Raw genomic sequence first — 57363 nt, forward strand, 5'->3', positions numbered from 1 at the left:
GACCACGATCGCGGTCAGGATGCTCAGCGGATGGCTGCCCGCCAGCAGGCAGCCCAGGCCCGCCAGGCCGCCGGTGTACATCGCCCAGGTCAGCAGCAGCTCGCCGCCCATGCCCAGGCCACCCCGGTAGAAGCCCACTGCGATCCCGGCCAGGACCACGGCCAGGATGATCAGGGTGATCCACGGAATATTGCGCTTCTTCGGCACCGCTTCCAGCGACTCGCGCAGCGGGGCGGGGGCGTCGGTATCGGTTTCCAGGTACTTGGCAAGGCCGGCCAGATGCCCGGCGCCGACCACCGCCAGCACCTCGCGCTGGGCCGGGTCGTGCACTTCGCGCAGGCGCGTGGCCATGTAGCGGTCGCGCTCGCCGATGATGGTTTCATACAGCGCAGGGCTTTCGCTGGCGAACTCGCCGAAGCTGGCTTCCAGCATGTCGCCCTGCTTGAGCTTTTCGATCTCGTCCTCGCCGACCTCGTCGGACGCGAACAGGCCGGCACCCAGGCCCATCACCAGCTTGATCCGGCCGAAGAACCCCAGCCGCTGCGAGGCGCGTTTGAAGGTCAGGCCCACTTCGCGGTCGATCAGGTGCACCGGCAGGTTGTGTTCGTTGGCCAGGGTCACCGCACGCTTGAGTTCGGCGCCCGGCTCGATCCCGAGCTGCTCGGCGAGGCGGCGCTGGTAGGCGGCCAGCGCCAGGTTGGCGGCGAACAGCGCCACGCGGCCCTTGCGGATCACCTCGACCAGATCCAGCTTGGCCAGGGCGTCGGGATTGGTCAGGGCCTGCAGGCGCTGCGCGTCCAGTTCCACGGCGACGGCATCGAAGCGGCCACTGCCGATCGCCCGTTCCACCGCTTCCACGCTGGCCTGGGACACGTGCGCGGTGCCGAGCAGGGTGTAGCGCACGCCGTCGCGTTCGACCACGCGCACGGGCTGGCCGGCGAACAACGTGTCGCCGGTGTCATCGAGTTGGGGTTCAGTCATTTCATTCATTCGAAGGGGCGCTGTCGGCACCATCGCCGAGCGCGCGCTGCATCTGGACGGTGTCCAGCCAGCGGCCATGCTTGCGGCCGAGGCCGCGGAAAATGCCCACGGTGTGGAAACCGAAGCGCTCGTGCAGTTTGATCGACGCAGTGTTGGTCGGCTCGCCGATCACCGCCACCATCTGCCGGTACCCGCGTGCGACGCAGGCGTCGATCAGGCCCTGCATCAGCGCGGTGCCGACGCCACGGCCCTGAAAGGCGGCATCGACGTAGACCGAGTTTTCCACGGTCCACTGGTAGGCGATGCGCCCGCGGTAGGTGTTGGCGTAGGCATACCCGGCCACCTGGCCATCGACCTCGGCCACGATGTACGGGAAGCCACGGCCCACGATGTCGTGCATGCGCCGCTGCATTTCCGCCGCGTCGGGCACGTCGTACTCGTAGGTGTTGACCAGGTCGGTGACCTCCACCGCGTAGATCGCGGTGATGGCATCGATGTCGGTGTCGCGGGCGTCGCGCAGCTGCACGGTCACGGAGTGGGGGTCCTGGGGGTCAGTCGATGTAGCGCTTGAGCAGGTCGCCGTATGCGTCGATGCGGCGATCACGCAGGAACGGCCAGATGCGGCGCACGTGCTCGCTGCGCTGCAGGTCGACGTCGCACAGCAGCACGGTGGGCTCTCCGCCGGCTTCGGCGATGAACTCGCCCTGCGGGCCGAGCACGTGGCTGTTGCCCCAGAACTGGATGCCCGAGGCGCCCAGCGGCGAGGCTTCATGGCCGACGCGGTTGCAGCTCAGGACGGGTACGCCGTTGGCCACGGCATGGCCGCGGTGGCTAAGCACCCAGGCGTCGCGCTGGCGGCCCTGTTCGTCCTGCTGGTCGTCCGGGTCCCAGCCGATGGCGGTGGGGTAGAGCAGCAGTTCGGCACCGGCCAGCGCCATGAGGCGGGCGGCTTCCGGGTACCACTGGTCCCAGCACACGAGTACGCCCAGGCGGCCGACGGAGGTGTCGATCGGGGTGAAGCCAAGGTCGCCGGGGGTGAAGTAGAACTTTTCGTAGAAGCCCGGATCGTCCGGGATGTGCATCTTGCGATACTTGCCCAGCAGGGTGCCGTCCTTTTCGAAGACGACGGCGGTGTTGTGATACAGGCCGGCGGCACGGCGTTCGAACAGGGAGCCGACGATGACGACCCCGTGTTTTTTGGCGAGTGCGCCCAGGCGTTCGGTGCTGGGGCCGGGGATGGGCTCGGCCAGGTCGAATTCGTCCACCGATTCGTGCTGGCAGAAGTACGCGCCGTTGTGCAGTTCCTGCAGCAGGATGAGCTTGGCACCCTGGGCGGCCGCTTCCGCCACGCGCGTTTCGATCACGGCCAGATTGGCGGCGGCGTCACCGTGGTTGCGCTCCTGGATCAGGGCGACGGAAAGGGTGTGGCGTGAGCTCATCCGGGTGCGGTCCTGCAGGGGGAAAAACGCAGTTTATCGCGGATGGGTGCACGCAGCGTGCTGGGCGCTAAACGCGCGGCGGGCACCCGCTCGTAGAGCCGGGCTCTGCCCGGCTGGAACGTATCCGTAGAGCCGGGCTCTGCCCGGCTGGACCGTATCCGTAGAGCCGGGCTCTGCCCGGCTGGACCGTATCCGTAGAGCCGGGCTCTGCCCGGCTGCCTCACCACCACGCCAAACCGACAGCCGTGGCCTGGGAATGCCCGAGCTGGGCCGGCGGGGGTTGGAGTACGGGACACGCCGTGAACCCCGCTCCGCGGTCCGGCCCAGCCGCTGGTGGCTGGGCGTTCAGTCGCATGCGAGGCAGTGCCTCGCGAGCAATGCGCCTTCACCCATGGGGGCTCGTAGAAAACATCCATGTTTTCTACGGTCCCGCACCCCCATCCCCGCCGGCCCCAGACGGTGTGCAGGAGGCCACGGGAGAGCAACCGCCGTCATGCGCACTGTCTTTTTCCGTGGCCGCCTGATCACTGTCGAAGGCGGGTCGGGGCGGGCGTGCGGGGGCGTGAGCCGCATGGATGCGGCGACCAAGTCCCCAAGGATGGGTTTACGGCGTCCCCCCGCAAGCTCGCCCCGACCTGCCAGTCCCGCGAGCGCGCAGACACCCGTGCGTTGCCAAAAACAAAAAGCGCCGGGCAAAGCCCGGCGCCAGGTAGTGCGTCGATCAGGCGATGGCGTTACGCCAGCAACCCTTCCGGCAACTGCATGGTGATGCAGTGCAGGCTGCCGTTCTGCCAGATCAGCGATCGGCACGGCACCGGGACGATTTCGCGGTCCGGGTAGGCTTGTGCCAGCACCGCGCGGGCGGCTTCGTCGGCGACATCCCCATAGGCCGGCATCAGCACCGCGCCGTTGAGGATCAGGTAATTGGCGTAGGACGCCGCCAGCCGGCGGCCATCGTCGATCACCGGCTGTGCCCACGGCAGCGGGAACAGGCGGTACGGCGCACCGTCTGCGGTCCGCAGCGCGGCCAGTTCGTTGCCCATCGCCTGCAGTTCGGCAAAGTGCGAATCGCTGCTGTCATCGCAGGCCTGGTAGACGATGCTGTCCACCGAGGCGAAGCGTGCCAGCGTGTCGATGTGGGCGTCGGTGTCGTCGCCTTCCAGGTAACCGTGGTCCAGCCACAGCACGCGGTCCTGCTGCAGCCAGCCGGCCAGGTCGGTGCTGAGCGAGGCGCGCTCGCGGTCCGGATGGCGCTCGTGCAGGCACTGCCAGGTGGTCAGCAGCGTGCCCGCACCGTCGGTCTCGATCCCGCCGCCTTCCAGTGCGAACGGAATGCTCTGCACCTCCGCGTTCGGCGCGAACACGCCCGCAGCGTGCAGTACGCCGACCAGCTGGTCGTCCAGGCTCGCGTCGAACTTGCCGCCCCAGCCGGTGAAGCGGAAATCGAGCAGGCGGAAGCCGCCGTCGGCGCGCTTGAGCGTGATCGGGCCGGAATCGCGCAGCCAGGTGTCATCGTACTGCGCGGTGACGAACCGGACCCGGTCCATGTCGATCCGGTTGGAGCGCAGGCGCGCATCGGCGTAGACCTCCAGGTCATCGTCGGCAACGATGATCAGCACCGGCTGGAAGCGGGTGATGGCGGCGACCAGGGCGATGTAGGTGTCCTCGACGTCACCCAGGCGGTCGGCCCAGTCGGTGTCGGCGTGGGGCCAGGCGATCAGGATGGCGGACTGGGTTTCCCATTCGGCCGGAAAGCGGAGCGTGTCGTTCATGGTCTCGGTGCGATGGCCCGCCGTGTGGCGGGCGGGGGAAAGGAATGAATCAGCGGATCGGCGGCTTCGGGCCGACCTCGTTGGCGTCGGCCTTGTTGGCCACCACGTCGATCACCTTCTGCTTCTCGAAGTAGACGGTGAACTGCGGGTACACCCAGCGGTTGATGGTTGGCCACTGGCGTTTCTGTCCGCCGCGCGGCTCCAGTCGCTCGCCCGGGTCGCCGAACTGCGACTGCACCTGCTGCATGCTCTGGCCGCGGACGGGCAGGGCGGTGGCGGGCTTTTCCTGGCTGCGGTCGATCAGCAGCGTGTCGGCATGAGCGCTGGCGCAGGCCAGCAGGGCCAGCAACGGCAGGGTGGTCAGGTAACGCTTCATCTCGATCTACTCCCCAGTGGTCAAGAATACGGAAGGGGCCACGACCGACGGTCGTGACCCACCCGGCGATTACAACAAAAACGGCAATAAAAAACCGCCCGGAGGCGGCTTTTTATTCAGGTTGGTCGCGGCCGTCGGCCGTGACGCCTTCAGGCTCAGCGCTGGCGAGCCTTGAAACGCGGGTTCGACTTGCAGATCACGAAGATCTTGCCACGGCGACGGACGACCTTGCAGTCGCGGTGACGAGCCTTGGCGGACTTCAGGGAAGACAGGACTTTCATTGCATACCTCGGCGTAAACGTTGGATTCGGTTGGAGCGCGGCCGCGATATGCAGATGACAATCGGCAGGTGACGCCCGTTCAAGCCCGCAATTGTACCGGTCTTTTTTCCATCCTTTCAAGTGGTTGCACGAAAAAGGTCTCGGGCCGCCCCGGGCGGGGGCTAGAATGGGCGGTCCATTCCACAGGGAAACCCATGAACCAGCTTCCTCCCGTGCTCACCATCGACGGCCCGTCCGGGGCCGGCAAGGGGACCGTCAGCCGCATCGTCGCACGCCGCCTGGGCTGGCATTACCTGGATTCGGGCGCCCTGTACCGCGCCGTGGGCGTGGCCGCCAGCTGGGCCGATATCGACACTTCCGACGCCTCTGCGCTGGTGCGCTGCACCTTCGACACCCATGTCCGGTTCGTCGAAGCGGCCGATGGCGGGCTGCGGGTGGTGGTCAATGATACCGATGCCACCGATGAGCTGCGCCTGGAGACCACCGGTGCGCTGGCCTCGGCCATTGCGGCCATCCCGGAGGTGCGGGCCGCCCTGAAAGAGCGCCAGCGCGCATTCAGGGTTCTGCCCGGCCTGGTCGCCGACGGCCGCGACATGGGTACGGTGATCTTCCCCGACGCCCCATTCAAGGTCTTCCTGACCGCCAGCGCCGAGGAGCGTGCCGGGCGCCGGCATAAGCAGTTGAAAGACAAGGGGGTTTCTGTTAACTTTGAAGACCTCCTGCGCGAGATCATGGCCCGCGACGCCCGTGATGCACAGCGCACAGTGGCGCCCCTGAAGCCGGCAGACGATGCCGTCATCATCGACACCAGTGGCATCGGCATCGACGCAGTCGTTGCCAATGTGTTGGATCTGCTTCCGGTTTCGGGTGCCTGATCCGTTGTACAGGAGAACCGCCAGCGCATCGGCGGTGTCGCACATCGCAAGGCAACAAAAGCTCCGTCCCGCAATAGTGCGTGGCGGTTTTCCTACTTAACACACGACTCGCCGTACCGGGGTCGACCAACAGGCGGGCATCAAGCGGTTCCCCTCGGGGGCCAATGCCCATGTGTCCAACAGAGTAAATCTAATGACCGAATCATTTGCAGAGCTGTTCGAAGCCAGTCAGGCCAATCTGGCCAAGCTGAAGCCGGGCTCGATCGTCAGCGGTGTCGTTGTTGAAGTCCGCGGCGATGTCGTGGTGATCAACGCCGGCCTGAAGTCCGAAGGCATCGTGCCGATCGAACAGTTCCGTAACGACGCTGGCGAGATCGACGTTGCTGAAGGCGACGTCGTCAAGGTCGCCCTCGATTCCATCGAGAACGGCTTCGGTGAAACCGTCCTGTCGCGCGAGAAGGCCAAGCGCGCGATGGTGTGGGACGAGCTGGAAGAAGCGTTGGAAAAGAACGAAACCATCACCGGTCGCATCAGCGGCAAGGTCAAGGGTGGTTTCACCGTGGACATCAAGGATGTCCGCGCGTTCCTGCCGGGTTCCCTGGTCGATGTGCGCCCCGTGCGCGATCCGGCCTACCTGGAAGGCAAGGAGCTGGAATTCAAGCTCATCAAGCTGGACCGCAAGCGTAACAACGTCGTGGTGTCGCGCCGCGCTGTCGTCGAAAGCGAGCACTCGGAAGAGCGCGAGCAGCTGATGGACAAGCTGCAGGAAGGCGCGATCCTGAAGGGTGTCGTCAAGAACCTGACCGATTACGGCGCATTCGTGGACCTGGGCGGTATCGACGGCCTGCTGCACATCACCGACATGGCCTGGAAGCGCGTGCGCCATCCGTCCGAAGTCGTGAACGTCGGCGACGAGCTGGACGTCCGCGTGCTGAAGTTCGACCGCGAGCGCAACCGCGTTTCGCTGGGTCTGAAGCAGCTGGGCGAGGATCCGTGGGACAACATCGCCCGTCGTTACCCGGCCAACAGCCGCGTGTTCGGCAAGGTCTCCAACGTCACCGATTACGGCGCATTCGTCGAGATCGAGCCGGGCGTCGAAGGTCTGGTGCACGTCTCCGAAATGGATTGGACCAACAAGAACGTCAACCCGTCCAAGGTTGTGCAGGTCGGTGACGAAGTTGAAGTCATGGTCCTGGACGTCGACGAGGAGCGTCGCCGCATCTCGCTGGGCATGAAGCAGGTTGCCGCCAATCCGTGGGAAACCTTCGCTGCCATCCACAAGAAGGGCGACAAGGTGTCGGGCCAGATCAAGTCGATCACCGACTTCGGCATCTTCATCGGCCTGGACGGCGGTATCGATGGCCTGGTGCACCTGTCCGACATCAGCTGGAACACCACCGGCGAAGACGTGGTCCGCAACTACAAGAAGGGCGACAACCTGGACGCAGTGGTCCTGGCCGTCGATCCGGAGCGCGAGCGCATCAGCCTGGGCGTCAAGCAGCTGGAGCAGGATCCGTTCGGTCAGTACATGGCTGCCAATCCGAAGGGTTCCAAGGTCGAAGGCGTGGTCAAGGAAGTGGACGCCAAGGGCGCAACCATCGAACTGGCTGACGGCATCGAAGGCTACGTGGCTGCACGCGACGTTGCCAACGAGCGCGTCGACGACGCGACCCAGTTCCTGAAGGTCGGCGACAAGGTGGAAGCCAAGTTCGTGGGCATGGACCGCAAGGGTCGTACCCTGCAGCTGTCCATCAAGGCCAAGGACGACGCGGAAATGCGCGAAGTGCTGGAGGAATACCAGTCCTCTTCGGCATCCAGCGGCACCACCCAGCTCGGCGCGCTGCTGCGTGCACAGCTGAACAGCAACAAGTCCGAGTAATCGGTCTCACGCTGTCGTAGTTTCCTGGACGGCCCGGACATCAGTCCGGGCCGTTTCAGGGTCTGAGTTCCCCCCGAAGAGCCCGTAATGACCAAATCCGAGCTGATCGAAATCCTGGCGCGCCGACAGGCGCATTTGAAGTCGGACGATGTCGATCTGGCAGTGAAGTCGTTGCTGGAAATGATGGGTGGGGCGCTGGCTGGCGGGGATCGCATCGAGATCCGCGGGTTCGGCAGTTTTTCGTTGCACTACCGGCCGCCCAGGCTGGGGCGCAACCCCAAGACCGGGGAATCGGTCGCGTTGCCGGGCAAGCATGTCCCGCACTTCAAACCAGGCAAGGAACTGCGCGAGCGCGTCAGCGCCGTGGTGCCGCTGGAAAGCGACCCCGCGTAGAGCGGACCGTTGGTCGGTTGCTTCTCGTTCCGGGCCTCTTTGTCCCGCTGCTCTATATTCCGCTACTCTTGAATCTCCCGGAACTGGAGCTGCTCCATGAACGTCGTACGTCTCCTTATCCTGCTGGCGGTTCTCGTCGCCGGGCTCATCATCGGTGCGCTCAACTCGGACAAGATGGTCCTGAGTCTGGGCTTCACCCAGATCACCACCACCACCGGCCTGGCGATCATTGTCGCCCTGTTGTCCGGTGCCATCATCGGCGGCGGCATCGTGCTTGCCAGCCTGGTGATCCCGTTGTACGCCAAGCTGCGCAAAGCGCAGAAGGCCAGTCCGACCGTGGTCGTGGCGCCTGCTTCCACCCCTTCTTCTCCTTTCGACGGACGCTGAGCCCCGATGGAATTTGTCTCCGAGTGGTTCTGGTTCTTCCTGTTCCTTCCGCTGGCCGCGTTGTCCGGCTGGGTGATCGGGCGTCGCGGCGGTCAGCGCCATGGCGACAACCAGGTCAGCCGCCTGTCCAGTACCTATTTCCGTGGCCTGAACTACCTGCTCAACGAGCAGCCGGACAAGGCCATCGAACTGTTCCTGCATATCGCCGAGCTGGACAAGGAAACCTTTGAGACCCAGGTTGCCCTGGGCCATCTGTTCCGCCGCCGCGGTGAAGTGGACCGCGCCATCCGCCTGCACCAGGGCCTGGTCAACCGTGCCGACCTGACCGATGCACAGCGCGTCCAGGCGCTGCTGGCGCTGGGCGAGGACTACATGAAGTCCGGCCTGCTGGACCGCGCCGAAACCGTGTTCACCGAACTGGCCCAGCTCGACCAGCGGGCGCCGCAGGCGCTCAAGCACCTGATCGGCATCTACCAGGCCGAGCGCGATTGGGAAAAGGCGATCGACAACGCCAGCCGTTTCGAAGAAGTCACCGGCGAGCCGATGGGCAGGCTGATCGGGCAGTTCGAGTGCGAGCTGGCCGAGCGCTTCCGTGGCGCCGGCAAGATCGAAGAGGCGAGGGCGGCCATCGCCCGTGCCTACCAGGCCGATGCCATGTCGGTCCGCGCCGGCATCATCGAAGGGCGCCTGGAAACCGATGCCGGCAATGCCGAAGCGGCCGTGCGCGCGTTCGAGCGGGCGGCCCGCAACGATCCCGAGTACCTGCCCGAGGTGCTGCAGCCGCTCATGCAGAACTACCGCAAGGTCGGCGACCTCGGGGGTGCGCGTGCGTTCCTGTCGGAGATGACCGAGCACTATCGCGGCATCGCCCCGGTGCTGGCGTTGACCCAGTTGATGGAAGAGCAGGAGGGCGTGGCCCCGGCCCGCGCCTACCTGGGGCGCCAGCTCAAGGACCGCCCGTCGGTGCGCGGCGAGTCGGCGTTGATCGACCTGACCCTGGCCGAGGGTGCCGACTCCACGGCCACCCTGCACGACCTCAAGCACATCACCGACCAGCTGCTGGTGCGCAATCCCGCCTACCGCTGCACCCGCTGCGGCTTCGGCGCCCGCACCCACCATTGGCAATGCCCCAGCTGCAAGGAGTGGGGAACAGTGAAGCCGCTGCTGAACTACGCGGTGCTTTAAGCCATGCCCGTGGCCTGGATGATCGGTCTGCCAGCGGTGCTGGCGATCGCGGCGGCGCTCACCTGGGGCGCGCGCCACTACGCGCTGCGCCGCAACCTGATGGACCAGCCGGGCGAACGTCGCAGTCATGGCGTGGCCACGCCACGCGGGGGCGGTATCGCCATCGTGCTGACCCTGCTGCTGGCCGCCGCCACGGCCGCCGTGGTCTGGCCGGCCGCCCGCACGACGCTGGGGGTATTCAGCCTGGGACTGGCACTCGTAGCCGGCATTGGCTGGTGGGACGACCACCGCCCACTGCCGGCCCTGCGCCGGCTGCTGGTGCACATGGTCGCCGCAACCCTGATCGGCGCCCTGGTCTGGCACGCCAGCGGGAGCGTGGTGCACGCGGTACTGGCGATGCTGTTCACGACCTCACTGGTCAACATCTGGAATTTCATGGATGGCATCAACGGCATCGCCACCAGCCAGGCGATCCTGGCCGGGCTGGCCTTCGCCATGGTGATGCCGCTGCCGTTCGCCCTGGCCGGCGTGGTGCTGGCCTTGGCCTGCCTCGGCTTCCTGCCGTTCAATTTCCCGCAGGCACGCATCTTCATGGGGGACGTCGGCAGCGGCGCGCTGGGCTATGCCATCGCCGCCCTGGTGTGCCTGGCCAGCGTGGTCACTGAGATCAACTGGCTGCTGTTGCTGGTGCCGCTGTCGGCCTTCCTCGTGGACGCAGGCTTCACACTGTTGTCGCGCATGCTGTCAGGGCAACGGTGGATGGACGCCCACACCCAACATCTGTACCAGCGTGCGATCAAGAGTGGTGCAAGTCACACCTTGGTGACTGCGCTGTATTTTGTTTTTGGCCTGTTCAGTATTACAGTGTTTAATGCTTGCAGTGATCTGCAGCCGAGGTGGGAGGCTGCCGTGGCGGGTGCGTGGATGATTTTCGCGACCGGCTTGTGGCTACTCCTGCGCAATGGATTGCGCAATTAGAAGGATTGTTTGTTTTATGACGCCTTGGCAGGACCGTCTCACCAGTTTGCTCCCGCGCGCCGCCATTGTGGCCCACGACCTGTTCATGGTCTGGGCGTGCTGGCAGCTGCTGCATGCCGGCCGCTATTCGATGCTGGCCGATGCCCCCTCCCTGCCGCTCTGGAACATCGACACCTCGCTGGTGCTGGCGATCCAGGCCGTGGTGTTTTGGCGGGTGGGCCTGTACCGTGGCCTGTGGCGCTTTGCCAGCGTGGCCGACCTGCTGAACATCTTCAAGGCCAGCTTCATCGGCCTGTTGGCCATTGTCGTGGCCCTGGCCTACAAGCGCTTTGCCGGCGTCCCGATGTCGGTGCTGGTGATCTATCCATTCGCGCTGTCGGCCCTGCTCGGCGCCCCGCGCCTGCTGTATCGCGCGTGGAAGGACTACCAGTCGCTGCAATCGGATGCGAGTGCGCGCCGCGTGCTGATCCTGGGCGCCGGCCAGGCGGCCGAAGCCCTGGTCCGTGACCTGCGCCGTTCAGGCGATTTCCACCCGGTCGGCCTGCTCGACGATGCGCCGCACCTGCAAGGTGCGAAGCTGCAGGGTCTGCCCATCCTGGGCACGTTGGACGATGCCCCGTCGGTGGTGCGCGAGACCGCGGCCAAGCTGCTGGTGATCGCCATCCCGTCGCTGGATGCGGTCGGCATGCAGCGGGTGGTCGCGCTCTGCGAAGCCACCGGCGTGCCCTTCCGGATGGTGCCCAAGCTCAACGATGTGCTGCTCGGGCATTCGCTGCCCGGTGAACTGAAAGAGGTCGCCATCGAAGACCTGCTCGGGCGCAAGCCGATCCTGCCGGACTGGTCGCTGATCCGCGGCTGGCTGGGCGGGCGTACCGTGCTGGTAACCGGCGCAGGCGGCTCGATCGGTTCGGAGCTGTGCCGCCAGTGCGCGCGCCACGGTGCAGGCCGGATCATCCTGCTTGAAATGAGCGAGCTGCTGCTGCTTACCATCGAAGCCGAGCTCACGCGCAGCTTCCCCGACCTGGACGTGCAGGCCGTGCTGGGCGACTGCGGAGATCCGTCCGTGATCCGGCATGCGCTGTCGCTGGCAAGCGTGGATGCGGTCTTCCATGCGGCGGCCTACAAGCAGGTGCCGGTGCTGGAGCGCCAGCTTCGCGAAGCGGTGCGCAACAACATTCTGTCGACCGAAACGGTGGCGCGGGCCTGCGTGGAAGCGCGCATCGAGCATTTCGTGTTCATCTCCACCGACAAGGCGGTCGATCCGGTCAACGCGCTGGGCGCCAGCAAGCGCTACGCGGAAATGATCTGCCAGAGCCTGGACCAGAAAACCAACCACACGCGGTTCGTCACGGTGCGCTTCGGCAACGTGCTGGCGTCGGCCGGCAGCGTGGTGCCGTTGTTCCGCGACCAGATCATGAAGGGCGGGCCGGTGACCGTGACCGATCCGGAGGTCACCCGTTACTTCATGACCATTCCCGAGGCCTGCCAGTTGATTCTGCAGGCGGCCGCGTCGGCATCGCATGGCGCGATCTACACGCTGGACATGGGCGAGCCGGTGCCGATCCGGGTGCTGGCCGAGCAGATGATCCGTCTGGCCGGCAAGCAGCCGTACAAGGACATCGCGATCATCTACACCGGGCTACGTCCGGGCGAGAAGCTGCACGAGACCTTGTTCTATTCCGACGAGGACTACCGGCCGACCGCGCATCCCAAGATTCTCGAAGCCGGTGTGCGCACGTTCGCGCGCGATCAGGTGCTGGGCAACATACCGCGCCTGCGCGAGGCCATCGCAACCTACGACACCGATGCCATCAACAGCATCCTGTTCGCGACCATGCCGGAGTTCTCGCCCCTGCAACAAGACGATCACGTCGCCTCGGCTAAAGTACTTCCCTTCCCGGCACGAGAGGCCAATAGGCTGTGACGAACAAGCGTATTCGCAAGGCGGTTTTTCCCGTGGCAGGACTGGGTACCCGGTTCCTTCCCGCAACCAAGACGGTTCCCAAGGAGATGCTCCCGATCATTGATCGGCCGCTCATCCAGTACGCCGTCGACGAGGCGATCGAAGCTGGCTGCGACACCTTGATCTTCATCACCAACCGCTACAAGCATGCGGTGGCCGATTATTTCGACAAGGCATACGAGCTGGAACAGAAGCTCGAACGCGCCGGCAAGCTGGAGCAGCTGGAGCTGGTACGCCATGTGTTGCCCAATGGCGTGCGTGCGATCTTCGTCACCCAGGCTGAAGCGCTGGGCCTGGGTCACGCAGTGCTGTGTGCCAAGGCGATCGTCGGTGACGAACCGTTCGCGGTGCTGCTGCCCGACGACCTGATCTGGAACCGTGGCGACGGTGCGCTCAAGCAGATGGCCGATGCGAACCAGTCCAGCGGTGCCAGCATCATCGCGGTGGAAGACGTGCCGCATGAGAAGACCGGCAGCTACGGCATCGTCGCCACCGAGGCGTTCGATGGCCGCCAAGGGCACATCAGCGCGATCGTCGAGAAGCCCAAGCCGGAAGACGCGCCCAGCGACCTGGCCGTGGTCGGCCGGTATGTCCTGAGCCCGAAGATTTTCGAGCTGCTCGAAGCTACCGGCACCGGTGCCGGCGGTGAAATCCAGCTCACCGACGCCATCGCCGAGCTGCTCAAGAGCGAGCCCGTGGACGCGTACCGTTTCGAAGGCACGCGCTTCGATTGCGGCACGCATCTGGGCCTGGTCGAAGCCACCATCCGCTTTGCGTTGAACAACGACAAGCTGGCCGACCCGGCGCGCGAGATCATGAAGAAGGCGCTTGCCGAAGGCTGACCCCCGGTAGCTACCGACCGTCGGTCGGTACGCACGCCATCAAAAAGGGCAGCCTCGCGGCTGCCCTTTTTGCATTTCGTCGGTGTTCCCGCATCGACCAACGGTCGATGCCGTCCGGCGGGGGCAGGGTGCCGGCCTTGGGGCCGGCACCGCCCACTACATCACAGCGACTCGAAGATGCCCGCCGCGCCCATGCCGGTGCCGATGCACATGGTGACCATGCCGTACTTCTGCTGGCGACGGCGCAGGCCGTGCAGCAGGGTGGCGGTACGGATCGCGCCCGTCGCGCCCAGCGGGTGGCCCAGGGCGATAGCGCCGCCCAGCGGGTTGACCTTGGACGGGTCCAGGCCGCAATCGCGGATCACTGCCAGCGACTGTGCGGCAAAGGCTTCGTTGAGCTCGATCCAGTCCAGCTGGTCCTGGGTCAGGCCAGCCTGCTTCAGCGCCTTGGGGATCGCGGCGATCGGGCCGATGCCCATCACTTCCGGGCGCACGCCGGCAACGGAGAAGCTGACAAAACGAGCCAGCGGCTTCAGGCCGTAGTCCTTGACCGCCTGTTCGGAGGCCAGCAGCACGGCGCCGGCGCCGTCGCTCATCTGCGACGAGTTGCCGGCCGTGACGGTGCCGCCGAACTGGCCGTTGCGGAACACCGGACGCAGCTTGGCCAGGCCTTCAGCGGACGAATCCAGGCGCGGGCCTTCATCGGTATCGACGATCTTGTCGCGGGTGATGATGCGGCGGCCGTCGGCCAGGTCGGGCTGGCGGGTGCGCACGTCGTAGGGGCTGATCTCGTCCTTGAAGTCGCCGTTCTGGATCGCGGCGATCGCCTTCTGGTGCGAGGCCAGGGCGAAGGCGTCCTGCTCCTCGCGCGAGACCTTCCACTCTTCGGCGACCTTCTCGGCGGTGATGCCCATGCCGTAGGCGATGGCGACGTGGTCGTTGTCGAACACGCTCGGGGCCATGGCGATCTTGTTGCCCATCATCGGCACCATCGACATCGACTCGGTACCACCGGCCAGCATCAGGTCGGCATTGCCCAGGCGGATCTGGTCGGCGGCCATGGCCACGGCCTGCAGGCCGGAGGAGCAGAAGCGGTTGACCGTCTGCGCGGCGATGGTGTCGGGCAGGCCGGCCAGCAGCACGCCGATGCGGGCCACGTTCATGCCCTGCTCGGCCTCCGGCATCGCGCAGCCGATGATGGCGTCATCGATGCGGTTGACGTCGATGCCCGGGGCCTGCGCGACCACCGAGCGGAGCACGTGGGCGAGCATGTCGTCGGGACGGGTGTTGCGGAACACGCCCTTGGGCGCCTTGCCTACCGGGGTGCGGGTGGCGGCGACGATGTAGGCGTCCTGGATTTGCTTGGTCATTGCAGTGATCTCTTGAATGTAGGGACAGGTGTGCCGACCAACGGTCGGCACCGACCGGGCGCGGACGGGGCCGTCGCGCCCGGCGCGCCATCAATTGCGCAGCGGCTTGCCGGTCTTGAGCATGTGCGCGATGCGGGCCTGGGTCTTTTCCTGCTGGGCCAGTTCGACGAAGTGCTTGCGCTCCAGGGTCAGCAGCCACTCTTCGTCCACCAGCGTGCCGCGGTCCACTTCGCCACCGCACAGCACGGTGGCGATGCGCACGGCAATCTCGTAGTCGTACGGGCTGATGAAACGGCCTTCCAGCATGTTGACCAGCATCATCTTGAACGTGGCGATGCCGACGTCGCCGGCGACCTGGATGCGGCGGGCCGGCATCGGCGGACGGTAGCCACCTTCGGCCAGCGCCAGCACTTCGGCCTTGGCGATATGCAGCGCCTCGAAGCTGTTGAACACGACCTTGTCGGTCGCGCGCATCAGGCCCAGTTCCTTGGCGTTGACGGCCGAGTTGGAGACCTTGGCCATCGCGACGGTTTCAAAGGTCTTCTTCAGTTCGGCGAACACATCACCGCCCGGACCGGCCGCCTGCGAGGCGCGCACGGCCAGCTCCTTCAGGCCACCGCCGGCCGGCAGCAGGCCGACGCCGGCCTCGACCAGGCCGATGTAGCTTTCCAGCGCGGCCACGCTCTTGGCGCTGTGCATCTGGAACTCGCAGCCGCCACCCAGGGCCAGGCCGCGCACGGCGGTCACCACCGGCACCAGCGAATACTTGATGGCCTGGCTGGTGCGCTGGAAGTTGTGCACCATCTCTTCGAACTGGTCGACCTTGCCGGCCTGCAGCAGGCCGAGCGCGCCGGCCAGGTCGGCACCGGCCGAGAAGGGTTCCTTCTGCTGCCAGATCACCAGGCCCTTGTAGTCCTTCTCGGCGCGCTTGATCGCTTCCTGCAGGCCGTTGAGCACGTGGTCGGAGACGGTGTTCATCTTGGTCTTGAAGCTGACCACCGCGATCCCGTCGCCGTCGTGCCACATGCGCACGCCGTCGTTCTCGAACACGGTTTCGCCCGGGGCAAACGTCTCGCCCAGCAGCGGATCCGGGAAGCGCTGGCGCTGGTAGACCGGCAGCGCCGAGCGCGGCAGCTTGGCGTTGCGGGTCGGGCTGTAGCTGCCTTCGGCGGCGTGCACGCCGTCGCGGCCGTCGAACACCCAGTCGGGCAGCGGCGCATTGCTCATGCTCTTGCCGGCCACGATGTCATCGGCGATCCACTGCGCCACCTGCTTCCAGCCGGCGGCCTGCCAGGTTTCGAACGGGCCCAGCGACCAGCCGTAGCCCCAGCGGATGGCCAGGTCGACGTCGCGCGCGGTTTCGGCGATGTCGGCCAGGTGGTAGGCGCTGTAGTGGAACAGGTCGCGGAAGGTCGCCCACAGGAACTGCGCCTGCGGATGCTGGCTTTCGCGCAGCTTGGCGAACTTCTCGGCCGGGTTCTTGATCTTCAGGATCTCGACCACTTCCGGTGCGGCGGTGCGATCGGCCGGACGGTAGTCCTGCTTCTCCAGATCCAGCACCACGATGTCCTTGCCGACCTTGCGGAAGATGCCGGCACCGGTCTTCTGGCCGAGCGCGCCCTTGGCGATCAGCGCATCCAGCCACTTCGGCGACTTGAAGAATTCATGCCACGGATCGTTGGGCAGGGTGTCACCCATGGTCTTGATCACGTGCGCCATGGTGTCCAGGCCGACCACGTCGGAGGTGCGGTAGGTGGCCGACTTCGGGCGGCCGACCAGCGGACCGGTCAGGCCGTCCACTTCATCGAAGCCCAGGCCGAATTCCTGCGTGTGGTGGATGGTGGACAGGATCGAGAACACACCGATGCGGTTGCCGATGAAGTTCGGGGTGTCCTTGGCGTACACCACGCCCTTGCCCAGCGTGGTGACCAGGAAGGCTTCCAGGCCTTCCAGCACGGCCGCGTCGGTGGTGCTGGCCGGGATCAGCTCGGCCAGGTGCATATAGCGCGGCGGGTTGAAGAAATGCACCCCGCAGAAGCGGTGGCGCAGCTGCTCGGGCAACACGTCGGCGAGCTTGTTGATGCCCAGGCCCGAGGTGTTGGAGGCCAGCACGGCGTGGTTGGCCACGAACGGGGCGATCTTCTTGTACAGGTCCTGCTTCCAGTCCATCCGTTCGGCGATGGCTTCGATGATCAGGTCGCAGTCCTTGAGCTGCTCCAGGCCGGTCTCGTAGTTGGCCGGTGTGATCGCCTCGGCGTAGGACTTGCTGGCCAGCGGGGCAGGGCTGAGCTTGCCCAGGTTGGCGATTGCCTTGAGCACGATGCCATCGGCCGGACCTTCCTTGGCGGGAAGGTCGAACAGCACGGTGTCGACGCCGGCGTTGGTCAGGTGGGCCGCGATCTGGGCACCCATGACGCCGGCACCCAGCACGGCGGCGCGGCGGACTAGCAGGGAATTGGACATGTCGATAAGCCTTTGTTGGTCTGGCAGCCGGGCAGGGCCCGGCTCTACGGAGGGTTCAATGGGCAGAGCCCGGCTCTACGGGGTGGAAAGGGAGGTCGACGGAGCATCGGTGACCGCGCTGGCGCGGAAACCGGCTTCGGCGAAGTGGATCAGTTCGCGGGCGGCATGGGCACGATGCGCCGCTTCGGTGACACCGGCGGGTCGCTTGATCAGGCCGAAGTCGGCCATTGCATAGGTCAGCGAGCCGGCCAGGAAGTCCAGCCGCCAGTACAGCTCTTCCTTGCTGAGCTCCGGCACGCAGGCCGCGATGGCCTTGCCGAAGTCGCGCAGCACGTGGCCGTAGTGGTCGGACAGGAACTTGCGCAGGTTGTCGTTCTTCTCCGCGTAGGCGCGGGCGATCACGCGGACGAAGGCGCCCCCGGTCTGGCGGTCCTGGGCCATCGCCAGGGCCGGCTCGACGAAGGCCGCCAGCACCGGGCGCAGCTGGCCGGGGTGCTCGCGGCGGGCCGTGTCCAGCTGGGCCAGGCGGGCGGTGGTCATCTCGTCCATGCGCCGGCGGAACACCTCGTTGACCAGGTTTTCCTTGGAGCCGAAGTGGTAATTGACCGCCGCGATGTTCACATCGGCCTGGCTGGTGACCTGGCGGAGCGAGGTGCCGGCGAAGCCATGCTGCGCGAACAGCTCCTCGGCGGCGCCGAGAATGCGGTCCTTGGTGGAGAAATGAGCGGGCTTGGCCATGGGTCGGGCAGGGTTCAATCAAACGATTGTTTGATATTAGACCCGGGGCTGCGCGGGCGCATTGTGCGACGCACAAAAGCGCCGGCTCCGTTCATCGTCGTGGCGGGACCTGCCCGGCAATCCCCGCACCGCCTGAACGGGGGGCTCCGCTTGGCATTGGTGGGTTTGCCGGGCAGCGGCCGGCACTACCGCATGGGCGGGTTACACGTTAGAATTGCCTCACGTATATCAGGCTAAGCCCGCGTTTCGACGCGGGTTTTTTTCATGTTACTCTCGGGCCGATCAGTGGCCCGCCCAACGGAGAATTCCCATGGCGCTGGAGCGCACCCTTTCCATCATCAAGCCGGACGCCGTCGCCAAGAACGTCATCGGTGAAATCTACGCCCGCTTCGAAAAGGCCGGCCTGAAGGTCGTCGCCGCCAAGTACAAGCAGCTGTCGCGCCGTGAAGCCGAAGGCTTCTACGCCGTGCACCGCGAGCGTCCGTTCTTCAACGCGCTGGTCGAGTTCATGATCTCCGGCCCGGTGATGATCCAGGCCCTGGAAGGCGACAACGCCGTCCTGGCCCACCGCGACCTGCTGGGCGCCACCAATCCGAAGGAAGCCGCTGCGGGCACCATCCGCGCCGACTTCGCTGAATCCATCGATGCCAATGCCGCCCACGGCTCGGACTCGGTTGAGAATGCCGCGATCGAAATCGCCTACTTCTTCGCCGCGACCGAAGTCGTCTCGCGCTGAGAGTGATGCCGTGAACGAGGTCGTACAGCCAACCGCCATCCCATCCGTGCTCGTCCCGAGCGTGGCTGTGGCCAAGCAGAACCTGCTCGACCTCGATCGCGAGGGTCTGGAGCGCTTCTTCGCCGAGACCCTCGGCGAGGCGCGCTACCGTGCCCATCAGGTGATGAAGTGGATTCACCATCACTACGTCACCGATTTCGATGAAATGACCGACCTCGGCAAGGCCTTGCGCGCCAAGCTCAAGCAGCATGCCGAGGTGCTGGTCCCGAACATCGTGTTCGACAAACCGTCCAACGACGGCACCCACAAGTGGCTGCTGGCGATGGGCAACGATGGCAAGAACGCCATCGAGGCGGTCTACATCCCGGACAAGAACCGCGGCACGCTGTGCGTGTCCTCGCAGGTCGGCTGTGCGCTGAACTGCACGTTCTGTTCGACTGCTACCCAGGGCTTCAACCGCAACCTGTCCACCGCCGAGATCATCGGCCAGGTGTGGGTGGCGGCGCGGCATCTGGGCAACATCCCGCACAAGCAGCGTCGTCTCACCAACGTGGTGATGATGGGCATGGGCGAGCCGTTGATGAATTTCGACAACGTCGTGCGCGCCATGAGCGTGATGCGCGACGACCTGGGCTACGGGCTGGCCAACAAGCGCGTGACCCTGTCCACCTCGGGCCTGGTGCCGCAGATCGACCGGCTGTCCGCCGAGAGCGACGTATCGCTGGCGGTGTCGCTGCATGCGCCCAACGATGCGCTGCGCGAAACCCTGGTGCCGCTCAACAAGAAGTACCCGATCGTCGAGCTGATGGCCTCGTGCGCACGTTACCTGCGTGCCAACAAGCGCCGCGAATCGGTCACCTTCGAATACACCCTGATGAAGGGCATCAACGACCAGCCCGAACACGCCCGCCAGCTGGCGCGGCTGATGCGCCAGTTCGACAACGCCGTGCAGGCGTCGCACTCGGGCAAGGTCAACCTGATCCCCTTCAATCCGTTCCCGGGCACGCGCTATGAGCGCTCCGGCGACACCGAGATCCGTGCCTTCCAGAAGATCCTGCTGGATTCGCAGGTCCTGACGATGGTCCGACGCACCCGCGGCGACGACATCGACGCCGCCTGTGGCCAGCTCAAGGGCCAGGTGATGGACCGCACGCGCCGCCAGGCCGAGTTCAACAAGACGCTCCAGGATGGGAAAAGCCGGGATGCCGCTGCCTGATTTCCGATTGCCAGCCGTTGTTTTCATCGCGCTGGCATTGGTCGGCTGCGGTAAAGAAGGCAAGCGAGCGCCCAGTGCGCCGCTCGGTGTGGCTCCCACCTATGAAGTCCGTGACAGCGCGGCCACGCGCCGCCGGTTGAATTACCAGGACCAGATGACCCTGGCCGACCGGGCCTATCAATCCGGCTCGCTGGCGGCGGCGGAGAAAAACGCCCGGACGGCGCTCAAGCTGGATGGCGACCGGCCCGAGGCCTACCTGATGCTGGCCACGCTGGCTGCACGGCGCGGCGAGGATACCGCCGCCGGCGGACTCTACCGCAAGGCCGCCGAGCTGGCGCCCGAGCGCGGGGACGTCCTTAACAATTATGGTGCGTGGTTATGTACACATGGCCGCCCGGCCGAGTCGCTGGTCTGGTTTGACCGCGCGCTTGCCGCGCCGGGCTATGCCACACCGGCGTCGGCGCTGGCCAATGCCGGTGGCTGTGCGCTGGACGCCGGCCAGTCCGAACGGGCCGCCCGCGACCTGCGTGCCGCCCTGCAGGCCGAGCCGGGCAACGCCTATGCGCTGGAGTCGATGGCGCGCAGCGAGTTCGCCCAAGGCCGCTATTTCGAGGCGCGGGCCTTCTCCCAACGTCGTCTTGCGGCTGCACCGGCCACACGTTCCGTGTTACAACTTGCCTCTGAAATCGAGGCGCAGTTGGGCGACACGGTTGCATCGGGTCGCTATCTGCAGCGAATTCGCGACGAATTTCCGCAGGATGCGGCTCCTAATTCCCGGGGTTGAAGCATTGTGATTGATGACCAGACTGTGAACGCTTTTGATGCCGCTGCCGGCTGTGGGGTCCGTCTCCGCCAGGCGCGCGAAGCGGCAGGGCTGACGCTTGAAGCGGTAGGGCAGCAGTTGCACATGCCGGTGCAGGTGGTGAAGTCGCTGGAAGCCGAGCAATGGGACCGCCTTGGCGCCCCGGTGTTCGTGCGCGGCCAGTTGCGCAGCTATGCGCGCCTGCTGAAGATCGATCTAGGCGATGTGCTGGAACAGGCCCGGATCGGACCGGTGGTGCCGCCGCAGCTGGTCAGCCACACCCATACTCCGCGGGCCCGGCGCATTGCCGAGAGCCTGGGGCGCCGCGTGCTGTATGTGGGCATCACCGCCGTACTGGCGGTGCCGGTCTGGTTTGCCACCCGGGGCCACTTCGACGGCAGCGCCAACACCCCCAATACCGCGTCGCTGGATGTGATCCCGGCGGCCGTCCCGGTGGGCGGCGGTGCCGTTCCGGCCGAGACCACCCCGGCGGCGCCCGCACCGACCAGTGCGGCTGCCGGAACGCCTTCGGCGCCTTACCTGGCGTCACTGACCCCCGTGCCACGCCCTGCGGCCACCGCAGCAGCGCCGGCCGGTGCGCTCAGCCTGCAGTTCAATGGCGACAGCTGGGTCGATATCGCGGCCCCCGATGGCAGTACCGTGGAAAAGGCACTGATCAAATCGGGCGAAGCGCGCAGCTTCACGCCGGGCCAGGTGGGCCGCATGGTGCTGGGCAATGCGTCGGCGGTCGAGGTTCAGCAGGCGGGCACTATCGTCGACCTTTCGCCGTACCAGCGAGCCAACGTGGCACGCTTTACGGTATCCTCTGACGGCTCCGTGGCCCCAGTTTCGCACTGAGTCGCGTTTCCCAATCCAATTCAAACAGCCCCTCCTCACGGACGGGGCGAGAGTACGCATGGCGATCGACGACCTGCTCGACGAGCACGAACAAAGTGAACGCGTCCGCGGCTGGCTGCGGAAGAATGGTGTCAGCATCCTCGCCGGCGTGGCGATCGCAATCGGCGGCATCGCCGGTTGGCAGTGGTGGCAGAAGGACCACAGCAACCAGCTGGCCGGCGCCAACGTCCAGTACCAGGCGGTGCTCAAGCACCTGCAGGACAAGGATCTGGCCCAGGCGGCCAAGGGCGTGAAGGCGCTCGACGACGGCAAGGCCAACATCTACTCGGACCTGGCCGCGCTGCAGCTGGCCAAGGCCCAGGTCGAGGCAGGCAAGAACGAAGATGCGCTGGCAACGCTGCGTGCGATCAAGGCCGACCCGGAGTTCCAGCCGGTGATCGAGCAGCGCATCGCACGCCTGTTGCTGGCCACCGGCAAGGCCGATGACGCGATCAAGGCGCTTGGCACCGCCAGCGACAGCGCCAGCCTGGAAATCCATGGCGATGCGCTGATGGCGCAGGGCAAGCGTGATGCGGCCCGGCAACAGTATGAGAAGGCGCTCAAGACGCTGGACGTGGCAGCGCCGCAGCGGCGCCTGCTTGAAACCAAAGTGATGGATGCCGGTGGCACCGTCACCGATGCTGCGGAGTCGGTGTAATGAAGCATATGGTCATGATCAAGCGCGTTGCCACCCTGGTTCTGCTGGGCGTGGCGCTGTCTGGCTGCTCCACCGTCAAGGGGTGGTTCGCCGGCAAGGATGCAGCAGCCAAGAAGGCGCTGGAACCGGCTGAACTGGTGAAGTTCGAGCCGACCGTGAAAGTGGACCGGCTCTGGAGCGTGAACGTCGGCAAGGGCGAGAAGCGCATCGGCGTTCGCCAGGGCCCGACCGTGGCCGATGGCCGCGTCTACGCGGCGGCCATTTACGGCGGCGTGCACGCCATCGACCTGCAGACCGGCAAGAAGGTCTGGACCTGGGAGCCGGCCAAGGAAAAGAAGAAGCCCAAGCTGCGCCTGTCCGGCGGCCCCGGCGTCGGTGACGGCCTGGTGGTGATCGGGACGCTGGACGGCCAGGTGATCGCCCTGAGCGCCGAGGATGGTGCCGAGAAGTGGCGCGCCAAGGTGCCCGGCGAAGTGATCGCCGCCCCTGCAATCGCCCAGGGCATGGTGTTCGTGCGCAGCAACGACGGTCGCGTGACCGCCTTGGACGCCGACAACGGCACCCAGCGCTGGTTCAACCCGCGTGAGCTGCCGGCGCTGACCGTGCGCGGCAATGCCGCCGTGGTGACCGGCCCGGGCGTGCTGTTCGTCGGCAACGATGATGGCAGCGTGTCGGCCCTGGCAATGACCGATGGCCGCACCGTGTGGGACCAGATGGTCGCCAACGGCGAAGGCCGTACCGAACTGGAGCGCATGTCCGACGTGGACGGTGCGCCGGTGCTGGAAGGCAACACCCTGTTCGTGGGCAGCTTCAAGAACCAGACCATGGCGATCGAAGGCCCGACCGGCCGTCCGCTGTGGTCGCGTGATCATGGCGGCGCCGGTGGCGTGGCCCTGACCTCGGGCAATGTGTTTGTCACCGACAACAAGGGTGGCGTGTTCGGCCTGGACAAGAACAGTGGCAGCGCGATGTGGTCGCAGACCGCGTTGGCGCGCCGCTCGCTGACCGGGCCGGCGGTGCAGGGCGACTACGTCGTTGTAGGCGATTACAAGGGCTACCTGCACTGGTTGCGGACGGATAATGGCGAGCTTGCCGCTCGCGCCAAGAGTGGCGGTGACGCCCTGCTGGCGCAGCCGGTAACCGCCGATGGGATTCTGCTGGTGCAGAACGTTGATGGAAAGCTGACCGCATTCCGGTTGGCACAATAAGGAGTTACCGCGATGCTGCCCTTGGTCGCCCTGGTTGGACGGCCGAATGTCGGCAAGTCCACGCTGTTCAATGCGTTTACCCGTACGCGCGACGCGCTGGTCCATGACCAGCCCGGCGTGACCCGGGACCGTAATTACGGTGTTTGTCGTCTTAACGAAGACCACCCGTTCCTGGTGGTCGATACCGGCGGTATCGCCGGTGAAGAAGAAGGCCTGGCTGGCGCTACCGCGCGTCAGGCCCGCGCTGCCGCCGCCGAGGCGGATCTGATCCTGTTCGTGGTCGATGCCCGTGAGGGCCCGATGGACGACGAGATCCTGTCCTGGCTGCGCAAGCTGGCGCGTCCGACGCTGCTGCTGATCAACAAGATCGACGGCATGAACGAAGACACCGTGCGGTCGGAGTTCGCCCGCTACGGCTTCGGCGAAATGCTGACCGTGTCGGCCGCGCACCGCCAGGGTCTTGACGATCTGCTGGACGAAGTCGTGGAGCGGCTGCCCGAAGAGGGCACCACCGAAACCCTCGACACCGATCCCAACCGCATCCGCATTGCCTTCGTGGGCCGCCCCAACGTGGGCAAGTCGACGCTGGTCAATCGCCTGCTGGGAGAAGAGCGCATGATCGCCTCCGAAGTGCCCGGTACCACCCGCGACTCGATCGCGGTGGACATGGAGCGCGACGGTCGCGAGTACCGCCTGATCGACACCGCCGGCCTGCGTCGCAAGGCGCGCGTTGAGGAGGTGGTCGAGAAGTTCAGCGTGATCAAGACGCTGCAGGCGATCGAGCAGTGCCAGGTGGCCGTGCTGATGCTGGACGCGTCCGAAGGCGTGACCGACCAGGACGCCAGCGTGCTGGGCGCGGTGCTCGATGCCGGCCGTGCGTTGGTCGTTGCGATCAACAAGTGGGATGGCCTCACCGACTACCAGCGCGAGCAGGCCGAAGCGCTGGTGTCGCGCAAGCTCGGCTTCGTGCCGTGGGCCGAAGTGGTGCGCATCTCGGCCAAGCATGGCTCGGGCCTGCGCGAGCTGTTCCGCTGCATCCACGCCGCGCATGCCTCGGCGACGCATGAGTTCAGCACCAGCGAGGTCAACAAGGCGCTGGAAGTGGCCTACGAGACCAACCCGCCGCCGGCGATCCGTGGTCACGTGTCCAAGCTGCGCTACGTGCATCCGGGCGGCTCCAACCCGCCGACCTTCATCGTGCACGGCACGCGCCTGAAGGATCTGCCGGAGTCGTACAAGCGCTACCTGGAGAACTTCTTCCGCAAGCGCTTCAAGCTGGTTGGTACCCCGGTGCAGTTCATCTTCCGCGAGGGCGTGAACCCTTACGAGGGCAAGAAGAACGTACTCACCGAGCGTCAGATCAAGCGCAAACGGCGCCTGATCAAGCACGTCAAGGGCAAGTGATCCACGAAGAGCCGGCGAAAGCCGGCTCTTTTCGTTACGGTGCCCCCGGCTGCCCGGCACGCGCCGGTAATGCCGGCCGCTGGCCGGCAACCGCGACAAACCCACCGCGTGCGCGCCGGTGCGCGATAATCCCGGCATGAGCACGATCCCCGAACTCACCCCCGCACAGGCCCGCGAACGCGTCGCCCGTGGCGCGTTGCTCATCGACGTGCGCGAGGCGCACGAACGCGCCGTCGGCATGGCCGAAGGCGCGCTGGGCATCGCCAAGGGCGAGCTGCTGGCATCGCCCTCGACGCACCTGCCCACCATTGATCGCGAGGTCGTGTTGATCTGCCAGAGCGGCCGGCGATCGCTGGACGCGGCAAGCGCGCTGGCCGATCTGGGCTACACGGATCTGGCGTCCGTGGACGGTGGCACCAACGCCTGGCGTGCCGACGGACTGCCCCTGGTGCAGCCGCTGCAGACCGACGCCGAGCGCGACTTCAACGCGCGCTACGCGCGCCACCTGCTGCTGCCCCAGGTGGGCGTGACCGGTCAGCAGACATTGTTGGCCTCGCGCGTGCTGGTGCTCGGTGCCGGTGGACTGGGTGCCCCTGCGGCCTTCTATCTGGCGGCGGCCGGGGTAGGGCATCTGCGTATCGCCGATGACGATGTGGTGGAGCGCAGCAACCTGCAGCGCCAGATCCTGCACACCGACGCCAGCGTCGGCATGCCCAAGGTGCTGTCGGCACGCGACCGCCTGCTGGCGCTCAATCCGCACCTGGATGTGGAGGCCGTGCAGGTGCGTGTCAGCGCCGACAACGTCGATGCACTGCTGGACGGGGTGGACGTGGTGCTGGACGGCTCGGACAACTTCCCGCTGCGCTATCTGCTCAACGATGCCTGTCTCCAGCACCGCGTTCCGCTCGTGTATGGCGCGGTCGAGCGCTTCACCGGGCAGGTCAGCGTGTTCGACGCCGGCCGCCAGCGTGGCCAGGCCCCGTGCTACCGCTGCCTGTTCCCGGAGCCACCGCCGCCGGAATTCGCGCCCAACTGTTCGGAAGCCGGCGTGCTGGGCGTGCTGCCGGGGATGGTCGGCCTGCTCCAGGCCACCGAGGTGCTCAAGCTGCTGCTGGGCATCGGCGAGCCTCTGGTCGGGCGGCTGCTGAGTTTCGATGCACTGGGCATGCGTTTTCGTGAGACCCGGCTTCGCCCCGATCCGGCCTGCCCGCTGTGCGCGCCGGGGAAGGCGTTTCCCGGGTACATCGATTACGCCGCGTTCTGCAGCGGGCCGTAGCGTGGGTGCTGCCCGGCTGCATTTCGCACGTTGCTGGTCAGCCGGGCAGAGCCCGGCTCTACGTGATTGCGTCGACCCCGTAGCGCCGGGCTTTGCCCGGCTGCATTTCGCGTGTTGCCGGCCAGCCGGGCAGAGCCCGGCTCTACGTGATTGCGTCGACCCCGTAGCGCCGGGCTCTGCCCGGCTGCATTTCGCACGGTGCTGGCCAGCCGGGCAGAGCCCGGCTCTACGTGATTGCGGCGACCCGTAGCGCCGGGCTCTGCCCGGCTGCATTTCGCACGGTGCCGGCCAGCCGGGCAGAGCCCGGCTCTACGTGATTGCGTCGACCCCGTAGCGCCGGGCTCTGCCCGGCTGCATTTCGCGTGTTGCCGGCCAGCCGGGCAGAGCCCGGCTCTACGTGATTGCGGCGACCCCGTAGCGCCGGGCTCTGCCCGGCTGCTTTTCGCACGGTGCTGGCCAGCCGGGCAGAGCCCGGCTCTACGTGATTGCGGCGACCCCGTAGCGCCGGGCTTTGCCCGGCTGCATTTCGCGTGTTGCCGGCCAGCCGGGCAGAGCCCGGCTCTACGTGATTGCGGCGCCCCGTAGCGCCGGGCTCTGCCCGGCTGCATTTCGCACGGTGCTGGCCAGCCGGGCAGAGCCCGGCTCTACGTGATTGCGGCGACCCCGTAGCGCCGGGCTTTGCCCGGCTGCATTTCGCGTGTTGCCGGCCAGCCGGGCAGAGCCCGGCTCTACGTGATTGCGACGCCCCCGTAGTGCCGGGCTCTGCCCGGCTGCATTTCGCGTGTTGCCGGCCAGCCGGGCAGAGCCCGGCTCTACGTGAATTCAGGACGATCCTCGCCGTCACCTGGTCCATCGTTCTGTTTTCGGCACGATCATGCGCAACGTGGATGCTATTGCCGCTCGGCGCTTTGCCCTATCGTTGAGTCCTCTATGTAGTCCGGGGAAACAACCGCATGGCGGTCGAAGCAGGTGCCAGTGAGCTGGTGAAAGTCGTGGCGCTGCTGGGTGCGGCGGTGGTGATGGTGCCGCTGTTCCGACGGCTGGGATTGGGCTCGGTGCTGGGGTACTTCGCTGCCGGCCTGGCCATCGGCCCGTTCGGCTTTGGCTGGTTCTCCGATCCGCAGGCCATCCTGCACACCGCCGAACTCGGCGTGGTCATGTTCCTGTTCGTGATCGGGCTGGAAATGCGTCCCTCGCACCTGTGGGGCCTGCGCAACGAGATTTTCGGCCTCGGCACGCTGCAGATCGTGGTCTGCGGCGCAGTGCTGACCGGCGTGTGCATGCTGTTTGGGTTCCCGGTCAACGTGGCCTTTATCGGTGCCTTCGGCTTTGTGCTGACCTCCACCGCGGTGGTGATGCAACTGTTGGCCGAGCGCGGCGACATTGCCCTGCCGTCCGGGCAGAAGATCGTCTCGATCCTGCTGTTTGAAGACCTGCTGATCGTGCCGCTGCTGGCCGTGGTGGCCTTCATGGCCCCGGTGCAGGCCGACGCCGGCGACAGCTCGCGCTGGCTCAGCGTGGGCATCGGTGCCGGCGCCATCGTCGGCCTGGTGCTGGTGGGCCGGTTCCTGCTCAATCCGTTGTTCCGCATCCTGGCCGCGGCCAAGGCGCGCGAAGTGATGACCGCCGCCGCGCTGTTGGTGGTGCTGGGGGCGGCGCTGCTCATGCAGCTGGGCGGGCTGTCGATGGCGATGGGCGCGTTCCTGGCTGGCGTGCTGCTCAGCGAATCCACGTTCCGCCACCAGATTGAAGCGGACATCGAGCCGTTCCGCGGCATCCTGCTGGGGCTGTTCTTCCTCAGCGTGGGCATGGCGCTGGACCTCACCGTGGTGGCCAACAACTGGCCGCTGATCGTCTCGGGCGTGTTCGCGCTGATGCTGGCCAAGGGCGTGTGCATCTACATCGTGGCGCGCATCATGGGCAGCGACCACCGCCAGGCGCTGGACCGCGGCGTGGTGATGGCGCAGGGCGGCGAGTTCGCGTTCGTGCTGTTTTCCGCGGCCGCAGCGGCCGGTGTGATCGGGGTGGAGGTCAACGCCAACCTGACCGCGATCGTGGTGCTGTCGATGGCGCTCACGCCGCTGTTCGTACTGCTGCACGACAAGCTGATGCCCGACCGCGAAGTGTCGCTGGATGGCGTTGAAGAAGCCGACGGCCTGTCCGGCAGCGTGTTGATGATCGGCTTCGGCCGCTTCGGTCAGGTCGCCAGCCAGTCGCTGCTGGCACGCGACGTGGACGTGACCATCATCGACAACGATGTGGACATGATCCACAACGCCGAGCGCTTCGGCTTCAAGATCTACTACGGCGACGGCACCCGCCTGGACGTGCTGCACGCCTCCGGTGCGGGCTCGGCGCGTGCCATCGCGGTGTGCGTCAACAACGCCCAGGACGCCGACCGCATCGTGGAACTGGTCACCCATCAGTTCCCGCAGGCCAAGCTGCTGGTGCGCTCGTTCGACCGCGAGCATTCGCTGCGGCTGATCCATGCCGGCGTGGACTACCAGATCCGCGAGACCTTCGAATCGGCGTTGCAGTTCGGCCAGGTCGCCTTGATGGAACTGGGCGCCGACCAGGACGATGCGCGCGAGATCGCCGAGCAGATCCGCGAGCGCGACGCCGAGCGCTTCGAGCTGGAAATGGCCGGTGGCAGCCTGCGCGCCGGGGCGCACATGGTGTTCGGCACGGCGCTGCCGGGCGTGCCCACGCCCACGCCGTTCACCGCGCCCAAGCGCAAGGCACGCACGCTCAACGCCGACGAAGTGCCGGAAGAGGAATGACGCGCCGGTGGGCGGGGCGGGCCTAATCGGGGACAATGGCGTCCCCGCCGCCCCCGCCTGCCGCCCTCGATGAGCTCACCGACCCCCGCACCTGCCGCCCCCGCCCGCATCCTGGATGGGCGCCGCATCGCTGAAGACCTGCTGGACAGCCTCAAAGTGCGGGTGGATGCCCGCCTGGCGGCCGGTGGCAGCCGCCCGGGCCTGGCCGTGGTGCTGGTGGGCGGTGACCCGGCCTCGACCGTGTACGTGCGCAACAAGCGCCGCGCCGCCGAGAAGGTGGGCATCGAGGCCTTCGATTACGACCTGCCGGCCGGCACCAACGAGGCCCAGTTGCTGGAACTGATCGACCAGCTCAACGCCGACCCCAAGATCCACGGCATCCTGGTGCAGCTGCCGCTGCCGGGCATTCCCGACGCCAGCCGGCTGATCCACCGCATCGACCCGCGCAAGGACGTGGACGGTTTCCACCCCGAGAACGTGGGCCACCTGGCCCTGCGCGAGTTCGGCCTGCGCCCCTGCACCCCGCGCGGCATCGTCACCCTGTTGGGCCACACCGACCAGCCGGTGCGCGGCCGCAACGCCACCATCGTGGGCGTGAGCAACCACGTGGGGCGCCCGATGGGCCTGGAACTGCTGATCGCCGGCTGCACCGTAACCAGCTGCCACAAGTTCACCCCGCGCGATGTGCTGGAGCGCAGCGTGCGCGACGCCGACATCCTGGTGGTGGCGGTGGGCCGCCCGGGCATCGTGCCGGGTGAATGGGTGAAGCCGGGCGCCGTGGTGATCGACGTGGGTATCAACCGCCTGGACGACGGCCGCCTGGTCGGCGACGTCGGCTTCGAGGCCGCCGCCCAGCGCGCCAGCTGGATCACCCCGGTCCCGGGCGGGGTAGGGCCGATGACCGTGGCCACGTTGATGCAGAACACGCTGGAAGCCGCAGAAGCGGCGGTCTGACCGCCCGTGCCGACCCCGGTCGGCGCTTCGCCCGGATGCCCAGGCGGCGCGCGCCCCGTGCCGACCAACGGTCGGCACCTACCGTGGCGGCAATCTCCGGGCGCCCTCTACCGACCAACGGTCCGAGGCGGCAATCTCGGTCGCTCTGCGCCAACCAACGGTCCGCGGCGGCAATCCCCGGTCGCCCTGTGCCGACCAACGGTCCGCGGCGGCCACCCCGGGTAGAGCCGACCGTTGGTCGGCTGCCGTTGGCGCGGTGGCGCATCGCTCGAAGGGCAGCCGACCAACGGTGGGTTCTACCGTTCGCTGGCGCGACACAGCGTCGCACCGGCCCCCTGCCCAAGCGGGCCGAATCAGGGTAAAATGTCGCGCTTCCCCACATCTCGGGTATGCCGATGCTGCGCATCCAGGCTGAAGCTCTCACCTACGACGACGTCTCGCTCGTCCCCGCACACTCCACGATCCTGCCCAAGGATGTCAGCCTGGAAACCCGGCTGACCCGCGACCTGCGGCTGAAGCTTCCGATCCTTTCCGCGGCCATGGATACGGTCACCGAAGCACGCCTGGCCATCGCCATGGCCCAGCTCGGTGGCATGGGCATCATCCACAAGAACCTGACCGTGGAGCAGCAGGCCGCCGAAGTGGCCCAGGTCAAGAAGTTCGAGGCCGGTGTCATCCGCGACCCGATCACGGTCGGCCCGGAAACCACCATCCGCGACGTGCTGGCCCTGACCCAGGCGCGCAACATCTCCGGCGTGCCGGTCGTGGACGGCGGCGGCCAGCTGGTCGGCATCGTCACCCACCGTGACATGCGCTTCGAGACCGAGCTGGACGATCCGGTCCGCCACATCATGACCAAGAAGGATCGCCTGATCACGGTCAAGGAAGGCGCCGCATCGGAAGAAGTGCTGCAGCTGCTGCACCGCAACCGCATCGAAAAGATCCTGGTGGTCAACGATGATTTCGCCCTGCGTGGCCTGATCACCGTCAAGGACATCCAGAAGAACACCGACTACCCCAACGCCGCCAAGGACACCGCCACGCGCCTGCTGGTGGGTGCTGCGGTAGGCGTCGGCGGCGACACCGATCGCCGCGTTGAAGCACTGGTCGCCGCCGGTGTGGACGTGCTGGTGGTGGACACCGCGCACGGCCATTCGCAGGGCGTGCTGGAACGCGTGCGCTGGGTCAAGAAGAACTTCCCGAACGTGCAGGTCGTGGGTGGCAACATCTGCACCGGCGAAGCCGCGCTGGCGCTGCTGGACTGTGGCGCGGACGCGGTCAAGGTCGGCATCGGCCCGGGCTCGATCTGCACCACCCGCGTGGTCGCCGGTGTCGGCGTGCCGCAGATCACCGCGATCGACCTGGTGGCCGAAGCGCTGCAGGACCGCATCCCGCTGATCGCCGACGGTGGCATCCGCTACTCCGGCGACATCGGCAAGGCGCTGGCCGCCGGTGCCTCCACCATCATGATCGGTGGCCTGCTGGCCGGTACCGAGGAATCGCCCGGCGAAACCGAGCTGTTCCAAGGCCGCTCCTACAAGAGCTACCGCGGCATGGGCTCGCTGGCTGCGATGGAGAAGGGGTCCAAGGACCGCTACTTCCAGGACGCCTCCAGCGCCGACAAGCTGGTGCCCGAAGGCATCGAAGGCCGCGTGCCGTATCGCGGCCCGGTGGGCGGCATCATCCACCAGCTGATGGGCGGCCTGCGCGCCACCATGGGCTACGTGGGCTGCGGCACTGTCGAAGACATGCGCAGCAAGCCGAAGTTCGTCAAGATCAGCGGCGCCGGCCAACGTGAGAGCCACGTCCACGACGTGCAGATCACCAAAGAGCCGCCGAACTACCGCGCCTGATGCGGCATGAGCAAAGAGGAACGAGGAAGCTGATTCCCGTTCCTCTTTCTCTATCGGCCGCAGGTTTTCGTATTCGTTTCCTGTTTTCTTTCCTGCATTGCCCAGGGCGCCATGACCAACATCCATAACGACAAGATCCTCATCCTCGATTTCGGCGCGCAGTACACCCAGCTGATCGCGCGCCGCATCCGCGAGCTCGGCGTGTACTGCGAAATCTGGGCATGGGACCACAACCCGGCCGACATCGCCGCGTTCGGCGCCAAGGGCATCATCCTGTCCGGTGGCCCGGAATCGACCACGCTGGCGGGCGCGCCTGCCGCGCCGCAGGAAGTGTTCGACAGCGGCCTGCCGATCTTCGGCATCTGCTACGGCATGCAGACCCTGGCCGCCCAGCTCGGTGGCGCCACCGAAGCGGCCGACCAGCGCGAGTTCGGCCATGCCGAAGTCAACGTCGTGCATCCCGATGCGCTGTTCAAGGGCCTGAGTGACCACGGCGGCGAGCCGAAGTTGAACGTCTGGATGAGCCACGGCGACCACGTCTCCGTCGCCCCGCCGGGCTTCACCGTCACCGCCGTGACCGACCGCATCCCGGTGGCCGCGATGGCCAACGAAGAAAAGCGCTGGTACGGCGTGCAGTTCCACCCGGAAGTGACCCACACCCTGCAGGGCCAGGCGCTGCTGCGCCGCTTCGTGGTGGACGTGTGCGGCTGCGAAACCCTGTGGACCGCCGCCAACATCATCGATGACCAGATCGCCCGCGTGCGCGAGCAGGTCGGCGATGACGAAGTGATCCTCGGCCTGTCCGGCGGCGTCGATTCGTCCGTGGTGGCCGCGCTGCTGCACAAGGCGATCGGCGACAAGCTGACCTGCGTGTTCGTCGATACCGGCCTGCTGCGCTGGCAGGAAGGCGACCAAGTGATGGCGATGTTCGCCGAGCACATGGGCGTCAAGGTGATCCGCGTGAACGCCGCGGACCGCTACTTCAGCAAGCTGGAAGGCGTGAGCGACCCGGAAGCCAAGCGCAAGATCATCGGCAACCTGTTCGTGGACATCTTCGATGAAGAGTCCAACAAGCTGAAGAACGCCAAGTGGCTGGCGCAGGGCACCATCTACCCGGACGTGATCGAGTCGGCCGGCAGCAAGACCGGCAAGGCGCATGTGATCAAGAGCCACCACAACGTGGGCGGGCTGCCGGAGCACATGAAGCTGGGCCTGGTCGAGCCGCTGCGCGAGTTGTTCAAGGACGAAGTGCGCCGCCTCGGCGTCGAACTCGGCCTGCCGCGCAGCATGGTCTACCGCCACCCGTTCCCGGGCCCGGGCCTGGGCGTGCGCATCCTGGGCGAAGTGAAGCGCGAGTACGCCGAACTGCTGGCCAAGGCTGATGCGATCTTCATCGACGAGCTGCGCAAGGCGGATCTGTACGACAAGACCAGCCAGGCGTTCGCGGTGTTCCTGCCGGTGAAGTCTGTGGGCGTGGTGGGTGATGCGCGGGCTTATGAGTGGGTGATTGCGCTGCGTGCGGTGGAGACGATTGATTTCATGACGGCGCATTGGGCGCATCTGCCGTATGACTTCCTGGGGACGGTGAGTAACCGGATCATCAATGAGTTGCGGGGGGTTTCGCGGGTTGTCTATGACATCTCGGGGAAGCCGCCGGCGACCATTGAGTGGGAATGAGTTGAAAGAACGAGGGCGCCGAGAGGCGCCCTTGTTGTAGCTTCGAGTTGAGCGGGGATTCTATTAATGCTTCCCTGAATCTATTCGCTCCGAGGACTGTCATCTTCAGCTAGCTCAAGAATGAGGCCGTAATCATCCCGAAGCTCTCTGTCCACGAGATGGAACCGGTCAAGTTGCAGCGACGTCCAGTGATCTTCGGCTATGTGCTCCAAAAGAATGATCTGAAATCCGCCGCGTTTATCCATTCTAGAAACAAAATCATTCAGTTGTGCTAGGACCTTGTCAAGGCTGCGGATGTCATCATTCGGTTGGCCGTCGCTTGAGAAATATGGGGTGCTGACTTGATCAAGTATTAAGAAGGACGGCATCCAAGGGATCAGTAACGTCCTTGCGATTTCATGTATCGCAAGGAAGTGCGCGATATGAAGGTACAGATAGTTAGATGCACTTCCCACATCTGGCATTTTCTCTATTTGAGTCAGATCGGGCGAGTGTAGATGAATTAATTTCTCCTTCTCTGAGTAGTGAGCGGAGAATTCGCTGTATCCCTTTAGTGGCAGATGGCTTAATACTCTATTTATAAGGCTATTTAATCTTTCCTTCGCGATCGAATTCTTTTCGTCATTCTGATCAACAACCTTCTGTAGATCTGCGATTGCGTCGTCGAACTCTTCGGATTGCGTGTCGACGGGTTGGGTGTGGCTCTGACTGTAGATGTCAAGCTTTGTCTCCAGCCGACCCAAGAAACGATAGTATTCATTCGGGTTTTGCTGGACATCCTGTCTTGCGTTAAGAGTGTCAAGTTCATTCCTTAGTCTTCGCAGCTCTACTTCATTGCCTTCGTGAATCTTTCTAACTTCATCAAGGAATGGGAAGCTCTTCCGATTTCGCAAAGTCTCTTTGACTTCAGAAAGCTCACGTTGCAGCTTCGATATGACCTGGTTGGCAAACTGCGAGGGGAATATATCATCAGACTGCAAGTTGAACGTATTGACCGGCTTTAGCGCATCTTCAATTTGCTTAAGGGAAGCGAGGTAAGTCGGCTTGTTGTCGATAAACGCCTGAAGCTGACGATTCTTGGCAGTGAGCCTGAAAATCTCGCGCTCGACCCTTTCCACTTCAGCCCTGTGGCCAGTCGGAGTAGTGGGTATCTGGACAACCTTCCTTAGTTCGGCGAAATTCTCGTGATAGGTGTCATGAACCTGATCAATAACTCCCAGTGAGTGAGCCTCGATAGATAGCGCAGAAACTTCCTCTGAAAAGGAATTTGCGGCTTCTCTATAGGAATCCTGCTTTCTAACATGAGCTGCTCTCTTTCGTTCAAGCTCTGCCAACTTGCTGCGAGAAATAGCGGTGTCAACGTTCTCTGCGCCAATCGCCATTCGAAATGTTCTTTCAATGGACTCTTGGAATCGGCCATCAGTAGGTCTAATGTACAAATGGTCTGGCGCGACGATGGTGTTCTGATCCTGATAGCAGTACGCTAGAAAATTTCGGAAAGAGACTTTAGATCCGGCCTGAATGTACCTTCCGCCGTATGGAACTCTCAATTCCGTGTCGATTCCAAAGGCTGCACTGAGAACTTTTTTTAGGCTGTCAACGCGGACATTCAGGTCGGGGGTGTCTGGGATGATTCCGTTCTCGTTAAAGTAGGCCTGGTCGGTGCAACCAGCGCTCTCCGCTGGGCGAGCTATTACGATCTCCTTGCCATCTACCGAAAGCTTGATGCCATACCAATTTACCTTTGAGTCGATGTTTGCTTTCGATATGCCTGTTGTTTCACTCGCGAGTAAGCAGTAGTCAATTATGAAAAGTACTGACGACTTTCCTTTTCCTGAGTCTCCAGTAATCACGTTAACGCGATTGTGGAGGAAGTCTAGTGATCTTGTTATTCCGTTCTTTTGCCAGAGAATTACGCTGGAAATCTGGATGTTGCTCACAATTCGATCCTGAATGTTTGATAGAGGTCCAAAGTCGATTCGCCAAGGATTAGGCCAAGTTTGGGGCCTGAATCGAAGATCTCGGTCGCGATCTTTCCGATGTCCGTAGCGTCTCGGAAGAATATTTTGGATCTAAGGCTCAATGAGTGATCCTCCAGGGTGATCATTCCAAGCTCCTTAGCTAGCAAAATAGTATTCAAGGACGTAATTGTAAGATCCTCATACTTCACGCGGACTACAGTAAACGCACCCGGGTTTGAGGCAATTAGGTCTTTACTACTTAATACAATACTGTTCTTTCTCTTTAGAACTGAGCGAATTGTTCTATCAAAAATCAATGGAAGGATGAGCATTGCTTTAGATAGGGCGAGACTATGGCCGGGCGAGTTCTCAAGTGCAATCTGAAGCGCAACGGTTCCGATTAATTCATTCTGAGAGATTCGGTTCATTTCAGAACTTGCTCCGCCAGTTCTTGCGCCACCCTATTCGAGGAATATTGGAAAGTTTAATGTACTTTCCGCAGCTGAGATTGATTGGAATTTCGACGCCGCCAGCCGTCATTTGCTTTTTCATTGTTTGGTCATAGCAATGCTGAGACGCTTTTAGATGAATTGGCTCGTCATCATCCGGCGTGTTCCTGTGAGACTGATTGTGTAAAAGTTGCCAATCTGACAGTGCCTTGTTTTCGAGCCTTGAATCGTCGCTAGCGCTGAACGATCCCGAGTCCTTAAGTGACTGTATAAATTGCTCTGACAAGACCATTTCGACGCCGCGATCAATGATTTCGTCTTCGTGTATTCCGATGTCCTGAAGCTGTTCATGGAACTTGCTTGAGCGGAATGACAGGGTGTGAGGTCGCTCATATTCGTAATAAAAATCAATGAATCGATCAAACTCAATAGGTTCGGACCGTGCTGATCTTATAATCCTGTCAAATCCCATCGTTGTTCTGAAATCGTCAAACGTAATGACTACTTTTTCGCCACTGATTATTCGGGAGAACTTCGATTCTTTGAATGCGCCGATTACATGGCGTCTGGTTTCTTCAATTTGAGATGCTGGAACGGAAAGCTGCCTCAGTTCTGAGGTAATTCTTCCAATGACGGACGAGTCGTCAGAATGGAATTCGAATCGGCTAAAAAGATGATTAAGTTTTTCATTGCTCGCATCGCATACCGATTGAACGTACTTTGCGAGAGGGTTCTTTGATTCGTCAGGCTTCTTCTTGGACTCGACTAGCGAGATTTTATCGTTAGTACTTCTTATGTGCGAAATTATGGCTTCAATGTTCTGACGTGGACTCTTTAGTAAGGAAACAAACTCTTGGTTATTTAGGCCTTTGTTTGTATAGAGTTGAAGCGTCAGATTTCTATGGCTGGGGAGGCCTGGGATGATCTGGAGCCAGTTATGCAGGGTTTTCCAGAGATCAATGTCTCTGTCTGTGATGTTGCCAGGTTCTACCGAGTGCTTTACCTGGATTAGTGTGAGGTCTTGAATGGATCCGTCATCTGAAACTGTTTGAGCATGGATGTCGTCATGGAGCTCCAGGCCAAGTGCCTGCCCTTCTCTAAGGGAAATCAGTTTTTCGACATATACGAAATCCTGAAATTCAAAGCCTAACGATGTCTTGTCGGCAGAAAATTTGTCGGCGCCGCTCATTGTTCGATTACCAGAGAAGTTGGCGCTTTACTTGCGATGAGTGAGTTTTCATGTGAGCTGGCGCCCTTGCTTGCTGCGTCCGGAGCGCTGGTCGACAGGAGTGCGTCGCGATTTATAATCTTCCGAACCATGTCTCTACGCGAATCCCATTTTCTTAGTCGAGCATGGGTAATGAAAGCTATGGATTTCTCGATTGCTTCATTCGATAGGTAGACCGGATTTTTCAGGAATATTTGAACGTTCTGCAAAGTTACCACTGACTGCCCCCTTGCAAGCCATTGCAGCTTCGGGGGCGTCAGCTGAGCTTGGGCCACCCTTGGCCGTGATTAGGATCCGTTCTAGGGACGCGTGAGTGACGCGACCACCGACTGAGCTCGTGCTCTAGCTTACGGTCCCACAATCTCACTGAACTTTCAAGCTCGGTAAGCATATTGGCCAGAGGCTTAAGTGTTGGCCTAATTGGAGAATGTTATTGGAGGGTCCAATAGTCCATTCTGCCAAAGTTTGAGAGCGCGACGTTTGCTGTGCGTCTTGGTATTTTTGCAGATATGTGTGCTAGATCGACCGGTATCTAGCTTTGATTCGGTTGAGGCGAGGTCTAGGTGGAGTGTTGAGCTTTGATTTACTTCGGCCTCACCTCATGACAAGCCCACTCAACCAGCCCCCGGCAAGCCAGAAACAGCCCATCAACAACCCCCTCAACCAAATGCCGCTCCGGCTCCGCTGCCACCCGGCAGCGGTCCGCCGCATGCAGCAGCTCCAGAACCGTCAGCGCCCCAACCATCGCGCGTTCGCTCCTGGCCAAGCTCACGCGGCGGCCGGGTGACACATCTTGCTCTGGCCAGGGCTGTCCGTTGGCACCCTCGCAGCCGCGCATGCGCTTGAGGATGCCGAGGAGGTAGTTCAGGTCGGGCAGGGGAGTGTCGTCGTTGATGGGCTCAACAACGGTGTACGAAGAGAAGGTGTCGGAATCGTTTATGGCGTCGGTTTCCTTGGCTGTGCTTAACAGCGCCACCGCGTAAGCGGGGTGGCGGACGATGCGTGGCTGCAAACCGGACGTCAGTTGTCAGTACCCGGCGGGCCCGAAGACCCCCACGCACCGCCCGCCATAAAGGCCGACGGATTACCCGCCGGCACCGGTTAAGGGCGGTGCCGACGGGTAAGCGTAAACAACTAACAGTTCGGGTTTGCAGACCCGGCCACCCGTTGTCGGTGGCGCGCCATGGTGTTTACGCGGTCGCTTCGAATGCAAATCGAAATTCCCGAAGAAATCGCGGGATTCGAGAGCGAAGAACCACTGTTGCACGCAGCATTCGTGCAACACGCGACGCCACAAGACGCATTCGCGCAGATACCCTGCGGATTACGAATCAAAGTGGCGCAATCGCCCATGCCGCAAGCGCATAGTGGGACTGCCTTCTTTACAACAGTTCTTAGTCAGCCTCGGTAGACAACGGCACCCGATCAGCCGCACGCCCCGAAAACCGGTTCAAAGCCGACACCGCCAGCGAACCTCGCAGCCTCAACCAACGCTGTCCTCAACCACCGCCACATTCCCCACCAGCAACTCAATCATCGCCCGCGCCGCCGCCGACTGACGCCGATGCGGCGCATAGATCACCGAGAACGGCCGCGATCGCCCCCGCAGCTGCGGCAACACCTCCACCAGCTGCCCACGCCGCATCCGGTCGCGCACGATGAACTCATAGCTCTGGCAGATGCCGATGCCCTGTTCGGCCAGCGACACCACGCCCAGCACATCGTCGGAGGTCTCGATGGACGAACGCGGCAGCCAGTTCACGTCGCGCCCGCCGTCGCGGAAGATCCACGGCGCCAGCCGCCCGGTGCGCGGCATCACGAACGGCAGGCACAGGTGCTGCTGCAGGTCGTCCAGCGTCTGCGGCGTGCCACGGCGCTGCAGGTAGTCCGGTGCGGCCACCAGCAGCAGCGGCGCGTCTTCCAGCTTGCGCGCCACCAGCCCGCTGTCCGGCAGCTGGCCCAGGCGGATGGCCAGGTCGAAGCCTTCGGCCACCAGGTCCACGTTGCGGTTGGTGATGTTCAGTTCCACCTGCACCTGCGGGTACTGCTGCGCAAAGCGCGCCAGCACGGGCGGCAGGCGGTAGTGGCCATAGGTGGTGGGCACGCTCAGGCGCACGCGGCCGGCCAGCGCACCGTCCTGGGCCAGTACGTCGCGTTCGGCGTCGTCCAGCAGGCTGAAGGCGGTGCGCACTTGTTCCCGGTAGAGCCGACCGGCGTCGGTCAGGCCCACGCGGCGGGTGGTCCGCTGCAGCAGCTGCCGGCCCAGCCGCGCTTCCAGACGGGTGACCGCGCGGCTCAGCACCGAGGGCGTGGTGGACAGCGCCACCGCGCCGGCAGTGAACGAGCCGTGCTCGACCACCGCCAGGAACACCTCTACATCGCCCAGGTAGTCGAACTTGCGGCTCATTTGGCTCTCCGGGGAACAGATGTTTTGCGGTCGGGCCAATTTATCGCCGCTGGGGCGATGAATAAAGTGGCGGCCATTCCCCGATAGGAGCTCCCCATGAACCTGATGACCCGGCTGGCCGCAGCGCTGGCCCTGACTCTGGCCGCCAGCGGAGCGCATGCCGCCAACGTACTGGTGGTGCTGTCCGACGAAAACCACCTGGACCTGAAGGATGGCAAGGTGCTGTCCACCGGCTTCTATCTCAACGAGTTGATGCAGCCGGTCAAGCTGCTGTTGGACGCAGGCCACGAGGTGACCTTCGCCACGCCGCAGGGGCGGGCGCCGACGGTGGATGCGTCCTCGGTGACGCCGGCGTACTTCGGCAACGATGCCGCGCAGCTGACGCTGCACAAGGACCTGCTGAAGAAGCTGGCGCTGACCTCGCCGACGGCCTCGCCGGTGGTCAGCCTGGCGCGCGTTGAGCAGCAGGGTTACGCGCGCTTCGATGCGGTCTACATTCCCGGTGGCCACGCGCCGATGCAGGACTTGCTGAAGAGCCCGGTGCTGGGCCGGCTGCTGGCCGACTTCCACCAGCGCAACAAGACCACCGCGCTGGTCTGCCACGGGCCGATCGCGCTGCTGTCCACGCTGCCGGATGCGGATGGCTTCGTGGCGACGCTGCACGCGGGTGCGATGCCGACCACGCCGAGGTGGATCTACAGCGGCTACCAGATGACGGTGATCAGCAACCAGGAAGAAGAGCAGGCCAAGCCGCTGCTGGGTGGCGGTGAGATGAAGTTCTACCCGCAGACGGCGCTGCAGCGGGCGGGTGCGCGGTTCAGCAGCAACACTACGCCGTGGACGGGGCATGTGGTGGTGGACCGCGAGCTGATTACCGGGCAGAACCCGGCTTCGGCGGTGGAGGTGGGGCAGCGGGTGGTTGAGCGGTTGAAACAAGCCGGTTCGTTCTGAGCGCGTGTGGTTGCGGAGAATTCCACGCGAACGGCGCGGGATCTCCGCCAGTTGGCGAGGAGCGTTATCACGGGCACCTTCATGGCCGACGGCGACGAGAGGTCACGGTGGCGGCCTGCGCTGATGGGCATCCCGGCGGCTACACTGACCGCCTACGCCCGCTGGAATCTCGCCCATGTTCACTGGAAAAGTCGCGGTGGTTACTGGCTCCACCAGCGGTATCGGCCTTGGCATTGCCACTGCGCTCGCGCGGCAAGGCGCTGACATCGTGCTGAATGGCTTTGGCGATGCCGCAGAGATCGAACGCATCCGCTCCCGGCTGGCGACCGAGTTTGGCGTACGGGTGGCGCATGATGGCGCCGACCTCACCCGTGGTGAGGCGGTGCGGAAAATGATCGCCCAGGCCGTCGAGAAGATGGGGCGCATCGACATTCTGGTGAACAATGCGGGCATCCAGCACACCGCGTCGATCGAGGACTTTCCCGTGGAGAAGTGGGATGCGATCCTCACGCTGAATCTATCGGCGGTGTTCCATGCAACAGCGGCTGCCTTGCCCTACATGAAGCAGCAGCGATCCGGCCGCGTGATCAACATCGCGTCGGTGCATGGACTGGTTGCGTCGGTGAACAAGTCTGCTTATGTGGCGGCGAAGCATGGCGTGGTGGGGTTCACCAAAGTGACGGCGCTGGAGAACGCGGGCACGGGCATCACGGCCAATGCGATCTGCCCAGGGTGGGTGCGAACGTCGCTGGTCGAGCAGCAGATCACCGCGTTGGCGGAACGGGAGGGAACGGATCAGGCGTCCGCCGCCCGCGCACTGCTAGCCGAAAAACAGCCCTCGCTGCAGTTTGTGACGCCCGAGCAGCTCGGGGAAATGGTGGTCTTCCTGGCCTCGGACGCCGCTGCTCAGATTACCGGCACGGCACTTCCGATGGATGGTGGCTGGACAGCCCGCTGACTGGCTGGCTGTGCCCGCCGCTGCAGCATCGGCAGCGCCCCCCGGTGTGTTACCCGCGCGCCGTAGTCTACGCACCAGGCGGAGCATCGCGCCCATGCCGGTGGGCGAGGTGACCATGCTGCCTTATCGAATTCCGCCGTCAGGCGCTACAGTTCGCGGTTCCACCCGTACCCGCAAGGAAGCACGATGTCAGAGCTGGATTACCGCGCCTTCTACCGCCTGTTGGCTGCTGAAGTGCGCGCCTCGACGGGCGTCAATCAGTCCATGCAGACGCTGTTGGCCTGGGGCGACCAGCGCATCCCGCACCCGTCCTGGGCAGCGCTGGCTAAACTTGACTGTTCGGTTGAGAGTGCCGGCATGGGCAAGTGGCTCACCCGTGTGCTGCGGCGGGCACCGTGCCCCTTCCCGGTGCGCGCGATCTACTTCGGGCTTGGCGAACGTGCCACCCGCGACCGGGTGGAATTCGCGGACCTGTACTTCGGCCTGTTGAGTCACTACGAACCGGAGGACAAGGCCTGCGAGTGGTTGTGGCGCAACCCCAGGCACTATCCCGACAAGGCCTACCTCGGTTCGGCAACCTTGAAAGCGGCCGGCATGATCTGCAACGAGGACGAGGTTACCGGACTGGGCACGCCCGGCCACATGGTGTTTGCGTTGGCGTTCGCAACATTGCTGCTCCGCGCTTCACTGGATGGATGCATTCATCAGCTGCTGGGTGCCGTGGAGCCGGTGGGCGTGGTCGTGGGCTTCGATTCGGGCGACCTGTTCCGGCTCGGGGAGCTCCACAGCGATGGTTTCCGGCCCACAAAGGGTGCAATGACCTAGGGAGCGCGGAGGTGCGACCTGCACAAACCCCCATTCCCGACATGGGGACGACTGCCCGAAAACCGAGCTTGACGATGGGCTGGTGCTGTTCGTAATCGGCTTCGCGTTGCAGTGCTGGCATATCCGGGCACAGTCGCGCGGCGCAGGCCGGTTGCAGCGTGCCGGATGAAGCAGTCGACGTTCAGCAGCCGGGCCCGCGCGCCGTGGCGGCTTCCCGGTGCCGGTCGCGATAGGTCGCCGGGCTGAGCGCTGTCTGCCCGCGGAAATGGCGCCGGAACGATTCCTGCGATCCAAACCCGGCCTGTTCGGCCACCCAATGCAACGGGCGGTCGGTGGTTTCCAGCAGCTCGCGCGCGTAGGCCACGCGCTCGCGGATCAGCCAGTCGATCGGTGACAACCCGGTCGCGTCGAGGAACTGCCGCTGCAGTGTGCGTTGGCTGAGGGCGGCCTGTTCGGACAGGCTCTTGAGCGAGTGTTCTTCGCGCAGGTTGCGGCGCAGCCATTCCATCAGCCGGGCAAGCCGGGTGGGTTCACCCACCGGTATCGAGCGCACCACGCGCTGGCTGCGCTCGGCATCCCGCCACGGTGCCAGCACCAGTCGTTCGGCCACCAGGTTGGCCACGCGCGCGCCGTAATCCTTGCGCACCAGGTGCAGCATCATGTCCATGCCGGTGGCCGAACCGGCCGAGGTGATGATGCTGCCCTCGTCGACGTACAGCGCGTTCTCGCGCACCCGCACGTTGGGAAATTCGCGGGCGAGGGTGTCGGTGAGCCGCCAATGGGTGGTGGCGCTGCGGCCGTTGAGCAGGCCGGCCCACGCCAATACGAAGGCACCCGAACAGATCGAGGTGATGCGTGCGCCGCGCTGGTGGGCGCGGATGAGCGCATCCAGCAATGGCTGCGGTGGGCGCTCGGCCGGGTCACGCCAGCCGGGGACCACGATGGTGTCGGCGTGGTCCAGCGCCTCCAGGCCGTAAGGCAGCTGCACGTGGGTGCCGCCGAGCATACGAAGGGGTCCCGGTTCGGCGGCGCACACCTGGGTGGTGTACCAAGCCACGTCCAGCTCGGGGCGGATGGGGGCGAACAGGCCGACGGCGCAGCCGAACTCGAACAGGCCCTGGCCGTGGCAGGCCGCGATGGCAACGGTGGGCGGGGTGTGCGGGTCATGGGGGGAGGGCATCGTTTGATGCTAGCGGGGTGGGCGCTGCCACGCAGGGCGGGGCGCTAATGACGTCATGACATCGGGATATATGGCCGCCGATGTCGCGCATCGATGCCCGGCGATGGGGCGGCATCCACGCGGGGCGTGCAGCGGGGTCGGCGTCTAAGGTCATGCCGAACGGGCATGTGCGTGGCGCGATGTTGCGGGTGGGTGGCGCGTGAACGGCTGTTGCGCGCTGCCCGCAGGCCCTTGAATGGAGGCCTGTTCTCGATCAGGCCCCGAGATGTCCTTGCCTTCTCTGTCGCGATGTTGCCGGTGCGCTGCGCCCAACTCCAGCTGATGCCCTGCGACGCACCGTCGCGGACCTGACCGTCCTCCTTTCTTCAAGAGCCCCCATGCCTCCTGCCTTCCGCTCCCTGCCTGCGGCACGCTTGCCGACGCTGACCTCCCTGTCTGTCCTGATCGCGCTTGCACTGGGCGCAGGCGCTGCCCACGCCGCCGGTCCGGAGGCACCGCCCGAGACGGTGGTGGCGTCCGGTACCGCCGCTGCGTCTACGCTGGATGCCGTGGTGGTCACCGGCTCGCGCACCAGCAACCGCACGGTCAAGAACAGCTCCACGCCCATCGATGTGATTTCAGCTGAGGACCTCGCGTCCACCGGGCAGGCGAACCTGCTGGAGGCATTGCAGCGCAGCCTGCCGTCGCTGAGCCAGATCGGTGGCTACCAGAGCGACCAGGAAAGCCTGATCCGTGGCTACCAGCTGCGCAACCTGTCGCCGGGGTACACGCTTGTGCTGGTCAACGGCAAACGCCGCAACGCCAGCGCCTATGTCAGTGGCGCCAACGGGGGCGGTTACCCGGGGCACGCCTGGACCGACCTCGCGTTGATTCCGGTCGCGGCCATCGACCATATCGAAGTGCTGCGCGATGGTGCATCGGCGCTGTATGGCTCCGACGCGATCACCGGGGTGATCAACGTGATCCTGAAGTCGAACGCGCACGGCGGCGATGTGTCGGTGGAGAGCGGGCAGAGCATCGATGGCGATGGCACCCGCACCAGCGTGCGCGCCAACATCGGGCTGCCGTGGGGACAGGACGGGTTTGTCAGCCTGTCCGGCGAGAACACCCGCCAGCACCATGCGATCCGCACGCGACGCTACATCGATGCCTACCTGAGCTATCCGGCGGTGGACGCCAGCGGCAACCTGGTGGCGCTGCGCCCCAACAACCGCTTGCCTGCCGGCACGACGCCGAACCCGGCAGAGGCATCGCGCGATCCGGAAGCCAACACGATCCTCAGTTCGCCGTCCTATGCGCTCACCGCGCTGGCAGTGAATGCAGGCCATGGCCTGGGCGAGAACGCGCAGTTCTACGCCACGGCAACGGCCAGCGACCGCACCGCGCAGGCCATCCAGAACTTCCGCCTGCCGGCGACGATCTTCGGCACCTACAAGGCACCGAGCGTGCTGAACGTGTGGCCCGATGGCTTCCTGCCGGTACTGGAAACCAAGGAGAAGCAGTACACCGGCACCGCCGGGGTCAAGGGTCATTGGGGGGGCTGGGACATCGACGGCAGCCTGACCGGCAATCGCAACACGGTGCGCACCTATACGCGCCACTCGGCCAACTTCTCGCTGACCTACCCCGGTGCGCCCACCGATTTCTATGACGGCAAGCTGGACTACCAGCAGGGTATCGCCAACCTGGACCTGCGCCGTGGTTTCGACGTAGGCGCCTTCGCCTCGCCGTTGGAGGTGAGCGCGGGGGCGGAGTACCAGCACGAGCGCTACGAGCGCGGGGCCGGGCAGTGGGAGTCGTACATCGGCTTCGGTGCGGCCGCCTTCGTCGGCTACTCCACCGCCGATGCGGTGGAGGCCACGCGCAACAGCAAGGCGGTGTACGTGGGTGCGGCGACCAACGTGACCTCGCGCTGGTACCTGGATGCCGCGGCGCGCTGGGAGGATCACTCCGATTTTGGCAGCGTATCGACCGGGCGGCTGACCACGCGCTTTGATGTGACCGATGCGTTCGGCGTCCGCGCGACGGTGAGCAACGGCTTCCACGCCCCGAGCCTGGGCGCGCAGTACTACCAGGCCACAGGCAGCTGCCCGTGCGGCACCACGCTGGTGGCGCAGGTGTCCTCGCCGGCGGCGCTGGCGCTGGGTGCCACGCCGCTGCAGCCGGAGAAGGCCGACAACTACAGCCTGGGCGTGACCTGGGACCCGAGCGCGGCGTTCCACCTGGCGCTGGATGCCTACCAGATCGACATCCGCGGCCAGCTCGGTCAGTCCAGCCAGATCGGCTACAACGCGCAGGACCCGGCGCGCATCACCGACAACAGCGGCACGGTGCTGAGCGCCGCGCAGAAGAACACGATCGATGCGCTGCTGGGCACGGCAGGTATCAGCATCCTGCCCGGCGATGCCTTCTACGCCAGCTACTTCACCAACGTGGGCGACACCCGCACGCGGGGTCTGGAGCTGACGCTGGAAGCCAACCAGGAAACCTCCTGGGGGAAACTGCGCTGGAGCTACGCCGCCAACGTGGGCCGCACCACCATCCAGAAAGTGCGCGACATCCCGGCGGTGCTGCAAGGGCTGCCCAACATCAACCTGCTCACGAAATCGAGCGAGTACGCACTGCGTTTCCGCACGCCGTCCTACACGCAGGTGGCCGGTCTGGGCTGGCAACACGGGCGCTGGCGCTCGAATGTCGATTTCACCTACTACGGGACGATCAAGCGCCTCAACAACGGGGTGGAATACAAGCAGCCGCCGGTGCTGGTGACCAACCTGTCCGGCAGTGCGGAGCTGGGCGGTGGCTGGAGCGCTGCGCTGGGCATCAACAACGTGTTCGACAAGCGCACCCGCAAGGTGCCCGAGTACGCCCGCAGCGCCACCGACGTGGCCAGCATCGAAACCACCTGGGACACCGGCGATGTGCTGAGCACCATCGGCGCGTTCTGGTATGGGCGCGTCAATTACCGGTTTTGAGCAAACGCAGCCGACCAACGGTCGGCTCTACAGGGAGCATGGTGATGTCATCTGCATTGAACGTGGTCGCGCTGATCGGCTCGCCGACCAGCTCGGCCAACTCACGCACGTTGTTGCTGGTACGGCAACTGCTGGACCAGCTGCGTCACCGGCTGCACATCGATGCGCAGCTGGTGGAACTGGCGCCCATGGCACGCTCGCTGGGGCAGGCGCTCACCCGCGAGGAAGTGGAGCCGCGCATCGAACAGGCGCTGCAGCGGATTGAAGCGGCCGACCTGCTGATTGCCGCAGCACCGGTGTACCGCGGCTCGTATCCCGGCCTGTTCAAGCACCTGGTGGACTTCATCGGGCTGGAGGCGCTGGTGGATGTGCCGGTGCTGCTGGCGGCCACCGGCGGCAGCGAGCGGCACGCGCTGGTGATCGACCACCAGCTGCGCCCGTTGTTCAGTTTCCTGCAGGCGCACACGCTGCCGATCGGCGTGTACGCCACGCCGGCCGATTTCAGTGGCGACCAGGTCGACAGTGCCGCGTTGCAGGCACGGATCGTGCTGGCTGCCGAGCGTGCCGCGGCCCACCTGTCACCGACGGCTGCGCCGCTGCCGTTGCGCCGCATCGCCTAGGCATCGGCGCATGCAGCTGCGGCATCTGGCCTTTCTTACCCCCGGCAGCTACCGGCCCGACGATCCGCGCAGCGGCCTGGACGATGCGTTGGCGCTGATCGCCCTTGCCGAGGCGCTCGGCTACGACGGCGCGTGGGTGCGGCATCGGCACCTGGAGCCGGGCATCAGCTCGGCGGCGGTGTTCCTGGCGGCGGCCAGCCAGCACACCCGGCGTATCGAACTGGGCACGGCGGTGATCCAGCTCGGCTACGAAACGCCGTTCCGCCTGGCCGAGGATCTGTCACTGCTGGACGTACTGTCCGGCGGCCGCCTGCAGGTGGGCGTGAGCACCGGACCGCCGCCATTTGCGGACCTGGTGGGCCACCTGCTGTTCGATGGCGATCCAACGCGGATCGACTTCTCGCATGCGCGGGTGGGGCGTTTGATCGAGGCGCTGCACGGACATCCACTGGGCGACCCCGATACGCAGGTGGGCAACGCCGTCTCACAGTACCGCCCACGGCTGCAGCCGCATGCGCCCGGGCTGGCACGTCGGCTCTGGTACGGCGCCGGTTCGCTGACGTCGGCACGCTGGGCAGCCGGGCAGGGGCTATACCTGCTGCTGGGCAACGTGGCGCGCGCTGAATCCCATGCGGATTTCGTGAACACCCAACGCGAGCACCTGGCGGTGTACCGCAGCGGCCTGGCTGATAGCGCGACCTCACGCGTTGCCGCCGGGCGCGTGCTGGTGCCGCTGGACGGCGCCGACGCCGCCACCCGCCAGCGGCTGCTCGCGTTTGCCGCGCGACGCCACGCGCGCACGCTGGAACCGCAAGGGCCGCGGCGCACAGTGTTTGCCGCGGACGTGGTGGGCAGCGCTGCGCAGATCGTGGACCTGCTGCAGGCCGACCCGGTGCTGCAGCAGGTGGACGAGCTGCGCGTGGAACTGCCCTATGAACTGCCCGCCAGCGACTACCGGCGGATCCTGCAGATCGTGGCCGAACAGATTGCGCCGGCGCTGGGGTGGGCAGGGGCTACCGCTGCCCCACGCTTGCGTGCGGCCCCATAACCCCAGGCGCTTTGCATATGGCCAACGCGCATTTGCGTGGCCGGATCCGACCGCTGATTGTCGAGTTACGACGCAGGCCCACGCGGCCACGTCTCTAGCATCAAGGTTCCAACGGCGCGCTGCTGCCGGCCACGACGAGGAACGTATCCGTGTCTGCTTATCCCCCGAACAAACCCATCCTGTTCCTGCTCGACCGCGAATTCGAAGACGGCCAACTGCCGGGCCAGCGCTTCTTCTGCCGGCACAGCCTGCTGCTGGAAGGCGCGTTGTCGAGCATCGAGGGACTGGACGCGCAGCTGGATGTGCGCCGGATCGGATTTGCCCGGCCACGCCGCGAAGTGATCGCCGAGATCGGGGAACAGGACCAGTCGCTGCCCAAGCTGGTGCTGCCCCAGGGCGTGCAGTCGGCGCATGCCAGTGGCGCGCACGACGACCGCCAGTACATCTCCGGTGCCGAACCGATCCTGGCCGCACTGAACGGGTTGCTGGGCATTCCCGTGGCCCATCCCTGAGCAAGGAATACACGATGAGCTACCTGACCAGCGTGCTGGACAAAAGCCCGATCCGCGACGGCGGCACGCCCGAGCAGGCGCTGCGCGACAGCCTGCGCCTGGCCCAGCATGCCGAGCACCTCGGCTACCACCGGTACTGGTTCGCCGAACACCACGCCACCCCGCAGCTGGCCAGCCCCGCGCCGGAAGTGCTGGCGGCCTGGGTGCTGGCACAGACCGGGCGCATCCGCGTTGGCACGGGCGGGGTGATGCTGCGCCATTACGCGCCGTACAAGGTGGCCGAAACCTTCAACCTGCTGGCCAGCCTGGCCCCGGGCCGGGTGGACCTGGGCATCGGCAAGGCACCCGGTGGACTGCCGGCCTCCACGGCGGCGCTGGCGGCCGGACGTACGCCGGCCGGCGCGTTCGAGCAGCAGCTGCACGACCTGGAAGGCTTCCTGTCCAGCAGCCTGCCCGCCTTCCACCCGCATGCCGCCGCGCAGGCCCGGCCGCTGCCGCGCACGCCGCCGGAGCGCTTCCTGCTCGGTGCCAGCCCACAGAGCGCACGCCTGGCGGCCGAGCTCGGCTGGCGATTCGTCTATGCGGCGCATTTCGATGGCGACCCGCGCAGCATCGAAGCGGCCTTCAACGCCTACCGCGCGGTGTCCGCGCAGGCCCCGTTGCTGGCTACGGTGGCCTTCGCGGCGCCCACTGCCGAGGCGGCCGCACGCCATCTGGGCGCGTTGCGCATCTACAAGCTGCACCTGGGGCCGGGGCAGACCGTCAACCTGCCCAACCCGGAAGCGGCCGCCGAGTATGCGCGGCAGGTGGGCGTGGCCGACTACCGCATCGAAGAGACCCATCCCAGCGTGCTGTCGGGCGATGCACAGCATGTGCGCCGCGCGCTGGACGACCTGCACCAGCGCTTCGGCGTGGGCGAATTCATCCTGGATGCGCCGGTGGCCGACCTCGACGCACGCCTCACCTCACTCGAACTGCTGTCGCCCGCGCCCCGCGCGGCGGTGGCCTGATCCCCCAGGAGAACGCCATGAGCAAGACCTCGCGTCCCATTCCGTTCGGCATCATGCTGCAGGGCCCCGGCAGCCACATGCACGCCTGGAAGCATCCCTCCAACGTGGCCGATGCCAGCGTCAACCTGCAGTACTACATCGATGTGGCCCGCACCGCCGAAGACCACGGCATCGCGTTCGGCTTCGTTGCCGATGGTCTGTACATCAACGAGAAATCGATTCCGCATTTCCTCAACCGCTTCGAGCCGATCACGCTGCTGTCGGCGCTGGCCACGGCCACCACGAAGATCGGCCTGGCCGGCACCTTGTCCACCTCCTACAGCGACCCCTATACGGTGGCGCGGCAGTTCGCCTCGCTGGACCTGATCAGCGGCGGGCGCGCGGGCTGGAACGTGGTGACCTCGCCGCTGGAAGGCTCGGGGCGCAACTACGGCCGCCCGCATCCCGAGCATGCGCTGCGCTACCAGATCGCCGACGAATACCTGGAGGTGGTGCAGGGCCTCTGGGATTCCTGGGACGACGATGCCTTCGTGCGCGACCGCGACAGCGGCACCTTCTTCGCGCCCGGAAAATTCCGCCGGCTGGACCACAAGGGCCGGTTCTTCCAGGTGGAAGGGCCGCTCAACATCCAGCGCTCGCCACAGGGGCAACCGGTGATCTTCCAGGCCGGCGCGTCCGATGATGGCATCGCGCTGGCCGGCAAGTACGCCGATGCGGTGTTTACCCACGCGCCGTCGCTGGAAGAAACCCGCGCGTTTACCCAGAAGGTGAAGAACGCGGCGATCGCACACGGTCGCAGTGCCGCCGACGTGAAGATCTTTCCGGGCATCGGGCCGATCGTCGGCGCCACCGCGGAAGACGCCGAAGCCAAGTACCAGGCCATCGCCGCGCTGGCCGGGCTGGACGATGCACTGGCCTACCTGGGGCGCTTCTTTGACCACCACGATTTCACCCAGTACGACCCGGATGGCCCGTTCCCGGAACTGGGCGACATCGGCGCCAATTCCTTCCGTTCAACCACCGACAAGATCAAGCAGGACGCCCGCGCGCAGGGCCTGACCCTGCGCCAGGTGGCGTTGCAGGCGGTCAGCCCGCGCCCGAACTTCATCGGCACCGCCGAGCACGTGGCCGACGAGTTGATCCGCTGGTTCGAGGCCGGTGCCAGCGATGGCTTCATTCTCGGCTTCTCGGTACAGCGCGAGGGACTGGACGATTTCGTCAGCCACGTACTGCCGATCCTGCAGGCGCGGGGTTACCACCGTGGCACGTTGGAGGGTGGCACCTTGCGCGACCATCTTGGACTGCCGCGCAAGGCCAGCCGCCATGACAGCGACACCGCACTCGTGCGCAAGGCGGGCTGAAGGAGCATCACGATGACCATTCTGCACCGGCCCCCGGTTGATATCGTTCCCCTGCACGGCGGCGTGCTGCCCGCCATTGCAGCGCGCAACGCCGACGCCATCGCGATCCGCCACGACCTGCACCAGCACCCCGAGCTGGCCTTCGAAGAGCATCGCACCAGCGCCCGCGTGGCCGAGCTGCTGCAGCAGTGGGGCTATGCGGTGATCACCGGCGTTGGCGGTACCGGCGTGGTGGGCACGCTGCAGCGCGGGCAGGGCGGCCGTCGCCTGGGCCTGCGTGCCGACATCGACGCACTGCCGATCCACGAGGAATCCGGGCTGGGCTACGCCAGCCAGCGCCAGGGATTGATGCATGCCTGCGGGCACGATGGCCACACCGCCATCCTGCTCGCGGCCGCGCACTACCTGGCCCACCACGGGCGCTTCGACGGCACCCTGCAGCTGGTGTTCCAGCCGGCGGAAGAAACCGGTTCGGGCGCATCGAAGATGATCGCTGACGGCCTGTTCGAGCGCTTCCCGGTGGATGCGATTTACGGCCTGCACAACTGGCCCGGCGTGCCGGTGGGCCAGTTCGGGTTCGTCGACGGCCCGGCGATGGCGTCGGTGGACTGGGCGAAAGTGCGGGTGGTGGGCAAGGGCGGCCATGGTGCCGAACCGCAGGGCAGTGTCGACCCGATCCTGGCCGCCGCGCATATCGTGACCGCGCTGCAGAGCGTGGTGTCACGCAATGTCGATCCGCGCCAGATGGGCGTGGTCACGGTGGGCTCCATCCACGGCGGCAAGGCTGCCAACGTAATTCCCGATGCGGTCGAGCTGACCCTCACCGTGCGCGCCTACCTTCCCGAGGTGCGCGACACCCTGCGCCGCCGCGTCACCGAGATTGCCGAACACACCGCGGCCGCCTTCGGTGCGCGTGCCGAGGTCGCGTTCCCGCGTGGTTTTCCCAGCGTGATCAACCATCCCGAGCAGACCGCGTTCGTGCGCCAGGTGGCGCTGGACGCGTTCGGTGCGCAGCAGGTGGTGGACGGGTTCGCGCCGCGTACGGCCAGCGAGGATTTCGCCTTCCTGCTGCAGGCGAGGCCGGGCAGTTTCGTCTTCGTGGGCAACGGCGACAGTGCGCCGCTGCACAGCCCGCGCTACGTGTTCAACGATGCAGCCATCGCGCCGGCCGCCAGCCTGTGGGCGCGGCTGGCCGAGCGTTACCTGGTGGAGGATGCGGCATGAGCGACCTGTTCCTGTACACCTCGGTGCACGACCCGCTGGCCAGGCCGCTGTTCGATGGGCTGGAGCAGGAGTACGACAGCCGCTACGCGGACGTGCGTGGCCGTATCGGCGGCAGCGCCCGGGAAGAACTGGAGCGCTACCCGGCCGAGGCATTCGCTGCGCCGGTGGGGGCGTTCCTGCTGCTGCTGCGCGACGGCGTGGCCATCGCCGGCGGGGCGTTCATGCCGCACCGCGATGCCGACACCGCCGAGTTCAAGCGGATCTGGACGTTGCCGGGCCTGCGCCGCCAGGGCATCGCGCGACGCGTGCTGCAGGAGCTGGAGGACCAGGCCGTGCGGCAGGGCTACCGGCGCGTGTACCTGACCACCGGGTTCCGCCAGCCCGAAGCGGTGGGGCTGTACCTGGGCCATGGCTACCGCGCGCTGTTCGACCTGCACGCCGACCCGGAAACGGTGGCCCACCTGCCGTTCGAAAAGCACCTGCCGCTGCTGCATCCGGGCGCCAACGCCGCGCCGCCGTTGCGGCAGGGAGTCCACGCATGAGCACCCCGTCCAGCACGCTGCCGGGTATCGCCACACCCACCACGCCATCGCCTGCGCTGCGCATCGTGCCGGCACGGCATCCGCTGCAGCTGGCCGGTAGCGTGCTGGCGTTGGCCTTGATCCTGTTCGGCCTGCAGTCGGTGCTGGGCAACCCGCGCTGGGGCTGGGGCACGTTTGCCGAATGGTTCTTCGCCCGCCCGGTGCTGGAAGGGTTGGCCCGCACGTTGTGGCTGACCGCCCTGGGCACGGCGCTGGGCTTCGGCCTGGGCACCGTGCTGGCGCTGGCGCGGGTCTCCGGCTCGCCGCTGCTGGCGGCGGTGTCGTGGGGCTACGTGTGGCTGTTCCGCTCGATTCCATTGCTGGTGTTGTTGCTGCTGCTCAACAACCTGGGCTATCTGTACAGCACCATCGCGTTGGGCGTGCCGTTCACCAGCATCACCCTGTTTTCGTACCCGACCACGCAGCTGATCGGCGTGTTCACCGCTGCGGTGCTGGGGCTGACGCTCAACCAGGCGGCGTTCTCGGCCGAGGTGATCCGCGGCGGCATTCTCTCGGTGGACCAGGGACAGTACGAAGCCTCGGCCGCGCTCGGGCTGCCGCGCGGGCGGCAGATCCGCCGCATCATCCTGCCGCAGGCCATGCGCTCGATCCTGCCGGCCGCGTTCAACGACGTGATCGGGCTGGCCAAGAGCACCTCGGTGGTCTACGTGCTGGCGTTGCCCGAACTCTTCTACACCGTGCAGGTGATCTACCGGCGCAACCTGGAAGTGGTGCCGCTGCTGATGGTGGCCACGGTCTGGTACCTGGTGATCCTCACCGTGCTGTCGCTGGCCCAGCACCGTATCGAGCGACGTTTCGCGCGCGGCCAGCTGCAGCGCGAACGTACGGTGTCCAAGGTGCCGCCACGTGCGCCTGCAGCGGCCACCGCTGCCCGCACCGGGTCGCGTCCGTCGATCGCCCCGGTGTTGCAGGGCAACGGCGCCACAGTGTCGCTGCAGGGCGTGAGAAAGGTGTTCGGCGACCAGACCGTGCTCGATGACGTGCACCTGGAGCTGAAGGCAGGCAGCGTCACCGTGCTGATCGGCCCGTCCGGCGCCGGCAAATCCACCCTGCTGCGCCTGATCAATCATCTGGATCGTGCGGATCAGGGGTTCGTGACCGTGGGCGGGCAGTTGGTGGGCTACCGTCGCGAAGGCGAGACCCTGTACGAGTTGCCCGAAGGCGAAATCCGCCGACGCCGTGCAGACGTGGGCATGGTATTCCAGAGCTTCAACCTGTTTCCGCACCTGACCGCACTGGAGAACATCGTCGAGGCCCCGATCGCGGTGCGCGGCATTGCCCGCGCCCAGGCCGAGCAGCAGGCGTTCGACCTGCTGGAACGGATCGGCTTGGCCGACAAGGCGCATGCCTACCCGCGCGAGCTCTCCGGCGGCCAGCAGCAGCGTATCGCCATTGCCCGCGCGTTGGCGCTGCAGCCCAAGGTGCTGCTGTTCGACGAACCAACCTCGGCGCTGGACCCGGAGCTGGTGTCCGAGGTGCTGAGCGTCATTGAAGAGCTGGCGCGCTCGGGCACCACGCTGGTGATCGTCACCCACGAGCTGGGCTTTGCCCGCCGCGTGGCAGACCACGTGGTGATGATGGACCAGGGCCGGGTGGTGGAGCAGGGCCCGCCGGAGGTGGTGTTCGACCGGCCGCGCCAGCCGCGCACGGCGGAGTTCCTTGCCAAGACGCTGTAACCGTACCTTTCACTTTCCGCAGGGAATCCGCATGAACGCTCCCCACACACGACGTTTCTCCACCGGCAGCGTGCTGGTTGCCGCGGCGCTGGTGATCGGTGTTGCCGGCATCGTCTACTCGCGCGTCCAGCAGGGCAACGACGGGCCACCTGCGGCCCGCGCCACGCTGGCCGGTGACGCCGCGCCTGCCTTGCAAGGCACGCCGGATCCGAAGGCGGCGGCGCTGATCCCGGCAGGCTTCACCTTTGTCACCCCGGGCACGCTGACCGTGGCCACGCATCCGGGGCAGCTGCCGTTGGCCGACTACGGTGCCGACAACAAGCAGATCGTCGGCGTCGAACCGGACATCGCCCGACTGATCGCCGACGGGCTGGGCTTGAAGCTGGTGCTGGTGCCGGTGGCGTGGCCGGACTGGCCGCTGGGGCTGCAGTCGGGCAAGTACGATGCGGTGATCTCCAACATCACCGTGACCGAAGCGCGCAAGCAGAAGTTCGACTTCTCCAGCTACCGCTACGACCTGCTGGGCATCTACACCCGCACCGACGGCCCGATCCAGAAGATCACCGCGCCCGCCGATGTTGCCGGGCTGAAAGTGGTGGTGGGGGCCAGTACCAACCAGGACCAGATCCTGCGTGCGTGGGACCAGCAGAACATCGCCGCCGGCCTGAAACCGGTCGAGTACCAGTACTTCGACGACGCGGTGGTGGGCCGGCTGGCGGTGATCACCGGGCGCGCGGATGTGTCCTTCGAGCCCAACGCCACCGGGGCGTATTCCGCGCGCGACGGCAAGGTGCGGCGGGTGGGGCTGTTCCCGGGCGGCTGGCCCGACGCGGCGGCGATTTCGGTGACCACGCGCAAGGGCAGCGGGTTGGCTGAACCCATCACCCAGGCATTGAACACACAGATTGCCTCGGGCACCTATGCCCAGGCGCTCAAGCGCTGGAACGTGAGCGAAGAGGCGGTGGCGCAGTCGCAGACCAATCCGCCGGGGCTGCCGAACCTGTAGGCGTCAGGATGCCAGCCAGACGATGCCCTCGGGCCTGTCGCCACCGCTGTGGAGAAAGGTGGCCACGGCGCTGAAGCACTGCTCGACCGCCACGCACCAGGAAAGCGGGTAGGTGTCCACCTGCCCGTTGCCGAGCACGTACTCGGCCGATCCGATGCGCGTGGCATCACCGCAGGAACGCACGCCGGCATCGCCTTCAACCGGGATGTACATCAGCCAGGCATGGACACCGTTGCGCAACATGCACAGGGTGGCACCGGTCGGGGCAGTCGCCCATAGCTCCAAGGCCGGCAGGGTGTGCGCCCGCGCGAGGGCTGCGTCCACCTGTGCTGGCGTTGCAGCGGCCACACTCTGGCCGTTGAGGTCCATCTCCATCGTGCTCGCGTTCCTTTGTTCGTCTGTTGCGTTCACCAGCGCGCTTCAAGCGTGCGGAACGGCTGCGCCAGCCGCACCCCGTCGGCATCGTAATCGCGCACCGCGCGGCCATCCACGCGCACGCTGGCCGGGCGCGTGCGTGCCGGCCACCACACGCGCACGGCACTCTGCCTGCGCAGGCCGGGACCCAGGGTGACCCGCAGCGTGCCGTCGTGCTGCCGCGCCTCCATCTGCAGGGTGCCATAGGCGGTGGGCAGGCGATCAACCGCCAGTCCTTCCCCGGCCACCCACGACGGTGGGGCGCCCGGCAACAGCGACAGCGCATCGTCGTCCTCGCGCATCAACATGCCGAACAGCGTGCGCCCGTACTCCGCGCCGATCCAGGTATGCGGCATGTCACCCAGATAGCGCGGGAAGCGCAGCCGCGAATGCACCACTTCGGCGAGCACCTGCCATTCCAGCGGGCGACGGTCGTGCAGCAGGCCCTGCAGCAGCTCGTCGGCGGCGTCGGGCTGGTTGAGATGCACGTAGCTGAGCACGTTGCGGATTTCATACGGGGTGTAGGCATACAGCGCCCCCGGCTGGTTGCGCTTGCGCACGTCGTCCAGGTAGCGCGCGAACGTGGTACGCAGCGCCTCGGCGGGCAGCACGTCCTGCGCGCCGGTGGGGTCCAGTGCGATCGACACACCGGTCGGGTCGCCGTCGCCCAGGTCGGCCGAGGAGGGGATGAAGTCGATGCCCTTCCAGGCCATGGTGGCGCGGATCGAGGCGGCCAGTGCATCGTGCAGTGCGGTGTATTGTTCGCGCGCCCAGCGGGCGGTGTCGGGGTCGCCCAGCGAGTCGGCCAGCCACGCGCCGTCGTGCCAGCCCTTCAGGCCCCAATAGTCATCCCAGTAGCTGTGGGTGGGCGAGGGGTAGCCCTCGTGGCTGATCGACGGGGCCAGGATGCCGGCGAAGCGTTCCGGCGACGGTTGGCTGGCCATGTACCCCGGCACCAGCGTGCGCTCGCGCAGTTCCTGCAGGAAGCGCAGCGCGGCCTTCACCTTGGGCAGGTAGGCACGCACCGATTCGGGGCCACCGTCCAGCCGCGCCACGTCGGCGACCAGCGAGACGTACTGGCCCTGGCTGTCATATTCGATGTCCGAGCCGAAGCCGGTGTTGACGCTGCCGTCGTCGTTGAGGATTGGCGAGACCAGGCCGTTGGCGTGCACGCCGTGCGCGCTGTACCAGGCCAGGTAATCGCGCGCGACCTTCGCCTCGCCCATGCGCAGCAGCACGGCGGAGGTGGCCATGCCATCGCGGATGAAAGAGCGGTTGTAGTTGCGCGGCCCCGGCTGCATGGCCGGGCCGGTCTGGTTGATGAGCATGTACGCCGCCTGCGCACGCAGCATGTCCACCAGCGACGGATCGGGCAGGCGCAGGCCGACCTGGCCGAGCCGTGCCTGCCAGTCCGCCGACACCTCGGTGGCCAGCGCGTCGTAGGCCGCGTCGGGGTCGGCGGGCAGGGTGGCCAGGTCCAGCGCGGGTGCATCGGGCAGGCTGCCGTTGGCGGCGGTCGCCGCAGTGCCCAGCGGGAAGGCCAGCACCACGGCGCGGCTCGCGCCAGGCGCAA

At 65.5% G+C, this 57363-nt stretch carries 50 protein-coding genes (2 of these 50 only partly in view); 33 read left to right on the forward strand and 17 right to left on the reverse strand.

Annotation, left to right across the window (positions count from 1 at the left end; genetic code table 11):
• From GQ674_RS07355 to ykgO, 6 genes are all read right to left on the reverse strand, one after another.
• Positions 1-981, reverse strand: partial view of a TraB/GumN family protein gene (locus GQ674_RS07355; RefSeq protein ID WP_201290227.1) — the 5' portion only. 243 nt of this gene lie to the left of the window's left edge; 981 of the gene's 1224 nt are visible here — the first part of the coding sequence; it begins with the start codon at positions 979-981; its stop codon lies off the left edge, out of view.
• Between the two features lies 1 nt (position 982).
• Positions 983-1513 (reverse strand): GNAT family N-acetyltransferase, encoded by a 531-nt coding sequence (locus tag GQ674_RS07360; protein WP_128096870.1) that lies wholly within the window; start codon positions 1511-1513, stop codon positions 983-985.
• Positions 1514-1532: 19 nt separating this feature from the next.
• Positions 1533-2420 (reverse strand): carbon-nitrogen hydrolase, encoded by an 888-nt coding sequence (locus tag GQ674_RS07365; protein WP_128096869.1) that lies wholly within the window; start codon positions 2418-2420, stop codon positions 1533-1535.
• A gap of 734 nt (positions 2421-3154) precedes the next feature.
• Positions 3155-4192: an agmatine deiminase family protein gene (locus GQ674_RS07370; protein ID WP_159496536.1), complete on the reverse strand. Its 1038-nt coding sequence runs from the start codon at positions 4190-4192 to the stop codon at positions 3155-3157.
• A gap of 49 nt (positions 4193-4241) precedes the next feature.
• Positions 4242-4568, reverse strand: a complete 327-nt coding sequence (locus tag GQ674_RS07375; RefSeq protein WP_038688813.1) for a hypothetical protein — start codon at positions 4566-4568, stop codon at positions 4242-4244.
• A 155-nt stretch (positions 4569-4723) separates the two neighbouring features.
• Complete coding sequence (ykgO, locus tag GQ674_RS07380; RefSeq protein WP_005409283.1) at positions 4724-4849, reverse strand: type B 50S ribosomal protein L36; 126 nt, start codon at positions 4847-4849, stop codon at positions 4724-4726.
• 194 nt (positions 4850-5043) lie between these two features.
• On the opposite strand from ykgO, the gene cmk reads away from it, so the two are divergent.
• From cmk to galU, 8 genes are all read left to right on the forward strand, one after another.
• Positions 5044-5724, forward strand: a complete 681-nt coding sequence (gene cmk, locus GQ674_RS07385) for a (d)CMP kinase (RefSeq protein ID WP_038688809.1) — start codon at positions 5044-5046, stop codon at positions 5722-5724.
• A gap of 193 nt (positions 5725-5917) precedes the next feature.
• Positions 5918-7603, forward strand: coding sequence for a 30S ribosomal protein S1 (gene rpsA, locus GQ674_RS07390; RefSeq protein ID WP_038688807.1), 1686 nt, complete (start codon positions 5918-5920; stop codon positions 7601-7603).
• 87 nt (positions 7604-7690) lie between these two features.
• Positions 7691-7996 carry an integration host factor subunit beta gene (locus GQ674_RS07395; RefSeq protein ID WP_017355596.1) on the forward strand — a complete coding sequence of 102 codons (306 nt, stop codon included), beginning with the start codon at positions 7691-7693 and terminating at the stop codon, positions 7994-7996.
• Positions 7997-8092: 96 nt separating this feature from the next.
• The gene (locus GQ674_RS07400) at positions 8093-8383 is read left to right on the forward strand and encodes a hypothetical protein (RefSeq protein ID WP_159496537.1); all 291 of its coding nucleotides are present in this window, start codon (positions 8093-8095) and stop codon (positions 8381-8383) included.
• Positions 8384-8389: 6 nt separating this feature from the next.
• On the forward strand, positions 8390-9568 hold the full coding sequence (lapB, locus tag GQ674_RS07405; protein ID WP_159496538.1) for a lipopolysaccharide assembly protein LapB: 1179 nt from the start codon (positions 8390-8392) through the stop codon (positions 9566-9568).
• 3 nt (positions 9569-9571) lie between these two features.
• On the forward strand, positions 9572-10546 hold the full coding sequence (locus tag GQ674_RS07410) for a glycosyltransferase family 4 protein (RefSeq protein WP_159496539.1): 975 nt from the start codon (positions 9572-9574) through the stop codon (positions 10544-10546).
• A 16-nt stretch (positions 10547-10562) separates the two neighbouring features.
• Positions 10563-12470: a nucleoside-diphosphate sugar epimerase/dehydratase gene (locus tag GQ674_RS07415; RefSeq protein ID WP_201290228.1), complete on the forward strand. Its 1908-nt coding sequence runs from the start codon at positions 10563-10565 to the stop codon at positions 12468-12470.
• On the forward strand, positions 12467-13351 hold the full coding sequence (gene galU, locus GQ674_RS07420) for a UTP--glucose-1-phosphate uridylyltransferase GalU (RefSeq protein ID WP_159496540.1): 885 nt from the start codon (positions 12467-12469) through the stop codon (positions 13349-13351). The genes GQ674_RS07415 and galU overlap by 4 nt, the downstream gene beginning before the upstream one ends.
• A gap of 161 nt (positions 13352-13512) precedes the next feature.
• Here the strand turns inward: galU and GQ674_RS07425 are convergent, their stop codons facing one another.
• From GQ674_RS07425 to GQ674_RS07435, 3 genes are all read right to left on the reverse strand, one after another.
• A complete protein-coding gene (locus tag GQ674_RS07425) occupies positions 13513-14721 on the reverse strand; it encodes an acetyl-CoA C-acyltransferase (RefSeq protein ID WP_159496541.1) in 1209 nt (402 codons plus the stop codon).
• A 90-nt stretch (positions 14722-14811) separates the two neighbouring features.
• The gene (locus GQ674_RS07430) at positions 14812-17184 is read right to left on the reverse strand and encodes a 3-hydroxyacyl-CoA dehydrogenase/enoyl-CoA hydratase family protein (RefSeq protein ID WP_159496542.1); all 2373 of its coding nucleotides are present in this window, start codon (positions 17182-17184) and stop codon (positions 14812-14814) included.
• 75 nt (positions 17185-17259) lie between these two features.
• Positions 17260-17922 (reverse strand): TetR family transcriptional regulator, encoded by a 663-nt coding sequence (locus GQ674_RS07435; protein WP_159496543.1) that lies wholly within the window; start codon positions 17920-17922, stop codon positions 17260-17262.
• Positions 17923-18232: 310 nt separating this feature from the next.
• Between GQ674_RS07435 and ndk the strand changes: the two genes are divergently transcribed.
• From ndk to guaA, 12 genes are all read left to right on the forward strand, one after another.
• Positions 18233-18658 carry a nucleoside-diphosphate kinase gene (gene ndk, locus GQ674_RS07440; RefSeq protein ID WP_038688788.1) on the forward strand — a complete coding sequence of 142 codons (426 nt, stop codon included), beginning with the start codon at positions 18233-18235 and terminating at the stop codon, positions 18656-18658.
• A gap of 67 nt (positions 18659-18725) precedes the next feature.
• Positions 18726-19874, forward strand: a complete 1149-nt coding sequence (gene rlmN / locus GQ674_RS07445; RefSeq protein WP_181394018.1) for a 23S rRNA (adenine(2503)-C(2))-methyltransferase RlmN — start codon at positions 18726-18728, stop codon at positions 19872-19874.
• A complete protein-coding gene (gene pilW / locus GQ674_RS07450; protein ID WP_159496544.1) occupies positions 19861-20658 on the forward strand; it encodes a type IV pilus biogenesis/stability protein PilW in 798 nt (265 codons plus the stop codon). Before rlmN ends, pilW begins: the two co-directional genes overlap by 14 nt.
• Positions 20659-20664: 6 nt before the next feature.
• Positions 20665-21534 carry a RodZ domain-containing protein gene (locus GQ674_RS07455; RefSeq protein ID WP_159496545.1) on the forward strand — a complete coding sequence of 290 codons (870 nt, stop codon included), beginning with the start codon at positions 20665-20667 and terminating at the stop codon, positions 21532-21534.
• Between the two features lie 58 nt (positions 21535-21592).
• A complete protein-coding gene (locus GQ674_RS07460) occupies positions 21593-22231 on the forward strand; it encodes a tetratricopeptide repeat protein (protein WP_128097241.1) in 639 nt (212 codons plus the stop codon).
• On the forward strand, positions 22231-23439 hold the full coding sequence (gene bamB, locus GQ674_RS07465; RefSeq protein ID WP_159496546.1) for an outer membrane protein assembly factor BamB: 1209 nt from the start codon (positions 22231-22233) through the stop codon (positions 23437-23439). The genes GQ674_RS07460 and bamB overlap by 1 nt, the downstream gene beginning before the upstream one ends.
• Before the next feature lie 12 nt (positions 23440-23451).
• Positions 23452-24843, forward strand: coding sequence for a ribosome biogenesis GTPase Der (gene der / locus GQ674_RS07470; protein ID WP_128097246.1), 1392 nt, complete (start codon positions 23452-23454; stop codon positions 24841-24843).
• A 136-nt stretch (positions 24844-24979) separates the two neighbouring features.
• Positions 24980-26119, forward strand: a complete 1140-nt coding sequence (moeB, locus tag GQ674_RS07475) for a molybdopterin-synthase adenylyltransferase MoeB (RefSeq protein WP_159496547.1) — start codon at positions 24980-24982, stop codon at positions 26117-26119.
• 953 nt (positions 26120-27072) lie between these two features.
• Entirely contained in the window at positions 27073-28899 is a 1827-nt protein-coding gene (locus tag GQ674_RS07480; protein ID WP_159496548.1) for a monovalent cation:proton antiporter-2 (CPA2) family protein, read from the forward strand.
• 69 nt (positions 28900-28968) lie between these two features.
• Positions 28969-29853: a bifunctional methylenetetrahydrofolate dehydrogenase/methenyltetrahydrofolate cyclohydrolase FolD gene (folD, locus tag GQ674_RS07485; protein ID WP_159496549.1), complete on the forward strand. Its 885-nt coding sequence runs from the start codon at positions 28969-28971 to the stop codon at positions 29851-29853.
• 395 nt (positions 29854-30248) lie between these two features.
• The gene (guaB, locus tag GQ674_RS07490; RefSeq protein WP_159496550.1) at positions 30249-31706 is read left to right on the forward strand and encodes an IMP dehydrogenase; all 1458 of its coding nucleotides are present in this window, start codon (positions 30249-30251) and stop codon (positions 31704-31706) included.
• Positions 31707-31817: 111 nt separating this feature from the next.
• A complete protein-coding gene (guaA, locus tag GQ674_RS07495) occupies positions 31818-33383 on the forward strand; it encodes a glutamine-hydrolyzing GMP synthase (protein ID WP_159496551.1) in 1566 nt (521 codons plus the stop codon).
• Positions 33384-33463: 80 nt separating this feature from the next.
• On the opposite strand, the gene GQ674_RS07500 is transcribed toward guaA, so the two are convergent.
• The 5 genes from GQ674_RS07500 to GQ674_RS07520 all read right to left on the reverse strand — a co-directional run bounded on the left by GQ674_RS07500 (position 33464) and on the right by GQ674_RS07520 (position 39428).
• Positions 33464-35323, reverse strand: coding sequence for a DUF3732 domain-containing protein (locus GQ674_RS07500; protein ID WP_159496552.1), 1860 nt, complete (start codon positions 35321-35323; stop codon positions 33464-33466).
• The gene (locus GQ674_RS07505) at positions 35320-35772 is read right to left on the reverse strand and encodes a three component ABC system middle component (RefSeq protein WP_159496553.1); all 453 of its coding nucleotides are present in this window, start codon (positions 35770-35772) and stop codon (positions 35320-35322) included. Before GQ674_RS07505 ends, GQ674_RS07500 begins: the two co-directional genes overlap by 4 nt.
• Before the next feature lies 1 nt (position 35773).
• Positions 35774-36982, reverse strand: a complete 1209-nt coding sequence (locus tag GQ674_RS07510) for a hypothetical protein (RefSeq protein WP_159496554.1) — start codon at positions 36980-36982, stop codon at positions 35774-35776.
• Positions 36983-37604: 622 nt separating this feature from the next.
• On the reverse strand, positions 37605-37961 hold the full coding sequence (locus GQ674_RS07515; RefSeq protein WP_159499304.1) for a hypothetical protein: 357 nt from the start codon (positions 37959-37961) through the stop codon (positions 37605-37607).
• Between the two features lie 543 nt (positions 37962-38504).
• Positions 38505-39428 (reverse strand): LysR family transcriptional regulator, encoded by a 924-nt coding sequence (locus GQ674_RS07520; protein WP_159496555.1) that lies wholly within the window; start codon positions 39426-39428, stop codon positions 38505-38507.
• Between the two features lie 96 nt (positions 39429-39524).
• Between GQ674_RS07520 and GQ674_RS07525 the strand changes: the two genes are divergently transcribed.
• The 3 genes from GQ674_RS07525 to GQ674_RS07535 all read left to right on the forward strand — a co-directional run bounded on the left by GQ674_RS07525 (position 39525) and on the right by GQ674_RS07535 (position 42162).
• Positions 39525-40379 carry a type 1 glutamine amidotransferase domain-containing protein gene (locus GQ674_RS07525; protein WP_159496556.1) on the forward strand — a complete coding sequence of 285 codons (855 nt, stop codon included), beginning with the start codon at positions 39525-39527 and terminating at the stop codon, positions 40377-40379.
• 175 nt (positions 40380-40554) lie between these two features.
• Positions 40555-41337 carry a 3-hydroxybutyrate dehydrogenase gene (locus GQ674_RS07530; RefSeq protein WP_159496557.1) on the forward strand — a complete coding sequence of 261 codons (783 nt, stop codon included), beginning with the start codon at positions 40555-40557 and terminating at the stop codon, positions 41335-41337.
• A 186-nt stretch (positions 41338-41523) separates the two neighbouring features.
• Positions 41524-42162, forward strand: coding sequence for a hypothetical protein (locus tag GQ674_RS07535; RefSeq protein WP_159496558.1), 639 nt, complete (start codon positions 41524-41526; stop codon positions 42160-42162).
• Between the two features lie 181 nt (positions 42163-42343).
• On the opposite strand, the gene ftrA is transcribed toward GQ674_RS07535, so the two are convergent.
• A complete protein-coding gene (ftrA, locus tag GQ674_RS07540) occupies positions 42344-43342 on the reverse strand; it encodes a transcriptional regulator FtrA (protein ID WP_159496559.1) in 999 nt (332 codons plus the stop codon).
• A 398-nt stretch (positions 43343-43740) separates the two neighbouring features.
• Between ftrA and GQ674_RS07545 the strand changes: the two genes are divergently transcribed.
• The 10 genes from GQ674_RS07545 (at position 43741) to GQ674_RS07590 (ending at position 55376) form a co-directional block, all read left to right on the forward strand.
• Entirely contained in the window at positions 43741-46317 is a 2577-nt protein-coding gene (locus tag GQ674_RS07545) for a TonB-dependent receptor (protein WP_159499306.1), read from the forward strand.
• A gap of 44 nt (positions 46318-46361) precedes the next feature.
• Complete coding sequence (gene msuE, locus GQ674_RS07550; RefSeq protein WP_159496560.1) at positions 46362-46937, forward strand: FMN reductase; 576 nt, start codon at positions 46362-46364, stop codon at positions 46935-46937.
• Positions 46938-46947: 10 nt separating this feature from the next.
• Entirely contained in the window at positions 46948-47985 is a 1038-nt protein-coding gene (locus GQ674_RS07555; RefSeq protein WP_159496561.1) for an LLM class flavin-dependent oxidoreductase, read from the forward strand.
• Positions 47986-48134: 149 nt separating this feature from the next.
• Positions 48135-48497: a DUF3088 family protein gene (locus tag GQ674_RS07560; RefSeq protein WP_038688750.1), complete on the forward strand. Its 363-nt coding sequence runs from the start codon at positions 48135-48137 to the stop codon at positions 48495-48497.
• A gap of 14 nt (positions 48498-48511) precedes the next feature.
• Entirely contained in the window at positions 48512-49507 is a 996-nt protein-coding gene (locus tag GQ674_RS07565; protein ID WP_159496562.1) for an MsnO8 family LLM class oxidoreductase, read from the forward strand.
• A gap of 17 nt (positions 49508-49524) precedes the next feature.
• Positions 49525-50868: an LLM class flavin-dependent oxidoreductase gene (locus GQ674_RS07570; RefSeq protein ID WP_159496563.1), complete on the forward strand. Its 1344-nt coding sequence runs from the start codon at positions 49525-49527 to the stop codon at positions 50866-50868.
• A gap of 12 nt (positions 50869-50880) precedes the next feature.
• Positions 50881-52092 (forward strand): M20 aminoacylase family protein, encoded by a 1212-nt coding sequence (locus GQ674_RS07575; RefSeq protein ID WP_159496564.1) that lies wholly within the window; start codon positions 50881-50883, stop codon positions 52090-52092.
• Complete coding sequence (locus GQ674_RS07580) at positions 52089-52634, forward strand: GNAT family N-acetyltransferase (RefSeq protein ID WP_159496565.1); 546 nt, start codon at positions 52089-52091, stop codon at positions 52632-52634. Before GQ674_RS07575 ends, GQ674_RS07580 begins: the two co-directional genes overlap by 4 nt.
• Positions 52631-54370: an amino acid ABC transporter permease/ATP-binding protein gene (locus GQ674_RS07585; RefSeq protein ID WP_159496566.1), complete on the forward strand. Its 1740-nt coding sequence runs from the start codon at positions 52631-52633 to the stop codon at positions 54368-54370. Before GQ674_RS07580 ends, GQ674_RS07585 begins: the two co-directional genes overlap by 4 nt.
• A gap of 31 nt (positions 54371-54401) precedes the next feature.
• Positions 54402-55376: an ABC transporter substrate-binding protein gene (locus GQ674_RS07590; protein ID WP_159496567.1), complete on the forward strand. Its 975-nt coding sequence runs from the start codon at positions 54402-54404 to the stop codon at positions 55374-55376.
• A 3-nt stretch (positions 55377-55379) separates the two neighbouring features.
• Here the strand turns inward: GQ674_RS07590 and GQ674_RS07595 are convergent, their stop codons facing one another.
• Together GQ674_RS07595 and GQ674_RS07600 are read right to left on the reverse strand one after the other, a co-directional pair.
• On the reverse strand, positions 55380-55751 hold the full coding sequence (locus GQ674_RS07595; RefSeq protein WP_159496568.1) for an Imm1 family immunity protein: 372 nt from the start codon (positions 55749-55751) through the stop codon (positions 55380-55382).
• A 32-nt stretch (positions 55752-55783) separates the two neighbouring features.
• A protein-coding gene (locus GQ674_RS07600; RefSeq protein WP_159496569.1) for a discoidin domain-containing protein crosses the window boundary here: on the reverse strand, positions 55784-57363 show its 3' portion. It continues 1537 nt past the right edge of the window; the window shows 1580 of its 3117 coding nt (coding positions 1538-3117); its start codon lies off the right edge, out of view; its stop codon occupies positions 55784-55786.

Origin of the sequence: Stenotrophomonas sp. 364 (assembly GCF_009832905.1) — a bacterium.
GTDB classification, from domain to species: Bacteria; Pseudomonadota; Gammaproteobacteria; order Xanthomonadales; family Xanthomonadaceae; genus Stenotrophomonas; species Stenotrophomonas maltophilia_AP.

What these genes read in the sequence shown, in the direction of transcription:
- GQ674_RS07510 (WP_159496554.1), bottom strand. Translation starts at nt 36,982, where the DNA reads ATGAGCGGCGCCGACAAATTTTCTGCCGACAAGACATCGTTAGGCTTT.
- cmk (WP_038688809.1), top strand. Translation starts at nt 5,044, where the DNA reads ATGAACCAGCTTCCTCCCGTGCTCACCATCGACGGCCCGTCCGGGGCC.
- folD (WP_159496549.1), top strand. Translation starts at nt 28,969, where the DNA reads ATGAGCTCACCGACCCCCGCACCTGCCGCCCCCGCCCGCATCCTGGAT.
- GQ674_RS07370 (WP_159496536.1), bottom strand. Translation starts at nt 4,192, where the DNA reads ATGAACGACACGCTCCGCTTTCCGGCCGAATGGGAAACCCAGTCCGCC.
- rpsA (WP_038688807.1), top strand. Translation starts at nt 5,918, where the DNA reads ATGACCGAATCATTTGCAGAGCTGTTCGAAGCCAGTCAGGCCAATCTG.
- GQ674_RS07555 (WP_159496561.1), top strand. Translation starts at nt 46,948, where the DNA reads ATGCAGCTGCGGCATCTGGCCTTTCTTACCCCCGGCAGCTACCGGCCC.
- GQ674_RS07520 (WP_159496555.1), bottom strand. Translation starts at nt 39,428, where the DNA reads ATGAGCCGCAAGTTCGACTACCTGGGCGATGTAGAGGTGTTCCTGGCG.
- GQ674_RS07400 (WP_159496537.1), top strand. Translation starts at nt 8,093, where the DNA reads ATGAACGTCGTACGTCTCCTTATCCTGCTGGCGGTTCTCGTCGCCGGG.
- GQ674_RS07430 (WP_159496542.1), bottom strand. Translation starts at nt 17,184, where the DNA reads ATGTCCAATTCCCTGCTAGTCCGCCGCGCCGCCGTGCTGGGTGCCGGC.
- GQ674_RS07505 (WP_159496553.1), bottom strand. Translation starts at nt 35,772, where the DNA reads ATGAACCGAATCTCTCAGAATGAATTAATCGGAACCGTTGCGCTTCAG.
- GQ674_RS07590 (WP_159496567.1), top strand. Translation starts at nt 54,402, where the DNA reads ATGAACGCTCCCCACACACGACGTTTCTCCACCGGCAGCGTGCTGGTT.
- ftrA (WP_159496559.1), bottom strand. Translation starts at nt 43,342, where the DNA reads ATGCCCTCCCCCCATGACCCGCACACCCCGCCCACCGTTGCCATCGCG.
- ykgO (WP_005409283.1), bottom strand. Translation starts at nt 4,849, where the DNA reads ATGAAAGTCCTGTCTTCCCTGAAGTCCGCCAAGGCTCGTCACCGCGAC.
- GQ674_RS07525 (WP_159496556.1), top strand. Translation starts at nt 39,525, where the DNA reads ATGAACCTGATGACCCGGCTGGCCGCAGCGCTGGCCCTGACTCTGGCC.
- GQ674_RS07570 (WP_159496563.1), top strand. Translation starts at nt 49,525, where the DNA reads ATGAGCAAGACCTCGCGTCCCATTCCGTTCGGCATCATGCTGCAGGGC.
- msuE (WP_159496560.1), top strand. Translation starts at nt 46,362, where the DNA reads ATGTCATCTGCATTGAACGTGGTCGCGCTGATCGGCTCGCCGACCAGC.
- GQ674_RS07580 (WP_159496565.1), top strand. Translation starts at nt 52,089, where the DNA reads ATGAGCGACCTGTTCCTGTACACCTCGGTGCACGACCCGCTGGCCAGG.
- GQ674_RS07535 (WP_159496558.1), top strand. Translation starts at nt 41,524, where the DNA reads ATGTCAGAGCTGGATTACCGCGCCTTCTACCGCCTGTTGGCTGCTGAA.
- GQ674_RS07365 (WP_128096869.1), bottom strand. Translation starts at nt 2,420, where the DNA reads ATGAGCTCACGCCACACCCTTTCCGTCGCCCTGATCCAGGAGCGCAAC.
- GQ674_RS07395 (WP_017355596.1), top strand. Translation starts at nt 7,691, where the DNA reads ATGACCAAATCCGAGCTGATCGAAATCCTGGCGCGCCGACAGGCGCAT.
- GQ674_RS07460 (WP_128097241.1), top strand. Translation starts at nt 21,593, where the DNA reads ATGGCGATCGACGACCTGCTCGACGAGCACGAACAAAGTGAACGCGTC.
- GQ674_RS07415 (WP_201290228.1), top strand. Translation starts at nt 10,563, where the DNA reads ATGACGCCTTGGCAGGACCGTCTCACCAGTTTGCTCCCGCGCGCCGCC.
- GQ674_RS07565 (WP_159496562.1), top strand. Translation starts at nt 48,512, where the DNA reads ATGAGCTACCTGACCAGCGTGCTGGACAAAAGCCCGATCCGCGACGGC.
- GQ674_RS07435 (WP_159496543.1), bottom strand. Translation starts at nt 17,922, where the DNA reads ATGGCCAAGCCCGCTCATTTCTCCACCAAGGACCGCATTCTCGGCGCC.
- GQ674_RS07530 (WP_159496557.1), top strand. Translation starts at nt 40,555, where the DNA reads ATGTTCACTGGAAAAGTCGCGGTGGTTACTGGCTCCACCAGCGGTATC.
- moeB (WP_159496547.1), top strand. Translation starts at nt 24,980, where the DNA reads ATGAGCACGATCCCCGAACTCACCCCCGCACAGGCCCGCGAACGCGTC.
- GQ674_RS07410 (WP_159496539.1), top strand. Translation starts at nt 9,572, where the DNA reads ATGCCCGTGGCCTGGATGATCGGTCTGCCAGCGGTGCTGGCGATCGCG.
- GQ674_RS07585 (WP_159496566.1), top strand. Translation starts at nt 52,631, where the DNA reads ATGAGCACCCCGTCCAGCACGCTGCCGGGTATCGCCACACCCACCACG.
- der (WP_128097246.1), top strand. Translation starts at nt 23,452, where the DNA reads ATGCTGCCCTTGGTCGCCCTGGTTGGACGGCCGAATGTCGGCAAGTCC.
- guaA (WP_159496551.1), top strand. Translation starts at nt 31,818, where the DNA reads ATGACCAACATCCATAACGACAAGATCCTCATCCTCGATTTCGGCGCG.
- bamB (WP_159496546.1), top strand. Translation starts at nt 22,231, where the DNA reads ATGAAGCATATGGTCATGATCAAGCGCGTTGCCACCCTGGTTCTGCTG.
- GQ674_RS07480 (WP_159496548.1), top strand. Translation starts at nt 27,073, where the DNA reads ATGGCGGTCGAAGCAGGTGCCAGTGAGCTGGTGAAAGTCGTGGCGCTG.
- pilW (WP_159496544.1), top strand. Translation starts at nt 19,861, where the DNA reads ATGCCGCTGCCTGATTTCCGATTGCCAGCCGTTGTTTTCATCGCGCTG.
- ndk (WP_038688788.1), top strand. Translation starts at nt 18,233, where the DNA reads ATGGCGCTGGAGCGCACCCTTTCCATCATCAAGCCGGACGCCGTCGCC.
- GQ674_RS07425 (WP_159496541.1), bottom strand. Translation starts at nt 14,721, where the DNA reads ATGACCAAGCAAATCCAGGACGCCTACATCGTCGCCGCCACCCGCACC.
- GQ674_RS07575 (WP_159496564.1), top strand. Translation starts at nt 50,881, where the DNA reads ATGACCATTCTGCACCGGCCCCCGGTTGATATCGTTCCCCTGCACGGC.
- GQ674_RS07595 (WP_159496568.1), bottom strand. Translation starts at nt 55,751, where the DNA reads ATGGAGATGGACCTCAACGGCCAGAGTGTGGCCGCTGCAACGCCAGCA.
- guaB (WP_159496550.1), top strand. Translation starts at nt 30,249, where the DNA reads ATGCTGCGCATCCAGGCTGAAGCTCTCACCTACGACGACGTCTCGCTC.
- GQ674_RS07375 (WP_038688813.1), bottom strand. Translation starts at nt 4,568, where the DNA reads ATGAAGCGTTACCTGACCACCCTGCCGTTGCTGGCCCTGCTGGCCTGC.
- lapB (WP_159496538.1), top strand. Translation starts at nt 8,390, where the DNA reads ATGGAATTTGTCTCCGAGTGGTTCTGGTTCTTCCTGTTCCTTCCGCTG.